The following is a 57,671-nucleotide window of genomic DNA, read 5'->3' as shown; positions in this document are numbered from 1 at the left end:
CAACGTTGGGTAGGCTACTTTTGCTGACAAGAAATGTAATGCATGACCAAATTCATGGAAGTAAGTTTCTGCATCAGACCATGAAATTAATGTCGGTTCGCCATCAACACCTTTAGTGAAGTTAGAGTTATTCGAAGACAATACATTGGTTTTACCATCAAAGGTAGTATAGCTACGGTAGGTTGTTGCCCACGCGCCTGAACGTTTCCCTTTACGTGCAAATGGGTCTAAATACCATAAACCAATATGCTCATTAGATGTTTTATCGGTAACTTCCCAAACACGAACATCATCATTAAAGACTGGCACAGAGCCATCTTTGATTTCGGTAAACTCAAAATTAAATAAACGGCCTGCTACGTAGAACATAGCTTCACGTAATTTATTCAATTGCAGATACTCTTTCACTTCAGATGAATCTAAATCGTACTTAGCTTTACGTACTTTTTCAGCATAGAAGCGGTAATCCCATGGTTCAATTTTTTCAATACCATCTTCTGCTTTACCAATAACTAACATGTCCGCAACTTCTTCATCAACACGTGCAATTGCTGCAGGCCATACACTTTCCATTAGTTTAATGGCATTTTCTGGCGATTTAGCCATACGATCTTCTAAACGCCAAGACGCATAGTTTTTATAGCCAAGTAAACCGACACGTTCATGACGAAGCTGTAAAATTTCAGCAATAATCGCGTTATTGTCAAATTCATCGCCATTATTACCGCGATTATAATAGCTTTCCCATACTTTCTGACGAAGCTCACGCTCAGTTGAATAGGTTAGGAACGGATCCATTGATGAACGAGTATTCGTAATGGCATATTTACCTTTATGATCGCGTGCTTCAGCTGCCGAAGCGGCACTACTGATAAGAGACTCAGATAAGCCACCTAACTGGTCTTTAGTTAAATACAATACATAGTTTTCTTCATCGGCTAAAACATTATCACCAAATTTTGTATGTAATTCTGCTAACTTTTGATTGATTTCTGCATAACGTTTCTTTGCATCACCATCTAACGTAGCGCCATTTCGAGAAAAACCGTTGTAAGTTAGGTGTACTAAACGTTGCTGCTCTGGCGTTAAACTTTTAACTTCATCACTATTATGAACTGCTTGAACGCGTGCAAAAAGTGCTTCATTTTGATTTATTTTAGAGAAAAAGGCAGAAAGTGTTGGTGCCATTTTAGCTTGAATTTCACGGAATTCCGGTGAAGATTCATTTGAACGCCAAATACCATAGTAGGTGAAGACTCGAGCTAAGTCTTTACCCGTTCTTTCCATCGCAACGATCGTATTTTCAAATGTTGGTGCTTGTGGATTATTGGCAATCGCGTCAATTTCAGCCAGGTTGATTTTCATCGCTTCTTCCATTGCTGGAATTAAACCGGCTAATGAAACTTTATCAAATGCTGGTACACCTTGATAAGGACCTTCCCATTTTGCCAACAATAATGCTTTAGATTGCTCAACATCACTCGCATTTTCCGCTGCTGACATTACTGCTAGTTTAGCTTCAGCTGCTGTTTTCTCAACAGTAGAGTTCGTCCCCGTACAGGCCATTAAAATACTTGATAATAAAAAAGTAGATACGATTGTTTTTTTCATAGTCATCTCGAGCTAGAGTGTGAATGCGTACAAAAAAGATAAGTTTTGCTTAATAAAGATATCTTTTTTAATTAAAACCACATTAACAAGTATCTACCTATAAATAAATGGCTAGCGAAGGTATTCATCTTAAATTGTATGCGGTTAACCTTATTTGCTTTAAATGTACTTAGTTGTTTTATCAATAGCATTAAATCAAATAAATTTAAGCGACAAATTTAAACGACAAATTTAAACGACTATCCTGCTTAATTTTAATTTAGCTTTCAAATGCACTAATAATAACAACAGTCGCATTATTTAAAGCGTGAATTGCCGTAACTACAAATAAAGCATATTTTCTCGAATGATTGTCCCAGTATTGATATGCCATTGACAATAAAAAAAATAACGCAAACACACCTACCCCCCATAAAGGTACTTGTAGTGAATGTAACCCTCCCCAAACCAAAGCACTAATTAGGGAAGTATATATAATATTAGAAGTCATTTTTCTGATTAAGTAGATAATAGGGATCATTAAAAGACTTTCAGTAATAGGACCAAAAATAACTGCTCCAATAATAAAAATTATACCTAGTTCAAAATCTGGCGACTCTGCATTTGGAAAAATAAAGTTTATTAATAAAGCGACTGAAAGACCTATAGATACAGCTAAAACAGAGACTTTAAATATATATACACTGAGCGGCTGTTTAGTGTCGGCTAATAATTTGAGCAAATCTACATCCTTGAGATGAAAGCTACCGCTTTGCTAAGCGGCAATAAAATAGTTGGCTAAAATTAGCGAGGTACGAGCAAAAGCTAGCTGTTTTTTTGTCCGTTTAAGCCACTTGTTATAAAAGCCTTACTGCTTAATTGATTGGTTACAATAAGGGTGCGTAAGTTGTACGTTTTCAGAGTTTCCTACGCCACCTTCTCTAACTCTTTGTATGTGATCATAAGATACTGATTTATCTACATCTAAATAACCATTACAAATAGGACACGTAAGAGCATTATTTAAAGCTACATTAATAAATAATTTACTCTTTTGTTCATCTGTTATTTTAGAGTTACCATTTTGAACATCACCAGAAATTAATTTACCGTCCAATTGAGAAAATACAATTAAGTCATTTTGTGTTATTTCTTGTTCTTCTGATAACTTAACGACAATTTTCTCTAGCAAGTCTTTAAAAATATTAACCCGTTTATGACTAATATGTTTTTGTAAAATAGTAGCGACAAGCTCTTTATTACTAATAAGTATTGCTTCTAATTTTGCTCTAACATTTGTAAATTTAGTAAAAAAGGATTTATTGTTTTGTATTAGTTTTTCATTGAAAAGAGTTATAGCACCTAAAAACATAGCGCTTGAGTGACGACCTGTAGGACCATAGAAATATATTGCAGGGTGAAGCCCAAGGCTACCGCGATCATTTCCAGTAATTCTTGATGCTAACGTAATAGTTTTTTTCAAGACATCAAGAGTGCCGTCACCGGATAAATCTTCTGGATATTTATCTAATTTCACCACACCGTCTTTCTGATTGGAGTTTGCAATTAGGATAAAATCAATCAGTATTTGAATTGCTGTTCTAATACCTTTAGAACCACTTAGTGGTAAATCCAGAGTTTTTATCGGCTTTTTTATCTCAGGATCAAATAATAAACGGTGCAATTTAAGCGACTGCGCTTCAATAACTTCTGTTTTCTCTTTCTCAAATAATGACCAATAACGATGTCCTTTACCTGCTCGAATAATTGCTCTTGCAGCGATTGGTACAGGTCTTTTTCTATTCCTTAATAGCAACTCTTCGAGAGGATCTAAAGGAGTTCCTTTCATATTTATATTGAAGAATGATGTCTCTGCCTTATCAGTATCTCCTTTCACCCACTGCACAGGTAACCCACGAGCAGTCAAAGTGCTTAATTTTTTTCTTTGTTCAGGTGTTATATCATCACTATCGTTGTCTTTTAAAAGGCTTTGATAATAACTCCAGGCACCAATTTTTTCTTTAACAAGTTTCCTCGTTTTTTCCGCCGCTTTTTTTTGTTCAGAAGAAATATCATGCCCAAATAGTTTATGTGATATTTGCCCATCACCGTAATCATCTTCCATCCAAGCGCGGATCACGCTTAATCGATGCCCTCCATCAATAACAAATAAAAACGAAGGAGACATCCATAAAATTACAGAAGGAATTAGATCGCCATTGATATAGCACTCAAGCAAAGAAACAACTTGATCTGGTGTCCAATGGTTTGTTTCTCTTTGAAAGTCAGGCTTTCTTAGTAAAGCGACTATAGGACTACCTGAAGCTAGTTCCCGAGCAGGAATGCTATTAAAGGTTTCAAAAGATGAATTTTCATCTTGTTTGTGTGCAAAATCAGCTCTTTTGATCATTGCATCAAGGTTTACTAAATTTGACTTGGCAGCCATGTTACTTCCTTTTATTTTATTTTCTCAGATGAAAACAACTTTACGATAATACTCGGTGCCCGATTGGCTTTATAACAGCTTTATCATGATGCAACATACCTTCTTTCTACAAGAGGGTATCAATCGTCCATAATTTTATAATATATTCACATTACTCGATTGTTATCAGCAAATCAATTAGTTAAAAACATCCGCCCTTGACTGGTTGATGTGTGAAAGAAGGCATTTTGCCTTCCTTCTTGTAGAAAGGAGAAACCACAAAAAGTTGTATTTATATACAGCCACATTTAAGCAGCTATAAAATCAAAGTAATTGACCAATATTACTTTGAAAAAAATCCAAGAAAATGCGGGTTTTCATCGCAACATTTCTACTTTGATACAGCACGCTTAAACGTTGCGCCGTCGGTTTTTTAGTTAGTGATAAACGTTGTAGCTGCTCTTTTTGAGACGAAGACTGTAAAACATAATCAGCAAGCTTACACAAACCAAGATTTTTCTGAGTCGCCTGTAAACGCATTTCAGGGCTAGAGAGCGTAATACGGTTCTGACCATAAACGGCTTGTAATTTATTATTATCACGAAAAAACCATGGCTGGCCATCCTCCGATAGAATACAGGGGTATTGAGATAAATCTTCTGGCGTTTTAATGTTGCGCGTATCAAATTCTGATGACGCATAAATAGATTGAGGAAAACTTAATAGTTCTTTTCCTATCCAATTAGATGCTGGTAATGTCTGCTCGTGCAACACAAAACATAAGTCGTAATGATGATCAAATTCAGGCATTGCTGCTGAGTAATGTTGACAGTTCAAGGCAATTTTTGGATATAACTGCACAAAGTCTACAATCAAGGTACTGATCACTTTATTGAAGAATTCTAACGGTAATAGAATATTCAAATTACCTTGTGGCTGGTCTATCAATGAGCCAATTTTCTCTTCCACTTTGCTCAACGCATCAATGTGGTTTTTACAAGCACAATAAAGTAAGCGCCCGCTTTCTGTTAACGTTTGGTTACGTGTAGTACGTATCAATAACTCACTACCTAACTTATCTTCTAACTGCGCTAGCCGCCTACTTAATGTTGATTTAGGCATGTTGAGTTTTTTGGCGCCCGCGGTAAAAGTCCCAGCTTCTACTAATACAACAAAAAGTAATAGATCATCTAAATTCGTTATCATTAAACATCACTGTTTCATTTATGGAACAATAGTTCTCATTAAACACGGCTAATCAAGTTAATACAACTTGAATATACTTCGGTTTGTATATTTATTTGGAAACCTATTTGTAAACTTAAGGAATAAAAAATGACTGTTCAAACACAATTAAATACCGTTAAAGCCATCACTGCAGAAGAATATGAGACAGAGGTACTGCAATTTAAAGGAGATGTTCTGGTTGATTTTTACGCCCAGTGGTGTGGGCCGTGTAAAATGATTGCGCCTGTAGTAGAGCAAATAGCACAAGAGAACGAAAGCCTTAAAGTAGTTAAAATTGACGCAGATAATAGTCAAGAGCTAATGGTAAAATATGGTATTAGAGGTCTTCCAACACTGCTGTTATTAAAAAATGGTGAACCAATTGCAACCAATGTTGGGGCTTCATCGGTCAGTAAAATTAGAGCTTTCGTTAATCAATAAGCTCGTACTAGCTAAGTAAATACCAACTAAGTTAAGATCGACCTAGCAACCAAGGTTTTATCTGACTTAGGTTGGTACCTTTTACCCTATTTTATTCTGTTGTCATTTCATTGATAAGAGCATTTTATTGATCTAATTCAAGCAAATTAAAAACTATTTCATTACAATACCTCCATAATACCCGAGTAAATTACTCAAGAATTTTACAAGGTAACAATGATGCAAATTACCGACCTAGAAAAAGAGCAAAAAATCACACCACTACTACGTTTAGGCTTCCGGCCATTTTTTCTTAGTGGTGCTATTTTCAGTATGGTGGCGGTCATACTTTGGTTATTAATGTATAAGGGCACCATCACTTTATCACCTTTGGGTGGTGGTTATTGGTGGCATATTCACGAAATGATTTTTGGTTTCGGCTGTGCAATTATTGCAGGCTTTCTACTTACCGCCGTACAAAATTGGACTGGAGCGCGTGGTGCTCAAGGTACAACTTTACTGATGTTGTTCTTAATTTGGCTTACGGGTCGTATTGCCCTGCTGTTTCCTGACATATTTGGCCATTCATTAACAACGATTCTTGATTTAAGCTTTTTACCTGCCGTTGCTTTTGTTTTAGCAAAACCACTGATAGCGATTAAACAATATCGCAATTTATTTTTTGTTCCTTTATTACTATTGTTTTCTATTGCCAATGTAGAAATGCATTTAGCGATTTATTACCCTAACACCTTTACCATTAATTATTCGGCCTATGCGGGAGTGATGCTAGTCACTTTTTTAATGTCAGTAATGGCGGGGCGCGTTACGCCTATGTTTACTGCTAACGGAACGAATACCCCTAAAGCAACCCCGTTACCATGGTTAGAGCTGCTTACGAATGGTAGCTTAGGTATCGCCATGTTGTATTTGTTATTAGAGCCTGTTATCGGCTTTGCTGATTTAAGTTTTGGCGTGTTATTAATTATTGCTGGAGGCTTTCAAACAATGCGCTGGTTAAGGTGGAAACCTTGGATAACGCTTGGAGTGCCACTTTTGTGGTCTTTACATATCTCAATTAAATTTATTGCTTATGGGTTAATCATTTTAGGCGCTAGTTACTTAACGACTGAAATACCCAGTAATCATATTTGGCATTTGCTTACTATTGGCGGCATGGGTGGTTTAATTTTAGCGATGATATCAAGGGTGTCACTGGGCCATACCGGTCGCCCATTATCTCCTCCAAAAGCAATGACATTAGCTTATATATTCATTACACTGGCTGCACTTATTCGTGCTATTGGCCCATGGATTGCGCCTGAAAAAACGCTATTATTTATCGATATTAGTGGATCTTTTTGGCTATTAGCATTTGGAGTATTTGTAATAACTTATGCGCCTATGTTAATGCGCGCTAGAAAAGATGGTCGCCCTGGATAAAGCAACGTAGCCTTATTAATGCTAAGTGGCGAAAAACTGCTAACATGCAAGATGACAATAAAGACAATAGGAAATAATTCAATTTGAAAGCCGTTTTTTTAGATAGTAAAACTTTTAGCGCAAACATATCTTTTGCGACAATAGAGCAAGCAGTTACTAACCTTACTTGCTACCCAACAACGACAACAGAGCAGATACTTGAACGCTGTATAGATGCTGAAATTATTATCACTAACAAAGTAGTTTTTACCGCTGAAATGTTAGCGCAACTACCACAGTTGAAATTAATTTGTATCGCTGCTACCGGGTATAACAATATTGATATCAACGCGGCAAACCAACACAATATTGCTGTTACCAATGTTAGTGGGTATGCTGGTAATTCTATTGCGCAATATGTCTTTGCTCAAATACTTGAGTATTATCAACAAACATCTCACCATAATAGCAATACAGCTCAGGGGCATTGGCAAAAAAGTGATACTTTTTGCTATCATGGCAATGCAATTACCGAGCTTTCAGGTAAAACCTTAGCCGTTATTGGCTACGGATGTTTAGGAAAAACGGTGGTCGATCTTGCGACGGCCTTTAATATGCAGGTATTAATTAGCGAACGCCCAGGTAGTACGACAGTGCGCCAAGGCAGAGTTAGCTTTGACCAAGCGATAGCACAAGCAGATATTATCAGCTTACATTGCCCGCAAACCAAAGACACAACCAACTTAATTAATAAAAACGTTTTAGCTAAGATGAAGCCTAACGCATTGTTAATTAATACCGCACGTGGTCCATTAGTCAATAGCATTGATTTACTGGCTGCATTAAAATCTAAACAAATAGCTTACGCTGTGCTTGATGTATTAGAGCAAGAGCCACCACCGGCTGATCATCCATTACTCATCGCCTTACAAGAAAACAGTGTCGATAATTTAAAAATTACGGCGCATATTGCTTGGGCAAGTAATGAATCGCAGCAACGGTTAATTGATTTGCTTAGCGAGAATATTGCCGCCTTTAAACAAGGTAAAAAGTTGAGTCGCCTCGACAGCCTTTAATTGGCCTAACATTAACTAAGCCAAAATTAAGTAGGCTAAGATCAATTAGCCTAGCATCGACGGCCGACAATTAATTAACCTAGAAATAGTTGTCTTTAATCATACCGTAATGAAAATATCCCCATTGCCCTACTCTGCGTAATGGGGCAAAGGGAAATTTAGGTAATGCTGTGTTGTACAAAGGCAGGTTTGGTAATGTTTTTCCTACCACTTTCTCGGCTAAACGTTTACCTGCTTGTACCGAAAATGACACACCGCTGCCACAATAGCCCATGGCATAAAAAATATTTTCATCCTTAGTACCTTTGTCACCTTGGTAAATATGCGGTAAATCATCAAGTGCCATACAAATCCAACCTGACCAAGCATAGTCAATATTCAATGCAGTAAGCGCTGGAAAACTGGTTTTTAACACCGATAACAATCGTTTAGCATAATAAGGATCATCAGCGCTTTTACCTGTAATAGCACCTCTTCCGCCAAATAAAATACGGTTATCAGGTAGTTTTCGGTAATAGTACTTTAGTGCGCGTGTATCCATCACCACATTACTCGTTAAAAAGTTACACGCCGCTAATTGCTCGGCCGATAACGGCTCAGTCACTATAATCTGTGACAATACAGGTAAGGTTCTATTCGTTATTAAAGGATGAAACCCTTTAGGTGTATATCCATTAGTGGCAATAACTACTTTTTTAGCTTTAACAGTGCCTTGCGGCGTAGTAAGCACAATATCCTGTCCAGCTTGATGCTTGGATTTACTTTGTGCAAACTGTACTGGTGTTGACGTATGTACTTTTACGCCCGCTTGACGTGCTAATTTTTGATAACCCCACGCTAATTTAAGCGGGTTTAATCCAAAGCCATCTTGATAGCGAATAGCGCCATAGGCATTTTCATCGGCCATAAAATTCTGATGTAATTCATTTTTTGAGAGTACTTGTACATCATAATTAAACATTTTTTTCTGCAATGTCGCCTGTGTTTGCAGTGACTTAAACATCTTCGGATTATGAGCAACTTTAATATAACCGGCCTCTTGTTGGTCGCAATCAATCCCTTCGCCAATTAAGCTATTAACGGTTTCTACACCTGCGCACATTTCTTGATAAATACCGCGCATAACTTCCTCACCCCATTGCTTCTGCATTGTAGTGTAAGGCTTTCTGCCAGATGATTTTAAAATAAAACCAGCATTTCTGCCGCTACATCCCCACGCTGTTTGATTCGCTTCAAATATATGTGCCTGAACACCATGTTCGCGCGCCAAATGTAGCGCACAAGAAAGTCCGGTATAACCCGCTCCTATTATGGCAACGTCAATTGTAATATCTTTGGTAAGCGGTCCGTCATCTTCAGGTTTATTCTCGCTATGCCCTCCAGAAACATCTGCCCAATAACTATTAGGATAATGAATACCACAACCAGGTGAATCATCTAACATGGGATCGTACATCTTTCATTCTCTCAATTACTGAAATTTACTAGCTGTCTCATAGACAGTCATTGTCTATCACTCTAATCTGACTAGGTGAATTAACTCTTACTCTATATGAGCATTAAGCATGAATACACTTTATATTATAGTGAGATGATTTTGTTATTTTTTATTTATTTGCGGTATGATCGCTATACTCACCAAAGCAAGTGTGAACTTATCGATAAACCTTAATGCGGAGTTTTTATAAATATTATGCCACATGTTAGTTACGAAAAATTAACACCACAATACTTCAAACAGGTTATTCATTTAGCTAATGAAGTACATGGTGATGGCTACCTCAATGAAGAAAGCATCGCCGACTGGGCTTCTCGTGGCATAAGTAAAAGTGAAAACTGTTGTTATGTCGCATTATGGAATTCAGATGCAAGCCCTGAGAAAACAGAGCTCGATAAAAAACTTATTGGTTTTCGGATTACTTTTGCGCCAGAGCATTGGAATATAGATCAATGGTATAGCCCAGAGTTATGGCAAGTACCTAAAGAGCAATGCTGTTACTTCAAGTGTAATACTGTAGATGAAGCGTATCGTGGTTTAGGTATAGGAAAAGCATTATTACAACTCTCTATTCAAACCGCTAAAAAGCAAGGCGCTCAAGCTGGAATATCACACCTTTGGAAACAGAGCCCTAATAATAGCGCTGTCGCTTACTTTACGCATTGCGGTGGGGAATTAGTTAAATCTCACCCAGATAAATGGAACGAAGACAGTAAGCAGGGATATAACTGTACTTTGTGTGGGTATGACTGCCATTGTGAAGCTGCGGAAATGATTATTTATTTTAAATAACGCCATTCCAACCTGCTAAATCAATTTACGTTGAGCACTATATCTGCTGAAAGGATTTGAACTTGTCGCAACTCTTCGACAGAAAGCGCGCCATAAAATCTAGGATAACTCCAACCATAACCCCATCGAAAACTTGTTGGTAAATAAGGTGTACCACCCACCCTGACACCCGCTAACATCAGTGCAGCAATAGTAGGCTCGCCTACTTGTGTTACACACATTTTTAAACGGTTATCCGATGCTAATCGTTGTTGATAGGTGCCTCCTTGCCAATAATCAAAATCATGTCGTTGGCAACAGGTTAACCACAATTTCTTTTGTGCAAAAGTACCGTCAGGAAATGCACTACAGCCATCACTTGTAAAAGGCTTTAACGTGTCAGCGAATACAACAGATCCAAAGATCCCAAACGTAAGTACAATGAAAATACGTATCAACATGCTAACGCACACTTTTCATTAATGCTGCTAACCGTACAATTTTGATATTAGATAATTGGCGATAATCAAAATAAGGACAAACAATAACACTTTCTTGCTGGTTAATCGCAAACTCCTCATCAAGCCAAGTCAGTGGTGCCGTTAATAGTTGTGAGTTAACTAATGACTTAGCATAGGTTTTTCCCATAATAATATGGATAACTTTTTCGTGTGAAAAGGCTGTTTGGTTATGACTCGATAAAATCGGTGCATTAAATAATAATGCGGTATTGGAATGGGCTTGTAATAAAAAGCTGTCCCTATACTCTTGCCATGTAGGGGCTAATTTTTTGAAAGAAAAAAGTTCTGTATCTAAGCTATAGAGTAGCTTTGCGTAAACATTAAAAACCTTACGCCAGCCGTTACCGCAATGTTGCACTATATTAGCAATATCACCTGAGCTAAGCGTGGTTAATTGATTTAATTCTTGATATTGCTCCATTGGTGGCTGATTACCAATATATACCGCTATGCTACAACACTTATCCCCAAAACCAACATTTTGAGCAACGTTAAGCATTTAAGCACCAATCTATTGGAGCGACACCTTGCGCTACCAACCAATTATTTGCTTTGGAAAAAGGCTGACTGCCAAAAAAACCGCGATAAGCGGATAGCGGTGATGGATGAGGACCATTTAATATAAGGTGTTTTGCGTTATCAATATTGCGCCCTTTCTTTTGTGCGTGAGCGCCCCAAAGAATAAAAACACAGCCCTTATTGTGTCGATTAATTTGTTCAATTATTTTGTCGGTAAAAGCTTCCCAGCCTAACTTAGCATGTGAATGCGCCATGCCTTGCTGTACTGTCAGCACAGTGTTTAATAATAAAACACCTTGTTCGGCCCAAGCGGTTAAATTACCGTGTTTCGGCGTAACAAAACCTTCAATATCGGTAGTTAATTCTTTGTATATATTCACTAATGAAGGTGGGACTTTGACGCCAGACTGAACAGAAAAAGCTAAACCATGAGCTTGAGGAATATCATCAGGCATGCCTTGTTTTAAGGCCGCTTTTCCTGAAACACCATGATAGGGATCTTGGCCTAACACAACCACTTTTACATCTGCTAAGTCTGCAAACTCAAATGCTCTGAAAACATCTTTTTCTTCAGGAAAAATAGTAATTCCCTGCGCTCTTTGATAAGTAATTTCAGCCTGTAGCTGGCAATAGTAATCTTGCAATTGTTCATGCTTAATTATCTGCTGCCAGTGAGGTTTGATCATAATAAACGCTTATTTCTGTGTGTTACTTTAAAAGATAAGCACGTAAGTCTGCAAAGTCAGTACTCATATCTTGCGATAAGATTGGCTCGCCTGCACAGTCTGCTAGTTCTTTTGGTAACCCTAAAGGCTGACCTAAAATACTTTCAACCACATCTTTAAATTTAGCAGGGTGAGCAGTTCCTAAGAAAACGCCAAACTCACCTTCTTCAGCACTATGCTTTAATGCTTTATAAGCAACAGCTGCATGTGGTTCGCTAATATAACCTAACTTACCTAAACCAATAACTGTAGATTGTGTTTGCTCTTCGTCAATTGAAACTGATGTTACACAGCCATCTTCAACAATACCTGACTTAAGCATGTGTTCTACACGCGGCCAGTTATTAGGATTACTCACATCCATTGCGTTAGAAATAGTAGCAACCGTTGTATTAGGGGTCCACTCACCTGTTTCTAAATAACGTGGCACAGTATCGTTTAAGTTAGTTGCGGCAATAAAACGCTTAATTGGTAAACCCATTGCTTTAGCAAACAAGCCAGCAGTTAAGTTACCAAAGTTACCGCTTGGAATAGAAAACACAATATTTTCTAAATCGCTTTTAGCACGAGAAAGTTGAGCAACAGCTTCAAAGTAATAACAAATTTGCGCTAATAAACGGCTAATATTGATTGAATTAGCAGAGTTCAAACCAATAGTATTAGCTAGCTCTTTATCGTCAAAAGATTTTTTAACTAATGCTTGGCAGTCATCGAAATCACCATCAACCATCAATGTTTCAATGTTACCACCTAAGGTAGTAAACATTTTTTCTTGAAGCAGTGAAATTTTACCTTTAGGGTACATAATTACTACACGGATATTATCAATACCATGAAAAGCATGAGCAACAGCAGCACCAGTATCACCAGAAGTAGCTGTTAATATTGTTAACGGCTTCGTTTCACCTGTCGCTTTAGCATCTTTGGCAACAAATGCTTGTAAACATTTCGCCATAAAACGGGCACCAAAATCTTTAAATGCTAATGTTGGTCCATGAAATAATTCGAGAATAGCACGATCGTTACTAATAGGTTGTAACACAGCAGGAAAATTGAAAGCATCAGTAACAATTTGGGTTAATTCAGCTTCGCTAAGGTCATCTTCGACAAAAGGATGTAAAATCTTAACGCTACGCTCAACAAGTGGCAGTGCTAATAATTCATCGATATTGTCAAATTTAGGCATAGTTTCAGGAAAAAACAGCCCCTGATTTTTACCTAAACCTTGCTTAACTGCTTGAGCAAAACTTACTTGCTCGTCATTTTCTTTTAAGTTATAAAATTTCACTGTTTTATCCTACTAATTCTTAAATATGTTTAGCGACTTATAGCCATGCTATTAAACTTCTACTGCACCCGCTTCATCTACTTTGCAAACATGTACAAAGCCTAGTGTTGTTTGTAAATAATTTTCTTTAAGCCATAACGCATAACGTTGTGCTTGTTGTTCGTTATCACATATACAAAATAATGTGGGGCCCGAACCAGAAATACCAACCGCGTGAGCGCCTTCAGCCATTAAATAATCATGGGCTTGTTGATATTTCGGTAATAAATTAACTCTATAGGGTTCAGCAACAACATCCGTTAATACTGAAAATGCTTGCGCTTTGTCTTGTCGATGACACGCATCAACAAACGTTGCTAAATTTTGACCATAGCTTATCACATCAGCACGACTATAACTTGTCGGTAATACATCACGAGCCGCTTTAGTTGACACCTCAATACCAGGATAAGCCATAACATAATAGCAATCATTGAAACCAGGTAAAACTCGGCTAATAACTTCGCTATCTGGCACCATTAACTGTAGGCCACCTAAGTAACAAGGTGCGACATTATCATAATGTAAACTTCCGCTAATTTGCGCTTCCATTTGCCCGGTCATTTTCAGTACAGTTTTCTCATCAAAACTGAAGTTATGATTTTTACTGTAAAAGGCATTTAAACCAGCAAGTGCTGCAACTACCGAACAAGCACTAGAGCCTAATCCGCTACCTACCGGCATTTTTTTGTCTAAGGTCATTTGTACAGTAAAAACCGGTTGGCCTTGAGCAACCAATGCTTGATTAAACAATTGTAAACATGACCAAACAATATTACTTTCTTTCTCTTTAGGTAATTTATCAGCAAAAGCGCCAACCACAACTAAACTGTCTTCCGTTGCACTTTCCACAGTAACAACATCACCAAGTAAAGTACCATCAACAGGTTTAACGGCTAAGCCTAATACATCAAAACCAACGCTAAGATTACCAATTGAGGCAGGAGCGAAAACAGAGACATTAGCTGACAAAGAAGATAAAGTAGACATTAGTGTTGTTGCTCCCACGCTAGTGTTCTTAATATATCACCAAAAACACCAGCAGCAGTTACTGCAGCGCCAGCGCCATAGCCACGTAAAACAAATGGTAGTGGTTGATAATAACGGCTATGTATTGCCAATGCATTTTCGCCATCTTTAATACTATAAAGTGGATGGCTAGCATCTACCGCTTCAATAGAAACCTGACATTTCCCATCAACAATATTACCAATATAACGTAACACTTTTCCTTCGGCTTTTGCGGCTTCACAACGAGCATTCACAGCAGCGTCTAGTTTTGATAAGTTATTCATAAAAGTATCAACATCACCACTATCATCAAAATCACTTGGTAATACTGATTCAATGTTAATATCAGAAAGTTCAAGCTGCATGCCAGATTCACGCGCCATAATTAATAATTTACGCGCAACATCCATTCCACTTAAATCGTCACGAGGATCAGGCTCAGTAAAACCATTTGTTTTAGCAATAGCCGTTGCTTCTGATAAAGACATACCTTCATCAAGCTTGCCAAAAATATAAGATAACGAACCTGATAATATACCTTCAAAACGTAATAATTCATCCCCTGCTTTAATCAAGCTTTGTAAGGTATCGATTACTGGTAAACCTGCACCTACCGTTGTTTCATATAAGAATCGACGATTAGTTGCTTGCGCGGTACTACGTAATTGTTGATAGTATTCCCATGAATCAGTATTGGCTTTTTTGTTTGGTGTCACAACATGAAAACCTTCCGCCAAGTAATCTACATAGCTCATAGCCAATGCTTCATTAGATGTTGAGTCAACTAAAACAGGGTTAATTAAGTGGTTATCACTAACAAAAGTTTTTAAGTTTTTAGCATTAACTTCAACGGCATTTTTATTTTCAATGCCTTGCGCCATCGCTTCTTGCCAGTTATCTAAATCAATACCTTCTTTTGCAAAGACCATACCTTTTGAATTGGCGATACCATAAACAGTTAAGGCGATATTTTGTTTTTTCAAGCTTTCTTGTTGGCGTGAAATTTGTGCAATTAACTCACTACCTACGACACCACAACCAACTAAGAACACATCAATTGCTGGTTTATGTGAAAAGAAGTTTTGATGACTAACTTTCATAGCAGCAGTACATTTTCTTTCTTCTATTACTACCGAAATACTACGCTCTGAAGAATCCTGAGCAATAGCAACGACGTTAACGCGTGCTTGTGCTAATGAACTAAAGAATTTAGCGGCAACACCACGTTGATGATGCATCCCATCACCCACTAGCGACACAATAGATAATTGACCTTTTAGGGCAATCGGCTCAAGTAAGCCATTAAGCAATTCAAGTTCAAACTCTTCTTTTAAGCTTTCTTCAGCTTGTTGAGCATCCGCTGAATGAATACAGAAACTAATACAATATTCGCTTGATGATTGGCTAATTAATACTAACGAGATGTTTTCTCTACTCATGGTAGCAAATACGCGACTTGCCATGCCTACCATGCCCTTCATACCTGGTCCTGAAACATTAACCATAGTTAAATCATCAAGATTAGATATCGCTTTAACGCGCTTTTGCTGATCATTTTCATTTGAAATGAGTGTACCCGGTGCCGCTGGATTACTGGTATTCTTGATTAAACAAGGGATGTGATATTGAGCGATTGGACCAATTGTTTTCGGATGTAACACGCTTGCACCAAAATAAGATAACTCCATTGCTTCTTGATAAGACAAGTAATCAAGAAGTTTAGCTTCTTTAATCATACGAGGATCAGCATTATAAACACCGTCAACATCTGTCCAAATTTCACAGCATTCTGCTTGTAAACATACTGCTAAAACGGCTGCAGAATAATCAGAGCCATTACGTCCTAGTGTAGTAACTTGATCTTCTTTATTATCTTTGCCGAGACAAATACCAATGAAACCTGGCATTAATGAGATCTGATTCAATTTTTCATATTCTATTGAAAACTTCTCTTTAGAAAGCACTAAGTCAGCCACAGCATTTAATGACGATTCATTAGTACAAAGGAATTTTTCAGGTGAAAGTAACGAAACTTGTAAACCTTGAGATTGTAAAACTGAATCAAGAATGGCAACACTTAATCGCTCGCCTGTACTAATAATTCGAGCACGGATATGATCAGGGCAATAAGTAAGCATTGTAGCGCCTTGCATATAACGCTGTAGCTGATGCTCATAATTAGCTAATGCCTGTTCACAATGATGTGAATTAAAGTTACTTAAACTTGCAGACAAGTCTTCAATAATGGTGGTAATAGCACGTTTGAAATGTCCTAAATCGGTGATTAATTTTGCTTCATCAGTAATATTTTCAGCCATAGCTACCAAATGATTAGTAACACCTTGGGGTGCTGAAACAACGATAGCAACTTTGGTCAATTGGCTTTTGTCTTTGATGATATCAGCAACTTGACGAAAACGCTCAGCTGATGCCAACGATGAGCCACCAAATTTAAGTACACGCATTATTTTTTCCCTTTCTTGAAAGCAAAAAACTCGTAACCTTTGCAGGTTACGAGCTTCGATAAAATTATTTTTTTTACACGTCAGCCTGCAACCATCATCCTATTCGGGTGGTGGTGGTTATAATAATAATAATTTGGCTAAAGGTAATATTCATGGGTCATAAAATGCCTGATTTACTTAATAGTGTCAACATTTATTGACCAATTAGAAAGAGAATAAAAAGTTATAGTATATGCATATATATTAAAAAAAAGTTATATGTGGTTAATTGATCAACTATATTGTCACTTAAGTAATCTTCAAGGATAGCTATATATTCATTGATATTAATAAATGTTCAAGTACAGCGTGATTTTTATGCACCTAGCGTTACTTGCATATTCATAGTTTATTAATTACAAGAGCAACCAATAAAATGATAGGAAAAACATTAGACAATAGGCGCTATCGCTAACTGGGTCGATGAGAATTTATGCAAACGTTAACTCGATACAGGAGGCTGCCAATACAACGCTGACTGATGCGTTTTTACCCATTGTTGCGCTTCAATATAATCGGGAAAGTGTTTGGCCACTAATTGCCAGAAGTACTTTGAGTGATTTAAATAACGCAAGTGACACAATTCATGCACAATAACATAATCAATAACTTGCCTAGGTAGCATCATTAATAAATAGTTAAAGCTTAGCTCACCTTTATTATTACAGCTTCCCCAACGAGCACGATATTGTCTTATTTTTATTGAGGTATAGTTTAACTTGGTTAATTTTGCGTAATACTCTACTCTCGGTAAGATAATATTTTGAGCTTGCTGTTTAAAATAGCATTCTAGTTGTTTTTTAACGGCAATAGCCAAGCTTAACTCATCGAGTTGTTTACGTTGAATACGTGTTGGTAATTTAACAGTAAGGGTTTGTTGTTCGCTCGTGGTTTCGGTAAGTACAACATTACTTTTTGGATCTAATTTTTCAGCTGTATCAGCAAATATAATATTGAGTGTAACCAGTTGACCAAATACAAATAGCTTTGAGCCCTGAGTAAAATCACAACAAAGATCAGCACTTTGATTTTGCTCGGTAATTTTAGCTTTCAACCATGCGCTTTTTTTCTGAATAAAGAGGCTAATAAACTTTTCATCAACATGATGAGGGGCACGAACATAAACCAGCCCCTGTTTTACCTGCAGCGAAAGTGTTTTACGATGACTGCGTAAAACTTGATAATCAATCATGATAATCTTTGATTTTGCGTTAAAAAATCAATTCTCTTTAGTTAATTTAGCTGACTTAGTCGCTGCTTTTGCTGGTTTTGCTTCAACTGTTTTTTCGGCCACCTTTTCGGGAGTTTTATCAGCGGCTTTCTTAGGTGCTTTTTTGGTAGGAGCTTTACTTGCAGGTTTCTTCGCAAGTAAAGCAACTAGCACTTCTTCGCGATGTTGAGCTAAATAAATACTCAGTTCTTCGCTAACACTGTCACTTAATTCTATTGGTGATTGCGCAAATACATCAGCCAAGTTATCAGCCATATCCAACATTTTGTCATATTCATCTGCTGATTTCTTATCCATAAATGTTTTTGCCTCCACCCCGTGTCTAATGACGACGAATCGACTTTCAACTGCCATTATTCTTCCTTAGTCATGTTATACCAATTTTTACTAGCTATATGATCATTTCTACTTGCTAAAATCACCAACGACATCGTTATTTATTTAATAATTATAACCACTAGTTATTAAAATAAATGCCTTCTATTTGTTGGCAATTTTTTTACCTATAAAATTGCTCACTTAATTAATAAAATTGGTATTAAAAGAGAGCTCAATAAAAATAAAATTTTTATTGTTAATAAACTAACAATATCACAACAAATAACAAGCTGTATATAAAAACAGTTGTTGGGTTATCATTTACTAGTAAATATTTAAAGTTTACTTCAAGGTATAAGGTGATATTAATCAGAAAATAACTTTTCAAACCAAGATCGTTCATCTACTTTTTCTTTCAAGCAACCATCTTTTACTGTTATTCCAGCCGATATTGCAGGGTAAGCTTTAGTATTATCGCACTGCTCTGACACTGCATGCCCTGTTTTTTCCTCAAATAAGGTTGTCGCTATAGCCTCAGGTTTAATGCGCGTTTTATTCACAACGCCTTGCTTTTTAAGAAAGTCAGAAAATAATACCAAAGCTCCACTACTTCCGGTTAAGCCAGTTGGTTTATTATCATCTTTACCTAACCACGTAGTAACTAAATGCTGGTCATCATATCCAACAAACCAGCTATCACGTAAATCATTACTGGTACCTGTTTTTCCCGCTAGCTCATTATTTTTTAATCGCCAAGTCAGCGATCTGGCGGTGCCTGTTTTAGTAACCTGCGTTAAAGCATAATCCATTAAATAAGCAGCATTCGTTGAAATAACTTGAGCATTACTCGCTTGATATTGCCATAGGGTTTCCCCCTTGTTGGACGTAATGATGTTAATTGTATGCGCCTGTTCAGCATAGCCTTGATTAGCCAGCGATAAATACAACTGATTAATCTGTAAAGGTGACATGTTAATCGCCCCCAGTAGCATTGACGGTCTCATAACAATATCTTCGTCAAAACCAAATAAATGAATCGCTTTGGCCACATTATCTAACCCTAAAGCCATACCTAAATTGACAGTAGGAATATTAAGCGAATTGACTAAACCATCAATTAACGGTACTTGATGACGATACTTGCCATCATAGTTTTTAGGTTGCCACGCAGCTTCGGCTTGGCTCCCTTGCTTACTAGTTGTATCTACGCCATTTGTTAAGGTTATAGGTTCATCTGCCAATAAAGTAGCAAAATTAAATTGTTCATAACGCTCTAAAGCCGCTAAATAAATAGCCGGTTTGATTAATGATCCTATAGGACGTTTCGCATTTATTGCCCGATTAAAACCTGCGTAACCAGCTTTTCTATCGCCAACTAATGCCCTAATTTCAGCACTGTTAATATCGGTCACAATCATTGCAGCTTGTAAATCAGTTTGCTTATATTTTTGTTCGAGTGCCGTTAACTGACTGGTAACCGTTTGTTCTAGAAATTGCTGTGATAAGTGAGAAAACCCCGTAAATACGCGAATACCATTTTTTTGCTGAACAGAGGGTAACAATTGATTTAACTCTTGCTGTACTACTTGTAAATAAGCGGGGTACTCTTGCGCTTTGAAGCGTCTATTTTTACGTATTGATAACGGCGAACTAACCCTTTGTTTAAACTCTTCGACCGTAAGAAAGTTTTCTTCAAACATAAGTCTCAAAACCAAGTCTCGACGTTCTTTTGCTCTAACAGGGTTTCGCCATGGATCGTAATAACTTGGCCCTTTCACTTGTGCAACTAACAACGCTATTTGTGCACTATTTAATTCTTCAAGTGTTGTGCCAAAATAGAATTTAGCTGCTAAGCCAAACCCATAAATACCATTCGCATAATGTTGACCTAAATAAACCTCATTAATATAGGCTTCAAGTAATTGATCTTTGCTATAGCGCACTTCAATAATGATAGCCATTATTGCTTCTTTCACTTTACGCGTCAGGGTACGTTCTTGCGTTAAAAACATATTTTTAACTAGCTGCTGAGTTAGCGTGCTCCCGCCTTGAACAGTTCGCCCTGCAATAATATTATTATAAAGCGCACGTAAGATACCTAAAGGAGAAATACCTTGGTGATGATAAAACTCACGATCTTCAATCAGTAATAATGTATCTAATAATAACGTAGGAGTATTTTCTAAGGCCGTTAAGATACGATCTTCTTTGTTATTAGGGACTAATCGAGCGAGTAATATGGGCTCTACCTGTAATGAAGTTACGGGAACATCATCAATAAAAAGCTGACTTATTTTCCCCGCGGAAACATCAATTGTTAGTTGAATGGCATCAGTCGTAGTAACGGTATGTGTTTGTGGAAAAACAAACGGACGACGGTAGATAATAATTCGATGGGCTGATTGAGCATACTGTCCTGAAGCAGTAACAGTTCTTACTTTTTTATAGCCATTTAATTTTAACGATTGTGCTAAATGGTTAAGGTTGAGTCGCTCACCAATTACCAACGATTCAATTTTACCATAGACTTGTGCAGGTACTTGCCAACGTTGCCCTTCAAACGTTTGCTGCACTTTTGCATCAAGGTAAATAGTAAAAATAGCCAGCGTAAAAAAAAGCGCAATTGCAAGTTTTACACCTATAACAGTAATGCGACGCAACCATGCTCTTTGAGGTTTACTAACATTTTTACCCTGCTTTGATTTAACAGTATTTTCTGCTTTATTACTTTTCTTCTTTGTTGTCATTTAGGTATAAAATCCTAGCATTGATGAGTATATGATATTTACCATTTATTAAATCATTAAGTGTTAAAATGTCGTCGTTATCTTAATGTTATACCTTAGTAAATTCTATAGAATCACCAGTATCCGCATTAATAACAAATGCTTCTATTTTTTGATTTTTGTCACTTATTTTAAGCAAACCTATACCGCTACCATTATACAAACTCATGTTCGAGTCATCACTGAATTTACGTACTTTAATTTTCATGCGCCTACGTTTTGTAAACCAATTAAGCGGTGAATATGTGGCATATAAAAAGCGATTAAGTTTTTCCAGTGTATTTAATAAAGTAGAAGGAAATTGATTTTTAATACCACTACAGGTTACTTGTAATATTTTTGAATGGCTTCGTATAAATCTATGTGTAACTTCATAAACAAAAGAATAGTGAACATCGCCCGATAAGATAATAAAGTTTGGCGGTGTTTTGTAATGCCGAAAAATATTTAGCATAACATTCGCTGTACCTGGGTGCGCCATCCAATTTTCAGCATCAACCAGTAAAGGTTTACCAAAAAAAGTAAATATACGCTGTATGGTTTCAATTAATTTTACTCCATATATTGGTGCAGGGGAAACAACAATAACATCAGTTTCATTTATTAATTCTTGTTGTAATTCAGATAACGATTCCCAATCCATTAAACCTGAGGGTTTTCCTGCATTACTTTCAGAGCGCCAGCGTCTTGTGCGGGTATCTAACACCACTACTTTAGGTGAAGTGGCCAAAGTATAATGCCATTCTTCCCAAGAAAATAACTTATTAATTAATGACGTATGCTCTTCTATGCCGACGTCAGTAAAGTGCTTTGGAATATCCTCATTCAGTGCGGTAAATTTGTCAGGCGCATTTCCCCACCCTTGGCACAACCAATAACCAATTAATGCATTACCTAAAATATACTTAGAAAAACTATTGTTATAGGCCGCTTCCTCCCAACCTCGCGTTAAATTCCAGTCATCTGTGACATCGTGATCATCAAAAATCATATAACTCGGTAAATGTGCCATCGCACGTCTAACCTTTGTTAATCCCGATGAAAAATCATTAATAACAATCAGCTCATCTTGATATTTTTGCTGAAATGAAAGAGGAATATTCGTCTGTTTTTCTAAGGATAAATCAACAACGCCCCATAACTCTGGCGACCAAACTAACAAATACATTGCCATGACTTCAGCAAACGTCACTAAATGATTTTTGGCATTATCAGATGTGAATATAGGTTGCTTATTAAGCGAGAGATATTTATTAATACCGCCTCGATTAACGCGTTCGTGAGGTAATATTTTTTCTCTCTGATAATAACAAAATGGGCTATCTAACAGTTGTTGATTATTATGTATATGAGGAGAGTTCGAAGACTCATTACGCCATGATTCATCGAATAAACCAAGTAATGTTATCACTTGATGAATAGCAACCAGCATAGGTCCTGACACATCATCAGCATAGACTTGATCACCTGACATCATTAACATTGAAGGCCGTTGTTCAGCTGAAAAATCACTTCCTTTTAATAAGTTATCAACTTGGCATAACGCATCACTACTTTTAAAGTGAGGTTTTCGACAAGAGCCATGCAGTATTTTATTAATATTTTTCTTAATAACAAAGCTAGGTAGACTTTGGTTCGGGTAAACCAGATCGGGTAATAACTCGACTAAGCCATATTCTGTAACGCCGTCTTTGAAACAAAAATCATATGCTAATAACTCATTTTCAGGTAAACCGTCAGTTACTTTGATTGAAATAAGATTGATAAATGCCTGCTTACCAACTTGAATTTGTTGTAGTTCCGCAGAATCTAAATGCTTATCAAAAATTACATTATGATCTTTAACCATCACTATTTTACAAGCAATACTATATTTTTGTGTTGTTACCAACCAAAAGTTAACTTGGTCAACATCACAATGACGGACAACAGGGCCAGCAACAATTGATGATAATGGTGTTTGAGTGCTAATAAGAGACCTCGAAAAAGTAAAGTATTTATAGTATGTTAAAGATCTAAGCAAATGATATATCTCTATTTAACTACAATTATTATTCATATTCAAAATGCTAATTGATACTTTTTATTACATACGGCTTATTTTGGCTTAATAGAACGGCCTGCTTTTTCAGAAAAAGGGTCAATAGGCCATCGATGTCGAGGGTATTTAGCGCGCATATCTTTAGCAACTTCAACATAAGACCCGCCCCAAAAGTTAGCTAAATCACTGGTTATTTGTATTGGCCTTCTAGCAGGTGATAACAGTTCAAAACGCAGTGCAACGCTATTACCTGCCAATATGGGAGATGCAAGCTCACCAAATAACTCTTGCAGTACAACAGCAACGGTAGGCTCTGAGTTTTTATCATACAAGATGGACACTTTTTTATTGCTCGGTGTGGTATAGGTTATTGGTGCTTCTTGCTCAAGTATTTTTGATTCTTCATAAGTTAATAATGAAGATAAGAGCGGCAGTATTTTCACCTGTTTTAATTCCGATATTTTTTTAATATTGGTAATGTAAGGCAACAACCAATTTTCGGCACTTTCCATAATTAACGCTTCTGATAGCACAGGAAAACCCTCCATCTTACTACCAAGCCATTCGACTCTTTTTAACCAATCTTCACACTCCTGAGTCCAGTGCAATATACTTTTAGCATCGGTTTTTATCAGAGATTGAATACTGTCTAATATAAACTCTGCGGGGACATCATTACTTCTTGTTTCCTCAATAATTAAACTGCCATATTTTTTCAGTCTTCTTGCATATACTCGGCTATTATTGGCTGCTAATTCATAGTCTATTTTTTCTGAAATTTGGTGAGAAAACTTGTCAACTAAAAGATGTTTATTAAAAGTAATAGCACTAAAAACACGGCCTTCTTTGGTTTGAGCATCACAATCATTAACCACTAAATATTCATTATTAATAAGCGGATCTTCTTCTGCCAGATAAACGCCCTTACCATTCGCTAATTGATATTTATGGCTATTAGCTGAACGCCTTTTCGCTAACCTTTCTGGAAACGCTAACAACAATAAATAGGCGGCGATATCAGGCATACCTGAGATGTCTACTTTACTTTTCTTATGTTGTATCAATGACTGCAGTGTCCGAACATCTCTAACGACCGTTTTCAGCGTATTTCTATTAACATAAGCTTTATTAATATTGTCTGTATCACTCTCAATCAAAACTTGTAATCGCATCAATAAATCGGCACTACCGCCACCCTGTAATATATCTCGCTCTGACAAAAGAGCAGCAAGATTACACGCAATTTCGCGCTCTTGCTTGTCATTGGCAGCCAACATCATCTTGGCTAACCTTGGATGAATTGGTAGCCCACTTGCTTTTTTACCAAGTGCAGTGATCTTTCCTAAAGTGTCTAACATTCCTAGTTTTACGAGTAAATCTTGAGTTGAATCATAATGGGCTTTTGGCGGGGGCGTTAACCAATTGATTTCTTCATAACTTGCATGGCCAGCACTAGCAAGCTCTAACACTGCATCAGCTAAATCTGCATTTAAGATCTCTTCTTCTTGATAGTCTTTCAACGATCTGTGTTCGGATTCACTCCACAATCTTAAGCACTTGCCTTGAGACAACCTACCGGCACGGCCTTTGCGTTGCTCAGCTGAGGCTTTTGATATCGTTGTTGTTGTTAGCTTTGACATGCCACTTGAAGGATTGAAAATAAGTGTCTTTTCAAGTCCTGAGTCAATAACACAGGTAATCCCTTCAATGGTTAAACTCGTTTCTGCAATGTTGGTGGTAAAAATAACCTTTCGAGTGCCTTGGGGTGCTAATGCAATCGCCCTTTCCTGCTCTTCTAATGGCAATGCACCATATAAGGCAATAAGTTTAAGATTTTGATGGGCTGAAAATACGGTTGTCGCCTGTGAAATACACCTTTTGATATCAGCAACTCCGGGTAGGAATACCAAAATATCACCTTCATCTTGAATAACATTAGATATCGCTTTACAGACATTTGATGCTAATTGTCTGTTGTCAGTTTTCTGATGAGAAACACTAACAGGATAAGCCCTCCCTTTACACAACATTACAGGGGCATCATCAAGGTACTTTGATACTAAATTAGTGTCTAGTGTTGCTGACATCACTAACAAACGGAGATCTTCGCGGATCACTTGTTGAATTTCGAGCGAAAGCATAAGTGACAAATCAGTATTAATAGAGCGCTCATGAAATTCATCAAAGATGATCAGCCCAACACCGTCTAATTCAGGATTTGACTGAAGCCTTCTCGTTAACACGCCTTCGGTTAGAATTTCAAGCCGAGTTGCTGCAGATATTTTCTTATCATTTTTGACTTGGTAACCAACCGTTTCCCCAACTTTTTCACCTAGGCATTTAGCTAAGTAATTAGCAATTGATCTTGCCGCCATTCGTCTAGGCTCTAGCATAATAATGCGCTGACCATGTAAGAAGTCAGCATTTAATAACTCAAGCGGCACAACCGTAGATTTACCAGCGCCAGGCTCGGCTTGTAATACGACATTAGGGTTGTTTTTTAGCTCACGCAGTAGGCCAGCTAATATGTTATGAATTGGAAGGCTAATTTTTTAATACTCTATTTTATTAATAAGGACAAATTTAAAAGATCAACATAAATTATTTTATAAGTATGAAGTAATAATGTTAACGGTGCGATGATAAAATTGTCTAGATGAATAGAGATTTTATTGCTTTTGTACCAAATAAAATTAAGCCCTGGCAATAACATTCATTACCAGGGCTTCTATGTTTTTCGTCGCTAATCTCTTAACGACGTTAGCTTATATTGCGTCTGTTTCGGCAAATATTTATCAACCCTTTAGTTGAACCATCTTCGTGCAAAGGTATATCCACATTCGACAACTTACTAAATATCTCATTTCCAAGGGCTTTCCCTAATTCGACCCCCCATTGATCAAATGAGTTTATTTGCCAAATAACACCTTGCACAAACACTTTATGTTCATACAATGCAATCAGGCTACCTAACGCTTTAGGGGTTAATTTAGGCATAAGTAAAGTATTGCTAGGTTTGTTACCTTTCATCACTTTATGAGATGACAAGTAACTGATTTCATCAGTGCTACATTTTGCTTTTGTCATTGCGGCAATAACTTGCTCTTCTGTTTGACCTTCCATTAACGCTTGGCTTTGCCCTAAACAGTTAGCGATTAACATATCGTGATGATCAGAAATATCTACATGTGGGTTAAGCGGCAAAATAAAATCTACTGGTATAGGAGTTTTACTTTGATGTATCAATTGATGAAATGAATGTTGTCCATTCGTGCCTTCACTTCCCCAAATAATCGGGCCAGTATCGTAGTTAGTTTCTTTATTATCTAAATTGACCGATTTACCATTACTTTCCATATCAAGCTGTTGTATGTAAGCTGGCAACCCGCGTAAATAATGGTAATACGGTAATAATACTTGCGATTGTGCACCATGAAAATTTCGATACCAAATGCCCAATAACGCCATAATGACAGGCATATTTTCTTCAAATGGTGCTTTTCTAAAATGTTCATCCATTTCAAATGCACCATTTAAAAACTCTAAATAGTTGTCAAAACCAATACCAATGGCAAGTGGTAAGCCAATGGCTGACCAAATTGAGTATCGTCCACCAACCCAATCCCACATTGGAAAAATATTTTTTTCACTGATACCAAAACGTTTAGCAGCTTCAACATTGGCTGATACACAAGCAAAGTTATGTTGAATGTCACTAATGTCAGCTTTTTCTAAAAACCATTCTTTAGCTGTTTCAGTGTTTCTTAACGTTTCTTGCGTAGTTAAGGTTTTTGATGAGGTAATTATCAAGGTTGTTTCTGGATCTAATCCTGACAACACATCATGAATATGGCAACCATCGACATTGGCGACGTAATGTACATTTAAGTGTTTTTGACGATAAGGCTTTAGTGCCTCAGACATAATTTTAGGGCCTAAAAATGAGCCGCCAATCCCAATTGCGACTATATCTTTAAATGCCTTGCCGCTATAACCTTTGGTAACACCTGAAGAAACATCATCCACAAAACTTTTTATTTTGTCTAAAGTGCTTTTTACTAATGGCATTACATTTTCACCATCAACATGCACGGGTTCATCAGAAAAATTACGTAGCGCTGTATGTAACACCGGACGATTTTCCGTGGTATTAATTGGCTCACCTGAAAACATTTGTTCTATTTTTTCTTTAACACCACATTGATTAGCCAACTCAACAAGTAACGCTTTAGTCTCTGGTACTAAGTGATTTTTTGAATAATCTAAAGTTAATCCAGAGGCTGATATTGTAAATTTATCAAATCGCTCAGGATCCATACGAAACAATGATTTTAAATGAATTGATTTACTGTCTAAATAGTGAATTTGTAAGTTTTGCCATGCCAGTGAATTAGTTAACATGTTTAATAAGCCTTTATAATAAAATTTAAGTTTGTTTCAATAATTGAATCTGACATCACCAGCTAGCTCAGTCATCATCATTAATTTCGCATAACGCTAGTAAATATTGTAGATTTTACGCAATACTCAATAAGCGTTCAGCCGTATATTCATTGGTGATTAAACCATTAATTAGTTTAGATCTAAGCGCACCTAATATTGCTAATACCTTTTCTTCCCCCGCTGCAATAGCATACACAGGTTTCTCTGGATTTACTTTCAAAGGAGTACTGGCAACTCGTTGATTAACAGTGCAATCAATCAAATTACCGTCAACATCTAAAACCCAACTAATTAACTCTCCTACCGCGCCTTTCGTTTGTAACTCTTCAAGCTCTTCAGGACTAACAAAACCGTCTATATGCAGCGGTGAGTTAATGGCTAAATTACCTACCCCAATAAAAGTAACATCAGCTTGTGACGCTAATTTTAAATTATTCGCAATATAGCGCTGCGCATGCAATTGCTCTTTTTCTTCTTTGCTACTTGGAAGTACAGGTAAAGGCATAGGGTAATGCTTGGCATTAATATGTTCAGCCATACGCATCACAACATCATAGGATGAAGCCGAACCATCTAAAGCCATATTTCCCAATAAAGCAACTATTTGATGCTGCTCACAGTTCAATAACGTCAATTCTTCTACACAAGCGCGTAAAACTCGTCCTGTTCCCATCGCAATTACTTTCGGCTCTGGTGACTTTAAATGAAATTCTATTTCTTTAGCGCCAGCTTGAGCAAGCCCTAATGTAGAATTAGGCGCACTATTATCACTGGGCACAACAATGCAAGAGGTTAATCCAAAACGACTTTTAAGCTGGAGTTGCAGGTCCATACATTTCGCTATTGGATGCTCTAACCTGACTTTAATCAAGCCTTCGCTGACGGATAATGCCACCATTCGCTGCGCTGATTGACGCGATATATTGAGTTTTTTAGCTATTTCTTCTTGCGTATTACCTGCAACGTAATATAACCAACCGGCTTTAGCAGCATCGTCTAACTTTCTTATTTCTGACTTAGATCGCTTTAACACGTGTTACCTCTCGATGTTGCATGATGAAATAAGCGAAGGTACTTGCTCAAATAATTGTGACCAATGTTCTATAGTGCAAACGCGACTAAGGTTATCACTATTACTGCCATCAGATATTTGAGTCAGAATATTTTTACTGTTCAGGTGGCTCGCACCTACATACCTAATAACATTCATATTGGCCGCTTGGGCTGCGCAAACACCAGCATGAGAGTCTTCTATCACTAAACAGTTTTTAGCTGCTACCCCCATTGAATTGGCGGCATGTAAAAATAAATCAGGGGCAGGTTTACCGTGTTTAACCTCTGAAGAAGTAAATACCTTGCCAGCAAAATAGTCTTCAAGCTTGGTATAATGTAACGAGTGTTTTACTTTTTCTGGACTACCACTTGTCGCAACACAACTGTCTATTTTAAGCTGAGATAGCATCCACTCAAGATCATTGGTCTGTTGCAGTTCTACAGCAAACACGTTAATCAGTTCTGCTCGATAGCGTTCACGAAATTCACTCGTCAGCTTGACTGAAAAGTCTTCAAAAACTTTCGCGGTGACATGCTTAAAATTAAAGCCTAAAAAGTTAGTGAGGAAATAGTCTTCAGAGACAACAACGTCTAACTTTTTTAGCATACCTAGCAGTACACGCTGACTTAATATTTCACTATCGACTAATACACCATCACAATCGAAGATAATTAATTTTATCGGCTCATGTGGAGATAAAGCTATAGATTTGTTCAACTCTACTTATCCTTATTGAGTTTTGGTCAATTACTGAGTTAATCAGTTAGTTAATCCAATAGATACTACTACAATCATACCAAATTGATTCAATTATTACCCATGGAGTACTAATTAAAAGTTAAGTCGCTCCAGATGATAGTTCTGCAATATAATAAATGACTGTATTAGCCAATTAATCTCACTTAATAAACGGTTTAATAGGAGGCTTAAACGATATTTTAGCCTCCATCTATTACTAATGATGGATTAACTGTCGTTACATTGGGTTGATAAACTGTTCAATATCTTTAATTGATAATTCAGGTGTCGCACCATGATTTTGAGCCACCATAGCACCGACAGCACAGGCAAAATCAACCGCATATTGTGCATTGGTTGTATTGCATAATTGATAGATCAAAGAACCTAAAAATGAATCACCAGCCCCTACCGTATCAACAACCTTAATTAAAAAACCTGAGTTATAATAATTTTTATCATTAATTTTAAGTAACGCACCATGAGAGCCTTTGGTAACGCACATATAGGGTGTATTGGTTTGTTCAGCAATAAACTCAAGGTTTTGTTCTAACGAGTTAAACTTAGAGCCCATAGCATGCGCGATTTCGTAAAGTTCATCATCGTTCAGCTTAACAAAATCTGCTTCTTGCATTAGTTCAACTAAGGTTTCTAGTTGGTAATGCGGTTTGCGTAAGTTCACGTCAAAAATCTTAAACTTGGCTACCTTTATTAACTCTCTTAAAGTATTTAATGAGGTAGCTTGACGACAAACTAAACTACCAAAAACAAAAATATCAGCAGACGTCACTTGCTCAATAAGGTCTGGAGTTAAGGCAATGTTATCCCAAGCAGTGTCCGCAACAATTTCGTAGGAAGCTGAGCCACTTTGATCTAATGTCACTTCAACCGTACTGGTTTTCTTTTCAGAATTAATTGCAATAAAATCAGTGTTCATTTGTCGATCTTTTATTTGATCAACAATTTCATGACCTAAAACATCATCACCCACAGCACTGAGCATTTGTGCTTTTATACCAAGAGAATTTAAGCGTAAACAGACGTTTAGCGGCGCGCCACCTAAACGTTTACCACTAGTAAAACAGTCCCATAACACTTCACCAAAGCAGTTAATGGTGATTTCACTTGGCGCTTTATCATTGATGAATAAGCTATTCATTATAATTTCTCCGCTGCTAGTTTTTGGTTAAGGGTATTCTTCATAATATTTTTGATATTACTGATTGGTAAATATAATTCATCAATCGCGTTGCCATACAACTCACTAAAAACAGGTTGTTCAATGAGATCACCAAACAAGCTATTAATTCTTAAGAAAGCTAACTTATCTTCAGTGGTTTTATGCGCATACTTAGCAAGATCATTTTTCATTGCATCTTGAATATCTAACGCTTCTAACGCTTGGTTAACTTGTTTGTCACTGTATAAACACCATGTTGCAATAACTAACGTAGCAAGTGAACAGTCACGCCCAAGCGCTAAGTTTTCATTTATGGTGGCGATTAAAAACTTAGGTAATTTAGCTGAACTTTCAGAACAAATACGCGCTAAACTATCTTTAATGTTTGGGTTTGAAAAGCGTTCAATTAACGTGTCTTTGTATTCATCGAGATCAATACCCTCTAATTCATCAAGTAGCGGTGTAACTTCTAAGTCCATAAAAGCACGTAGATATTGGGCAAAATCTTTATCTGATACGGTTTCATCTATTGTTGCATAACCATGGATTGAACCTAATAAACCTAATACTGAATGACCTGCGTTCAATAAACGTATTTTCATTTTTTCAAATGGTGTTACATCTGTGACAAACTGCGCACCAACTAAATCCCAATTAGGACGACCATCACTGAAGTTATCTTCAATTACCCATTGTGAAAATGATTCACAGGTAATTGGCCATTCGTCGATTAAACCAAAAGTATCTGCCACATAGTCAATATCAGCTTTTGTTGTTACCGGGGTAATGCGATCGACCATAGCATTAGGGAACTCAACATGATCTTCAATCCATTGACTTAATTCAGGATCTTGTTGCTGAGTAAAAGTAAGTAGCATTTTACGTGTTACGGCACCGTTATGTTGAATATTATCACAAGACTGCACAGTAAAAGCTTTCATACCTTGGCTTTTACGTATTTGTAATGCTGCAGCAATATAACCAAATGCTGTTGTTGGATCTTCAGGATTGGCAATGTCGTGTATTATACTTTCGTTTTCTAAATCTAAATCGCCAGTAATAGGGTTTAGGTTATAACCTCCTTCAGTAATAGTTAACGACACAATTTTTGTATCGTTATGCGCTAGCTTGTCTACCACTGCCTGTTTACTATCTGGTGCAAAGATAAAGTCAATCATTGAACCAATAATTTTGTTATCTATTTCGCCATTTGGATGACGTACCACTAAAGAATACAAGTAGTCTTGTTTAACTAAAACATCACGTAAACCGCGATTATTTTCTAATAAACCTACACCACAAATTCCCCATTGCTCAGAGCCTGGTGTTTTTAATAATTCATTAATATATACCGCTTGATGGGCACGATGAAAACCACCAACACCAATATGAACAATACCCGGCTTAAGCTGACTACGATCATAAGTAGGAATATCAATATTGCTAGGTAAACTCGCTAATGTTAATTGGTTTAACGAGTTGCTTTGTGTTTCATTTAATGAAGTAATAGTCATGTTTTTTGCCTTACGGTATAGGATTAACCCTAAAAATATAGGCTGGATAACGCTAATTCAGGCTATCCAGTTTGTTGAATTGTATTTATTTACTTTTAAATTACTACTTGTTCAGCGCTTTTTGACGTTTTAGCGACATATAAGCGCTCGCGAAATAGGTGATAGTAAAGATAAAACAGTAAAATTCGAATTCCGCTTTATTTACATCATAAATATCCATGGTTTCACTGAAAAACATAACTTGACAAGCAAAGGCAGTAATAACCAATAATGAAATAACTGAGACAACATTTAATAGTTTGCTCATGACACTTGTATCAAGAATAAAAGGCTTATTGTTAGTAGCTTGCTTAACTTGATAAGCGACAATTTCTTGCTGCTCAAGTAATTCTGCCGCTTCTGCTCTGGTATAGTCTCGATCAGCACCATATTGCTTAGCTAAAAAGGTGTAAATAACAATGCTGAATATCCAAGTAGGGATGAATAAGTAATAGAAAGACATTACGTCTAAAATATTTAAACCAAAACCAAAAACTAAAGCTAAAGCCCAAGTAGCAATGGCAGGAATACTACGAGAAATATTTTGATATTTAGCCCAATAACGCGTTAAACCAACTTTTGGAAACAATACATGCTCTGCAAAAACAATACCGCCAACAGGAACAACTAATAAACCAGCGTAAGTTAATAATGGTAACATTTGAGAGAATACAAACGGGAAACAGGCAATAATTACGGTAACAACACCAACAATAGCGGTTGTTTTTTCACGTGATTGATTAACAAAAATAGACTGAGCAGCTAGCCCTGCACGATATAAATTAGCATTCGCCGTGGTCCAACCGGCAATAATAATAATAACAAAGCCAGTTAAACCTAATGCATGGTAAGCAACATCGCCTGGGTCTAATGAACTAATACTTGTTTTAAGTAATACCGCAGCACCTGCGCCCATAATACCTGCCGAAATCCAAGCTAAGTAATGCCCAAAAAACATACCAACACCAGAGAACAAGCCATAACTTTTACGTTTAGCAAAACGAAATATCGCCATATCAATTAAACCAAAGTGTGTAATTGAGTTGGCTGCCCAAGCGAAACCAATAACTTCAAACAAGCCAATACCTTTTTCACCATCACTGGTAAATCCAGTCCAAATAGAGCTATCACCAATAGTCATAAAATCACCCCACCCAGTTAAGGTGGTTGTACCTAAAACATGATTAGATAAGGCAGGGAAAAGCGTGAAAGAGCCCGCTATAAAAATAACAAATAACCAAGGCGCGCATATTTTAGAGAAGTCCGCAACGGTTGAGAAACCGTACATAGCAACAAACACAACAATAGAACCAACCGCTAAGACGATTGCCACAAACCAAAAACTATTTGGATACCAATTAAGTTGTGCAGGTATGTCGAATAAAAACCTGACCGCGGTAGAAGATACTGTGATCATGGCTGCAGAGATAACCGAGAAAATAACGACATTAGCCCAGTTATAAAGCTTGGTCATTGAATTACCAGCAATTTTATTAAGGTAATTATATAAACTTAAGCGAGTTTCAACAGCAATAGGTGCTGTTAATAACCACCAAGACATCATTGCTAATAAGTTACCGATAACTAAACCTAAAAGGATATCTTTGGTCGATGCACCTAAGGCAACAAAGGTTGCCCCAATAACAAATTCGGTCGCAGCAACATGCTCTCCTGCATACAAACCAGCGAAATGTTTCCAGCCATGTAATTTGCTTTTTGCAACGGGCATTTGTTCTTCATTTATATCACTAAATGAATTATCTCTCTGAATATCAGACATTTATCTTTTTCCCCATTTTCATTTTATAAACAAATATTAAGAGATAAATATGTGTTTCATATTTACGCCTCTATTATTTTGCTTTTATTTTATGTATTAACCGTAAATTCAGTAAGATCGAAAGTATTTGCGTAACAATCAGCAAAGTCAGACCTAGAAAAAATGAAACTATTATTTAGCGCAATAACTTCACTTTGTTTAAATATTTTATTTTTATAAATTACTAGGGCAAATGCCCAGATACCGAGCATAATCCCACCACAAGTTTATATAGTCAACAAATTTATTAATAAAAATAATGGTAGTTGTAGATAAACCTACAGTTAAATTTTAAATTAATTGATGTATTCATGGTAATAAAACTTATAAAATAAAAATAAAAACAATCACTTATAAAAAATAAGAAAAGGATCATCTAATTGATTTTGAATTAAAATATGATCAAATAATAGAAAGAGTGACTGCTTGGGGTACAGTAGTTAATACAAGTGTGTGATATCTAAGTGCTGATGGCTAAGCACCATTGAAGAAGAAGTGAAATAAAGTTAAGCCATACTAATCAAAACTATGGTCAGATTAGCTTGTTATTTTATGGTATAGACAAGGTATAAAAATGGCTTCAACCTGTTTGTTTATTGCGAACATAGCCTTGAATAACCATTTCATCGAGGTCTTTATTTTCTTGTTGCTGTAACTGCTCTTGTAAGACTTGATGGCGACTTTGTACAATCCCTTCTATTCCTTTGGTAAAGTTCATCTGCTTTAAACAGGCTTGCTGTTGACGTGATTCGTCATTTTGTGACTGAGTGATTAATGCACTTTGTTGGTTAGATAAGTTGTTCAAGATCACTTTCATACCTGAAAGATTTTGCAAGCATATAGATGATTTCATACTTACATTCTTTTCCATGCTGTCGATATGTTGCTGCAATAATTGTAAACGTTGTTGCTCTTGAGCACTACGCTGTTGTAATTCCGATTGTTTAGCTAGCATCTGATCAAGCTTATCTTTTTGCATATCTTTAAACTTAGTTAGCATTATACTTCCCCATTATTAATTCTAACTGTGTAGCTGAGTCTGAAAAATCAATTTTTTCATTAAGCTTTTGACACAAAAAATTTTCAATTTCTGGATATAACGTCACAGCGGCATCGAGTTCGGCATCTTTACCTGCTTGATACGCGCCAAGTGGAATAAGTTCATGAACTTGTAAATAGCGACTATATAATTTCTTTAATGTATAGCAATTTTGCAATTGCGATGGATTCACAATATTTGGCATAACACGACTAATAGAAGCACCAATATTTATCGCTGGGTAATGCCCTTTTTCAGCCAGCGTACGATCAAGAACGATGTGACCATCTAAAATTGCCCGAGCGTTATCGGCGATAGGATCTTGTTGATCATCACCTTCGGCCAATACCGTATAAATTGCTGTCATTGAGCCCTGGCTTTTTTCGCTATTACCTGAGCTTTCAACAAGCTGAGTTAATTTACTATAAACTGAAGGAGGATAGCCTTTCGAAGCGGGTAACTCTCCTACAGATAAGCCTATTTCTCTATAGGCTTGCGCATAGCGTGTTAAGGAGTCCATCAGTAGCAGCACATTAAGGTTTTTATCTCGAAAATATATAGCAAGTTGATGGCTTAACTCCGCAGCTTTAACTCTAAGTAAAGGAGAATCATCAGCAGGTGAAGCGATAATAATTGCTTTTTTTAAGCCTTCAGGACCGAGACTTTGTTCGATAAATTCCTTAACTTCCCAACCTCGCTCACCAACAAGCGAAACAATAACCACGTCCGCTGAGGTAAATTTAGTCATCATGCCCAATAGCTTACTTTTACCTACGCCTGACCCTGCAAATAGTCCCAGACGTTGACCTTTTCCAACAGTAAATAAACTATTGATGGCTCGAATACCAACATCCAATGGCTCAGTGACCCCTTTACGTTGTAGAGGGTTTAATTGAGTCGATTTTGAAAGCTTAAGCGCAACATTTTCTTGATCTTTTGCTAATGGCCCGAGGTCATCAATAGGATTCATTTGTGCATCAAGCACACGCCCTAACAATCGTTCATCAATACAGACAGAAGGCTCATTCTTGGCAACTCGAACACGAGCGCCAGCGTACAAATCTTGAATTTTATTCAATGGCATTAAATAGGCTTCAGACTCATGAAAACCAATAACTTCAACGTCATACCAAGTACCATCAATACCCTCAACTTGATACTTTTTCCCCATGGTGAAAACACCTCCTACTGCTGTCAGCGTCAAGCCATTTACACGGACCAAACGGCCGTAGCTTTGCAAGAGTGGTGGAGATGTTAACGCGCAAGTTGCTTTTCCTAAGCGCTCTAATAGGGTGCTAGTCATGAATTAATCATCACTCAATAGTGCTGTAGTTGCTTCATTTAGCAAGGCATCTAAGCGTTGCGAGAATGATAAACTATGTGTTTGCTGATCAGCAATTAGTTGAACATCACCTTGGGAGAGTTGTTCATCAAACGTAACTTGTGTAGTAAGCACCTCTAATGCAGCACCATCAAGCCAGTCTTTATCTGCTGATGAAAAAACAACCTCTTTGATCTTATCCCGTCCAGCTAATAACTCTATAGCTTGCTGAACAAGCACAATCATGCGCTGAGGCTGTATTTTTAGCTCACAATCTAAAACCGTTTTGGTGACTTTAGTAATTAAAACACATAACTCTTTAATAACGTCATCTGATTGTAAGTTAATATTTTTTTCAGACTGTTCAAATAGATCATTAAAGCGCAAAAGTAATGTTTGCTTATGCTCATCTATCTGCTCTTTAATTAAAGTTTCAACACGCTCATTCACTTCCTGAGCCATTTTTTCTTTTTGTTCCTCAATACTTTGACGAATTCCTTCATCGAAGCCTTTTTGCCAACCAAACTCTTCCGCCTGCTTTAAGCGTTGATGTAAGCTTTGCTGTTGATCGGTTTTTGTTAGCGTAGGAAATCGAAACGGTTCACTCATCATTAACCAGCCGTTTCTTCTTGGTAGAGTCTATAATCAACTTCACCTTTTTTGCTCATATCTCGTATTATGTTCATAATTTCCCGTCTAGCGGCTTCAACTTTGCTAACAGGTTGCGCCGATAAATTTTCGATTTGCTGTGTATATACTTGCGCCAAACGCTTAGGTAACGAGCTTAGTAGACGTTCCATAAAATCAGGTTTCGACCCTTTTAATGCCATGGTCCAAAGTTCATCTGGGATATCATTTAACAGTTGAGATAGTATTTCGTCTGACTGTAAAGTTAGACTACTAAAGTCATACATACGCTCTTGAATCGCATCAGCAACATTATTATCGTGCTTTTTCATTACCGAGATAATATGACTCTTATTACCACTGTATCGACTCATAATTTCAGCTACTTTATCAACACCATTGACCTGTGCACCAACTTGACAACCAACAAATTCAATACACGCTTCAATTGTCAAACGAATATCGTCCATTACATGTTCGCTTACTTCGCGTAAACTTGCTATTCGATACAATAAATCATCATGTTTTGGCTCTGGAAATAGTGATATAACAGCCGCCGCTTGCTCTGGCGGTAAAAAAGCCAAAAATAGTGCCTGCATTTGTACATGTTCTTGCTCTAAAAAGCGCATAATAAGTTCGGCAGGCACCCATTCCAAACGACGTAAATCATCATTCATAGCCCCACCGTAAATATCATCAAGCATTCCTCGAGCAAGACGTCGACCTACAGCCTTATCTAAAGCACGTTCTAGGTATGCACGAGAAGCACCATTTACACCGCTTTCGTTACGATAACAATCAAAAAAGTGAGTCAGTGTATTAGCAACATCATTTTTAGTAATATTTGATATTTTTGCCATACGCTCTGAAATAGCTTTAACTTCACGTCGACCTAATTTACGTATCACACTTGCCGCATTTTCTTCACCCATACTGAGTAATAAAATAGCGGCACGGTCTAGCGCTGGTATTGATATAGCGGCACGGTCTGGACCCGGTACCGATATATCTATACCATCATGATTTTCCTGATTCACTTTCAACCCCTTGCTCTACCCAATATTTAATGACTGATGTCACACGCTCAGTTTCACGGCTAGCCAATAATTGCATATGCGCAATTTGCTCTTCGAAATCACTACCGACTTTAGGTAATGCAATAGTAGAGTTAGTATTAGCGTTTGCGTTAGCGTTTGCGCCAGCAGCGTTATTTTCTTCAGTTGTACTTTTCTCAAGTGCGTCATCCAACGGTGTACTTTGACGCTCAAAAGGATGCTCTGAGCTAGCGCCATTAACTTGATTTTCAACAAGAGTTGCAGCAGGTGCAGTAATATTTTTACCTTTAATTAAATGGTTAACAAGCGGACGAACACCAAATAAAATAAGTACTAAGCTTATTAATAAACCGAAAATATAACGCGCATATTCTCTAACTTCAGGCATCTGCCACCACTGTAAACCTTCACCAGGGGCGAGTACTTTTGCCTCAACAAAAGCGAAACTAGTAATATTGAATTGATCACCACGCTCTAAATTATATCCTGTTGCGGTTTTAACCATTTGACCTAAAGCATCAAGGTTTGCTTGTTGCCAGCCCTCTTCAGAGCCTGATGCAGCCTCGTTTACCAGCACAGATAGACTCATATTAGTTAAACGACCAACTTCGTAACGCGTATGTGTTACAGATCGACCATTTTCATATTCACGACTGCTCTCACTGCGCTCAGAGATTCGTTCATTATTGTCTTCTTCCCCATCAGCCTCAGGTAATGGTGGTTGATTCGCAAGTGCTCCCGGTATACCACCGGCAAATTGGTCTTCCGTTGAGTCTGATTTTAATCGCTCTTGCTTAAGAACATTTTGCGGGTCAACGGCTTCTTTCGTTTCTTCAACTACACTGAAATCGACTTCTGTTGAAACCTGAATTCGATAATTCCCTTCACCTAAAATAGGTAATAGCATGATCGATGCTCGTTGCTCGATATTACGCTCCACTTTTTCAACAAAAGCGAGTTTCTTATCTGTCTCTTTACCGATGGGAGTACTATCATATAAATTACCACTAAGTAACTCACCACGTTGATCAACAACAGAAACAGAACGTGGATCTAGCCCAGGTACACTGCCAATCACTAACGAGATGATAGCCTCTACATGTTCAGCTTTAAGCTCATGTCCTGGTGCTAAATCAACCATTACCGATGCCGCAGTTTTTTGCTCATTACGACCAACAAATAATGTACGTTTAGGAATAGCTAAATGGACACGGGCATTACGTACTCCTTGCATATTAATAATGGTACGAGCAAGCTCTCCTTCAAGCGCATGTTGATATTGCATTGATTCAATAAATTGACTAGTACCCATTGATACTTTACTGCCAATATTTTCAATACCTTCAGGCATAGAAGCTTTAATACCTCTTGCTGCTAAAGTGATACGGGCGTCAGCAAGTTTTTCTTGAGGGACCAAGATATTGCCGCTATCCGTATCTATTCGAAAGGTAATTTCTTCTTTATCTAAAATTTCAAGAATATTTGCTTTATCATAACTTTCTTGATTGCCATATAAAGGCACATAATTTTTTGCGGAAGTCCATAAAATAATAACAATAGTGGCTGCAACTAGGGTCGCTAACAATGCAATTGTTGCTACATTCTTCTCACCATGACTCGCTGCTGTACTGATTTTATTGGAAAAGTTAACCACTTTTTCGCGCAAGTTCACTTCATTACGTGGCTGTGAGTCAGCTTTTGTTAGTTCACCTTTCATACTTTAATACTTTCCCATTACAGTGACATGCGCATGACATCATCAACGCCATTTAACACTTTGTTTCGAATTTCCATTAACATAGAAAAACTTAAGCTAGCTTTTTGACTCGCAACCATTGCACCGACAACGTCATCACTACGCCCAGTATCTACAGCAGCCATCATTTGACCTGAAATATTTTGCTGCTCATTAATAGAGCGCACAACTGATTTAAAATCTCCGCTAATAGAATCACTTCTTCCATAAAACTGAGTATTAATTTCAGTAGACATAATTCTATCTGCAGTAATATCAGCAGGCACAATGCGATCGCTCGCAATTTGCTGCATATCAGTCATTTTACTCAGCATTAATCTTTGGCTTTCAATTGGTGACATTTTTAAATTCCTTACATTTAAGCTATTGCATCTATATCAATGCCATTTTCACGCATGGCAGCAAGTTTGTATCTAAGTGCACGAGTACTAACACCTAGTGCCTCTGCAGTCTGTTTTCGGTGTCCCTTAAAGCGACCTAATAAATCATATATATAATCAAATTCCGCTTGTTTTTTATTGTTTTTTAACTGGTTAGCACAAATATTTGCTGCTTTTTGAAAACAATGCGGTAAATTTAAATCACCGACTTGGATCTCTACCCCTCTAGCCATGACAATCGCTCGTTGAATTACGTTTTCTAACTCTCGAACATTACCTGGCCAGTTATAACAAAGTAAAATATCTTCGGCTTGTGGACTAAAACTAAATTTATCTGAGCCATACTTAGTAATAAAATGCTGTGCTAGTGGGAGTATATCTTCAGAGCGTTCTCTAAGCGTTGGACAACTAAGGGGGAGTACATCTAAACGATAAAACAAATCTTCTCTAAATAAGCCTTTTTCTACTTGTTCTCGCAATGGTTTATTACAAGAAGCTATTATCCTAATATCGAGCTTAATACGTTGGTGACTACCTAATCTCTCAACTTCTCGCTCTTGAATAACTCTTAATAACTTAGCTTGTAGTTCTAATGGTAATTCAGAAATTTCATCTAATACAATCGTACCACCGTTAGCTAATTCAAACTTACCGACTTGATTACTAGTAGCCCCAGTGAAAGCACCTTTGTTATAGCCAAATAACATTGACTCAAGCATATTCTCTGGAATTGCTGCACAATTAATAGCAACGAAAGGTTTATCCGCACGAGCAGACGCCTTATGAATAAAATGCGCCAACTTCTCCTTACCTGTTCCTGATTCCCCCATAATTAATACACTTGCATTCGTCTGCCCTGCGCGGTTAGCTAAGCGTAGCAATTGTTGAGATTTATTAGAAACAGCAATTAAACCTTCGGCTCCTTGCTTCATAGAATCAGCGTTACGGATAGTTAATTTCAGCTGTTCAGGAAAAAAAGGTTTAAGTAAAAAGTCAACTGCGCCGCCTTTAGTTAACGATAAGGAAGCAAGCTCACTTTGAGACGAATCAACAAGGGATATAATTTGTCCATGTTGACAAGTTCTACGAATGAGTATTACTAAGTCTACCAGCGACATTTGGTCATTATCAGCATCAATAAAAATCAACTGAGGCTTTAGGTCTAAACAGTAGCTAATTGCATCAGGTAGTGAATTAGTATGCAATAGTTTAAAGTTTTCACCACTTACAGCGCTTTCAATTTCTTGACTAGGCTTTGTATGTGCAAACCACAATAGGTATTTTTGATCCATTATTTTCTCCTTGCCCGAAATCAATTTGAGCGTCTAAATAAACGAACTAATACTCGTCTATTTGAAGATTTCCCAAGAATGGTACTATTGTTAGCAACAGGGTAACGCTGACCGTGCGCGCGTACTTCTAACATACTTTCTGGTAAGCCAAATTCGACTAAGCGAGCCGCAACATCATCAGCACGTTCTTTCGAAAGCAGTCTATTTGCTAGTGGTGAACCAACATCATCGGTATGACCATCTATCATCACTTTTTCAACGCTAGGATCTAATGCTATAAAGCGCGCTAAATCTTTTAAAAAAGTAATATCTGCTTGTTTTCTTACTATGCGTTCACCTAGTTCAAATTCAAATTCATGATCTCGTGCTTGATCCCACGATAATGGAGAAAGTTGGTGACGACAATCTTGATACTTTGAAATGACATTATCGCTAAAGGTATTTGCAAACGTTAGACGTAGTTCTTCATCACCAAAACCAACAATAGCATCGAGCCAAAAACCTTGTTTAATAGCTCGTAGTAACGAGGCGATTCCTGAATAAAAATAGACTTGCTGCTGTTCTATTTCAGATGAATTAAACATTATCTTAGGGGGTATTGTTTGTGCTGATTGCCAATCTGCTCGACGTGTAAAAACTTGCACATTGGTAATTTCACGATCAGTTAATAACCATCGAAGACTCAAGTTTTGAGGCTCTCCTGCTCTCGAGGTTACACTCAACTCTGCATATTCATCAATGGTTTGTGATAACTGACAAAAAAAAGAATCACCACTAACTTGCCAAGTGCTGTTTTCATAGGTTTGTTGAATATTACGCTCGGCATTACTGTACTGCGTAAATAATAAGGTGTAAAAAAAGAGAATAAAAATACAAAATTGACGGAAACAATTTAACATTTATGTACCTGTTCCTTGTAAAATATTAGCAATAAGCGGAACATCACATATAAGATGAGATGAAAAGTGCCGCTAAGTTAATGTAACTCCACGATCTTGACTTAATATTATTTTCATTAAGCTTTAGACTGGCAGTTTTGCGTCCTATTCTTTCAAATAGTTTGCTAGTTAATTTTCTTAGTTTATTCCTACCCGATTCCATAAAAAATAGTTATTAATTACTATTTCGATTCATTCATTATAAGTAAGCTCAACTGAATTGCAATCACCCATTATCAAATATACATACATAATTCGCATTTACTTCATATTTAATTAGGAATTAATGCGTTGTAAATAAAAGCTTTTTAATAAATTTAATTAAGCAAGTATTACTTTTTAACAAATAACACATGAAGACACAACCAAAACGATACTGTAAAAGTGTGACAACTAAGTGCATGCAAAAAAATAAATGCTAAAAAAACAAAACAAGTACTAATTTACTATATTTGAGCGCAGTTATTAAAGCAAAAGGTTTTCTCCAAAATATAATAACGATGCTAACCTAAGGAGCCAATAATATTGACCCTCACATTATCTGGCACTTCATTATAAGATAATACACTTAAGCTGCCTTTAGTAAACGAACGAGCATAACGTGCTAATAAAGGCCTTAACTGCGGAATCACTATAAGTACAGGGGTAATCCCTTTACTTTTCATATCATCCATAATAGCTGGCATAGTACGTTGAAATTGACCAAGTAAATTAGGATCCACCGGGAAGCTATCTAATGCGACTTTACCTGACTGCATTGCTTGGTCAAGAGAACTTTGCATCGTTTGTTCGAGTTTTTCATCTAAGCTATATACGGCTAGTTCATCTCGCTCACCCATCACTTGTTTAACCAACACTCGCTGCAGCGCGCAACGAACATCAGAAGTAAGTAAAATAGGATCCTTTGTCACTTCAACACTATCAATGAGAGTACCAGCAATTGTTACTATATCACCTAACGCAACATGTTCACGTAAAAGTAAGCGCATCACTTTAAGTTGTAAATTGATCGGTAATGCTTTTTCAAGCGCTTCAGCTAGACCTGGTGAAATCTCTTTCAAACGTTCATTGAGGCGTTGGATATCCTCATAGCCAAATAATTCATCTAAATGCTCTTTAATAACTTTACCAGTATGAGTCGCAATAACAGTGCCCAAATCAACAACTGAATACCCCATATTTAAAGCTTTAGCTTTCGCCTCTTCTGGTATCCACACTGCTTCTAAGCCATAAGCAGGGTCCGTTGTTAATTCACCATCTAGCTGCCCATATACATCCCCCGTATTTAACGCTAACAATTGTTTAGCATTTAGCTGCGACGAAGCGACTGCTATACCAGCAAGTTTAATTTTATACTCTTGTGGGTTTAATCTCAGGTTATCTTTAATTCTTATTTCTGGCAGTAAAAAGCCTAATTGTTCCGATAAATTTTTACGAACACCTCGTAATGTCTTTACAAGTTCTTCACCTTTACCTTTATCAGCAAGGTAGACCAGTCGAAAGCCTAACTCAACAGATAACTGTTCAACATGAGGTATGTCGTTCCATTTTAGTGCAGTCTGCTCATTGGATATTGACTCGGTAATACTTTCAGCTTCTATTAAACCATCATCTGGTGATGACTTTTCTAAACGCCAAGCAGCATATAATAAGGGTAAACCAAAGCTCACAAAAGCAAGCATTGGCATACCTGGCACAACACCTAAAATGAGCATTACTAGTGCAGCGGTAAAAATAACGCGAGGTGAGGCTAATAGTTGCGATCCAACAGTTTCACTAATATCACCGGCATCATTCATTCTGGTAACAATAATTGCCGCAGCCACAGCAAGTAGTAATGAAGGAATTTGTGCTACAAGGCCATCACCAATGGTTAATAATGCAAAGCGTTGAAATGCTTCAGCCATACTCAAATCATGCTGAAAAACACCGATGCAGACACCACCAAGTAAATTAATGACTAAAATAATGAGTCCTGCAATCGCGTCACCACGAACAAACTTTGAAGCACCATCCATAGAGCCATAAAAATCAGCTTCTTGCGCAATGGTATTACGTCGCTCTTTAGCTTGTTCAGGACCGATTAAGCCGGCATTTAAATCTGCATCAATTGCCATTTGCTTGCCAGGCATAGCATCTAAGGTAAATCGAGCAGCAACTTCAGATATTCGCTCTCCACCTTTCGTAATAACTACAAAGTTGATAATCATTAATATAATAAATACAACAATACCAACAACATAGTTACCGCCAATAACCACTTCACCAAAAGCTTGGATTACACGACCAGCAACATCTGAACCTTCATGACCATGGAGTAAAACTACACGGGTTGACGCAATATTAAGTGTCAACCTCATTAAGGTCGCCACTAATAAAATCGTTGGAAAAACAGAGAAATCGAGTGGTCTTTTACTCGAAACAGCAACTAATAACACAATAACAGAAAGCACGATATTAAAAGTAAATAGCGTATCTAATAGCCAGGCAGGTAAAGGCAATATAACCATAGATAAAATGGCTAAAAGTAATACAGGTATCGCTGTATAAGGTCGAGTAAGGCTACGCCAGTTCAATGTAATACTCCACAGTTATGGTTTCTGCAAATTTGCAGGGATTTTAAGTTTAGGTAATGGGGCTGGGGCTTGTCCACGTCCCTGTTTATAGGCTTTTAATTGCATAACATACGTTAAAACATAGGCAACGGCAGTATAAAGTCCTCTTGGTACCTCTTGATCAATACGAGTTGAAAAATAAACAGCTCGTGCAAGCGCAGGTAATGCGATAATTTCTTTATTGTGATTACGGGCGACCTCGCGAATCCGTAAAGCCATCTCATCCATCCCTTTAGCAACAACGTAGGGTGCTTTTGCTTTATCTTCACTATAGCGAATGGCAACAGCATAATGGGTTGGATTGGTAATAATGACATCAGCATTAGGCACTCGTTCTTCTATTTTTCGGTTAGCTTGTTGATACTGAATTTGCCTAATTCGATTCTTTATTTCAGGGCTACCATCTGATGACTTTCTTTCTTCTTTTACTTCTTGATGAGTCATTTTTATTTTACTTAGCGTTTGATGCTGCTGAATAGGTACATCAATAGCTGCAACAATTAGTAATAATGTTACGGTAATAATCATTGCTAGAAACAATAACTCTATACCATGAGAAATAGCTACATAGAGATCTTGGCTTTGTAAAGCCACTAGTTGCCCCCACAATTGCGTCAAAAAAGTATACAAACAAATACTGAGCAAAGTTATTTTGACAATTGATTTGAGTAATTCTATTAATGTCTGTTTACCAAACATTTTCCCTAAACCTTTTAGGGGATTAAGTTTACTAAATTTAGGAGCGACTAAGCTCATAGAAAACACAAATCCGCCGGGTAAAATACCCGTAATCCACATAGCGACAAACCCTAAAAGTAAATAAGGCACTAATGTAGAAAGCATATCTAAAAGTGCATTACCTAACGCTATAGGCATTAATTTTTTGTTATCCAGAATACTATGATCTAACATCATAGTGTTATGCATTATCTCTAACAATAAACTATAAAACATATCTGCAAAAAAAAGTAAGCCCGCGATACTAATCATTAACAAGATAGCGGTATTCAATTCTTTAGAACGCGCAACTTGACCATCTTTACGCGCTTTTTTCAAGCGCTTTTCGGAGGGCTGCTCTGTTTTTTCTTGTGAACTATCTTCAGACATTACTTATCCCATAGCCTCAGAAAAAACAGACAATACATGGTAGGTTAGATTTGAAAAAGCACCACCAGTATATGTTAATGTCATAAATACACAAAAGAAGCCCATTAACAAAGCCATTGGAAAACCTAATACAAAAATATTTAACGAAGGTGCTGCTCTACTAGCAACACCAAAGGTTAAATTAACTAATAACATTGCAATTACACCAGGTAAAGATAACAACAAGGTAGAAGCAAAGAGCCAAGCAAACAAATTAAGGATTGCACGAATATCAACCTCATAAATACTTGTACCTATCGGCCATACCGTAAAACTTTGTGTCATTACATGCAACGTTATTAAATGCCCATCAGCAGCAAAAAAAAGCAACGCCGCCATCAACCAAAATATCTGGCCTAATAACGCGACCTGACTACCACTGCCAGGATCCATAACCAGTGCCATGGATAACCCCATTTGCATTGACAGTACCAAGCCCACTAAAGACATAACTTCAAACAGAATACGTAACGAAAGCCCCATCAATACGCCAAATATGACCTGCTCAACGGTTAATAATACAGCATCAAAAGAGAAAATATCAATTGCCGGAGCCAATGGTAATTGTGGCGCAATTAAAAAAGACAACATCATTGATAGTAGAATTCTAGATCTAGGTGTTACCACTGGGCTATCAAAAATAGGCATAGACCAAAGTAATGCTGAAAAACGCACAAATGGCCACCACATGGTACCCATCCAGCTCACAATATCTCCACTAGTAAGCTCAATTAATGAATTCAACCAAGTGTTCCTGGAATCATAAATTTCAAATTATCAAACCATTCCAACATCGTCCGTACCAGCCAGTGCCCGGTAAAGACTATCATCAAAAGGGTTAGTATCATTCGCGGTAAAAAGGTCAGCGTTTGTTCCTGAATAGAGGTAGCACCTTGAATAACGGCGACTATAATGCCAAGAATTAAACCAGGTACAATTAACACTAAAATCATTTCGATAATAGTATAAATTGCACTTGCTACAAGCTCCATTGCCATTTCAGGGGTCATGGTAACATTCCAAAAGTTGCAGCTAGCGTCCCAGCCAACATTGACCAACCATCCGCTAACACAAAGATCATTAATTTAAAGGGTAGACTAATAATCAACGGTGATAACATCATCATCCCCATTGACATCAAGATACTAGCAACCACCAAATCTATAATCAAAAATGGAATAAATAACATAAAACCTATTTGAAAGGCTGTTGTTAACTCACTTAACACAAACGCTGGCATAAGCACTTCAAAAGGTATTTCTTGTGCGCTCAATGTCGTAGGTTCGTTGGCAATAAGTAATACCTGATGCAATTCACTTTCACGCGTTTGTTTAAGCATAAATGCTCGAAGTGGTACTTCAGCCTTAAGTAACGCTTCTTCAAGGCCAATGGTTTCTTCTTGAAATGGTTTATAGGCATTATGATACACATCTTGCCAAACAGGTCGCATTATCAACACAGTAAGCATCAGCGCAATCCCAATCAATACACGATTAGGCGGACTTTGCTGTAACCCCATCGCTTGGCGCAAAATGGCTAATACAATAATAATGCGAGTAAACGAAGTGAGTACCATCAGTAATGCAGGAATTAAACTCAACAGAGTCATTACTAATAGAATTTGTAACTTTACGTTATAATCTTGACCTTCCTCTGTTGATTTCAAAGAAAATAACGTTAATTCTTGCGCATTTAACCAACCAGGCAATAGCAAAGTCAATAACAAAAAGCCTATTTTAATGTATGCGCTTTTGCTCATTGCTTTATGATTCCTGCGTAGATGATTCTTCGTCGTTGATAAATTTTAAACCATATTGACCATCAACCATCACCACTTCAGCTTGAGCAAAACAAACGCCGTTAACTTTAACATCTAAAGGTTGCCCCGCTTCTTTATCTAAGCGAAGTACATCCCCTTGTTTAGCTTGACTTAACTCACCTAAGGTAATTTCTGTGCTGGCCACTTCTAATGTAATCGTTAAAGGTACACCTTCAAATAAAGACATATTATTGTCTTGCTTATTATCAACTAACTCATTGTCGATATCGTCTAAATCTAAGGCATCTAATGCAGCATCTAAATTGTCATTCATACTATAATTCACTCTTTTCTGGTATATCAGTAACTTGAAATGTCAGATTTGCATCTTGCTCTGCAACCTGTCCTTTTAAAAATGTTGTTTTACCAAGCTTAAATAGTGCTGGAGTATTTAATTCAATTGGTAAAATAGCGCCATTCATACACGCTTTTAATTGTTTTAGTGTCACTCTTTTTGAAGCCATTTCAACACGGCCTTTTACTATAAATTTATGGCTACAAGCCATAGATAATGGCTGAGCATCCTTGTTTTGAGCATTTGTTAATTTTGAAGTATTAAAAAAGCTAACAGGTAACCAAATAAACCAACTAACCACCTCTTCTTCAAGAATAAGTCTCACTTTAAATGCTAAGTGATTTAATGAATTAGGAATAGCTTCATCTTTACAAATTTCTGCAGCAAGGCTACCACGTTCTTTAAATAATAAATATTGTATGCCTTGTATTTGCCTTTGTAATAGACGCCCACAAATTCGTGCTTCGGTCGCACTAAGTTCAGACTTTGGCTTATCAACTGATTCTAAATTACCATCTTGAGCTAAATTATCATCTGACGCTAATTTTTCATCTTGAACTGAGTTATCATCTGATTCTGACTTATCATCTTGGATTGAGCTATCAACTGGCGCTTTTTTATTTACCGAGTTTAGCACGCCACCGAGACATAAATCAGCCATCCGGTGAGCACTTTGATAATCGAACGACAAATAAGTATCTTCATCCTCTGGCACAAAAGAAGCACTTTTCACAAACACCCTAGGCGCTTCATTAAACCAACTATAGATAGCTGTATACGAACAAGGGGTTACCTCTATAGAGAAGCTACTATCATTAAAGAGTTTCGCTAGCTCAATCTCTAACACCTTATTTAAATTTACATTTGCAGCAGATTTAACCGCTGCTTCGTGAATTCTTTGTTCTAAAGTCAAAGGCAGCACTGCAAATTTACTCGCTTGTTCAGCTTTAATAAGCTTACTTTTTGACGGGGATAAAATTTTCATTGCTATCGCTTTCCAATTAAAAATGTAAATACATTCATGTTATTTTTCTTGCTTAGATAAAGCCTGCAAGTTTGCGACTAAATCCATTCGTTCTTGCTCGTTCTTTGTTGCCCATTCAAGTCCAACAAATTTCAACTGCTCATTAATGCTTTTGCTGTACTTAACCAAACCAGTAAAACTCTCTATTTGGTTAAAAGCAACAACTACTCTTTTTGGTAATTTTTTTTCGGCCGGAACCAATAACCCTGCACCACCAACACTGACATTTTTAATAACCCCTTGACAAATTTGATAACCAAATAGCCAAGGATGCTTTAATTTAACCGCAATACCACTTCGTTGTATTGCCAACGACAAATGCTCATCTTTATGATTTAAATACCAACGTTTATATAGGCGTTGGTTTTCTTTTTCCCACTCTTGTTCTGTTATCTTATTGTCATTCATCATTGCTTTCCAAGCGCATCACTGGCTTATTTGCTGTCGCCGCGCTCGCTGACTGTTTAATAGGATTTTGCACATTATCGTCGGCAAAAAGATCGTTAATTTTCTTTTCTGCATCAGATGTAAGCACGAGTAACTCAACCCTTCTATTCTCACTTGCTGTTTTATCTTTCTTGTTCAATAGGCGATTTGAAGAAAATGAATTAACTTGCATTACTCTCGAAGCTGGCATACCACCCGCAGCCATAATTTTTCTAGCTTGTTGTGCTCGTTCAGCTGAAAGCTCCCAATTGGTATAGGTTTGTCCTTTAAATGGGCTTGCATCACTATGCCCTGATATTATAATTTTATTGTTAATATCTTTGAACATGCCGCCTAGATACAAGAACAAATCCTCAAAAAAAGGTGACATTGTTTTTTGTGAAGGAGCAAACATCGTATGATTGTCATCATCCTTAATAATTATTCTCAAGCCTGAAGGTACCTCTTCAACTAATATATTATTATTTAATAGCTCTTCCTTCGAAAGCTCTTCAAAACTTTTTAATAACAAACTTAATTCTGATGAAGCAGCAAATTCGCTATCAATAGCCGAATTCAATTTATCTCCATTACCTGCAAGTGGTTCTTTATCTCCTTCAGGAACTTGAAGGTATTCACTTATACCTGGCAGAGGATTATCTGGTGGTAGACGATTTGAGGCTTGATTATCAATAATTGATGGCGACCCCCCTAAATCGATAGGAAAAGGACTATTGCCCTGCTTAAAAAAAGATGGACTGCCATCAAACACTGAATGAGTACGCATATAATGCGCAATTTTTTTACGCTCTGCATCATTAGTAATAGCTAAAATCCAAAGCACCATAAAAAAAGCCATCATTGCTAACGTAAAATCAGCAAACGCAACTTTCCAGGCTCCGCCATGTTTACCATGACCTTTATTACGACGGCCACGCTTTATTACAATCAGTTCAGAATTTGACATTATGCTGCTCGGTTATTAATCCATTGTTCCATGGTTGTAAAGCTAGGCTTAATTTCTTCATTGATAAGCTTACGTCCAGAATCAATAGCAACAATAGCAACATGTCCTTTAGCGTGCGCAACCAACATAGCTCTAACACATTCTAACAATGCCATTTGTTTTTTTACATACGAGGCCATCGCTGTAGATAGAGGCGCCATTAAACAATAACAGGCAAAAATACCAATAAAAGTACCAACCAATGCCGCAGCAACATGGTAACCGATCTCACTCATTGGGCCATCAAGATGTTGCATAGTAATAATAATCCCGCCAACCGCTGCCAAAATACCAAAACCAGGCATAGCTTCAGCAATATCACCTAGTGCATGTGATGGTTTTAGTTTTTGCTCTTCAATGGTATAAATTTCTTGCTCTAATATTGCATCAAAATCATGAGAATTAATTTTACCCATACTGTAAAGTCTAAAGTTATCACAGATAAAGGTTACTAATTGTGGAAACTCGGCCACTTTAGGATAAGCGAGAAATATCGAGCTTGTTTCACTATTCTCTACATGGTCATCCAATGCCTTGATGCCTTTACTTTGAACTAAGTCAAGCAATGAGTACATTACCATGAGTATGTCGTGATAAAGATCTGTTGTATGACTGTTTTTATTACTAAATAATTGATACTTTAGCTGTGATAACATTTCGAGCAATACAAACTTTGAGTTACCCACAATTAACGCTCCTATACCAGCGCCAAATATAATTAAAAATTCCGCAGGCTGCCACATTGTGGCTAGATTCCCACCGGCGAATGCAAAACCACCTAATACGGTACCAAGCACCACCAGTAAACCTATCAATCGTTGCATATTTGCTTCCTCGGTTATTCGCTATGTTTGAGTTTTCGGGTTAAGGCAACTAATGCCTCTTTATGAAGTTGACACACTCTCGCTTCAGTAAGTTCAAGGGTCAAAGCTATTTCTTTCATATTCATTTCATAGGTGTAATAAAGCTGTAGTAACAGTTTATTTCGCGCCGGCAGTGTTGCCATAGCGGCTTGTAATTCCATTGCTGATTCAGCTTTTGACAGTGTATCATCTGTAGGCGAGCAATATTGTCCACCATCATCAAGTAAACTTTCTAAGCTATCCATCGCTTCTGCTTGGGTAATATAATGAAGTTCTAGCAATTCATCAGGGCTTACCTTTAATGCCGCGCACAGCTCACTATCATTTGGCTCTCTGCCAAGCCTCTTCACTAAGGCTCTTGTACAATCTCTTAATTTATGGGATTTTTGTCTTAACTGTCTAGGTCGCCAATCAACACGCCTAAACTCATCCAGCATCGCACCACGAATACATTTGAACGCATAAGCCGCAAATTTTTCATCTACATCACGCCCATAACGACGTATAGATGAAAGTAAGGCAACCAAACCAATCTGTTGAATATCATCGACATCAACAATGACACCAAGTTGAGTGCGCATATGAGCACCTGCACGCTTAACTAAATAAGCATACTTTGCTAATAATTCACTTTCTTTTTCTGCAGTCAAGGTGCTATTTTCACTGACTTGTTCAGACCATTCCGTTTGAACTAACATGCTTTTCCTTACTGGATAAAAACATTAGTTATAATAACATTACTTAACTCGAGGTCCGATTTCGTCTTTAATACCGAGTTAAATTTCTCCAACAGTGTTTTTTGCATTTGTTCTATATCGGTAAACTCACTTTTCACATGGTCTCGATCTAAGTTCACAAACCTTTTTACTAATTCATTACGCAAAAGTGGCGCATAAGTTTCTGCAGTAATTGAGCTTTGTCCATCAGCAGGAATCGCTAGACTTAAATCTAATACTAAATAGCGAGTCAAATTTTCATCGTTAATACTTATAATAAAACGTTCCATAGCAAAGTACTGCTCGGTTGCGCTTACCACTTCTCCTTTGCTTTGCTCTTCTGAGTCTTGACTATCTAACAATTTACCTGCAAAAAAAGCACCTGCAAGTAACACCACTACAATAATTCCTATAACGACTTTATTCACTTATCCATACTCCAACTATTCTTAAACTAATCGATTCAACCAATCTCTGGCACTATTTTCTGTTGTTTTTAAAGTAGCTTCTTCTTCAATAGCTGTATTTTCAGCTATATCCATTTCAGATGTATCCCCTGAATTATCGGATTGTTGCTGTTTTTCCCCTACATCAACTTCAACGGTAACATCACCAGCTTGTGATAGTGAATGTCGTAACTGATCCAGTGTTTGTTGCATAGCTTCACGTATTTGTGCATTACCTGCAACTAAGTGAACTGTCGTTTTATCTCCTTCCACACTAATGGCAATTTCAATACTACCTAACTGCGGCGGATCTAAGCGTATTTGTGCTCTTTGTATTTGTTGGCCTATTTGTAAGCTCACTTTATCACTAAGAACATGTAGTAAACGTTGCCCCCACTCATTTGTGTTACTCGTTAATTGCTCTTTACGCCATTGTTGACTCACAGTTTGAGTCTCTGCTGTGGATCCAAAAGCAGGTTTTGAAAGGGTATGTTCACGATTTTCAACACTACTTAAAACTTGCTGGATTAATCCTTTTTGAAAATCTTTTTCATCATTTAATACTACCGACGAAGCCAATGTATTAATAGCATCAGCCGTTGTAGACTTATGATTTATATTACTTACACCACTGTTACTTGATGAATTCTCAGATAAAAGTCGCGTAGCTAAATATTGGTCTTGTACTGTATTATTAACTCCCGAAGGTTTCACTAATAACTCACTCTGTTGGCTACTTGAGAGCAACTTATCTGCTTGTATCAATGGCTTTATAATATCGGGGTTTGTGGTAGCGTTTGCTGCGTCATTAATAACGGTTGAAGCTGGTTGAATAGTCGTTGACAGTGGCAGTACGTCATTGCCATCTAACTTACTCATTGTATTTATTTGAGTAACTATTGGATCCACTAACTTAGCATCACTAGCTTTGGCTCCATTTTCAACCGGAGATATTGACGTTATGTTTGACAAAGAAGAGGTTAGATTATTTGACACCGATGCCTGTACAATAAGATCTTCTGACAACGTTATCGGTTGTGTTTTAAAGCTCTGCGCTCTAGGGTTTTGAATAAATGCTTGTAATTCATTCGGCGTATCTTTATTTGTACTATCTAGTTGTTCATTATCAAGCAAGACATCACTCGCTTCTAGACTCTGATCATCTACCAAAATATCAGGCAATACAAATACCAATGCTTCTTCCGCATCATCATATGTTTGACTAGGATCAGTAGAGTGCTCCGATGGCTTGGAGTCCAACGACTTCGATGTTGTCGCTAACGTAGCTGTAGCTGTAGCTGCATTTAGGTCAGCAGTATTTGTGTTCGCTGATGAATTTGAACTTTGCGAAGAATTTGCCTTGATTTGGCTATCACCTAAAACGTCTTGTTGCGCTATAGTTTGTGTGCGTAGTTGAACCGTCATTGCCCAATGCTCTCTGTCAATTGTTTATAAGCTAGTATTCCATCACTATCTGTTTGGTGACGTTGCATTTTTTTACTCATATCTTCTTTTTGAGCATTAATCAGTTGTATTTTTTTTTCATAATCTCGTTTTAATGAGACTAATTTGGGTTCAAAAGATGTAAACCAAGAAGCTTCTTTGATTCCATTAATTAAGGACATCAATTGACGATCAGCCTCACGAATCTTATGCCAATTACCTTTTTCAATGGATTCTGCCATATACAATAAAAGTGATTGTATTTTTTGTTCAGCCTGCAACTGATTCATAAATAATTGTTCCGCTCAAAACCACAATGACAACACTTCTGTTGATACCAAATTTATTTAATTCATTAATATTGCAAAAAACACACCAACTGTCAAGTAACTGAAAAACAAGAAATAATCTTACTTTGATTCAAACTCTGCGGAAGCGGAACTTCCGCATAACGGAAGTAAATGGAAGAGAATTTACCCATTTATTATTTAACTGAATTCAACTTAATAAACATCTCTCTAGCAACCACTTTCCTGACTTCATCGTCAAATTCACTTATACAAGATGAGCTATTGAGACTCTACTTGCTTTACTGACTTTTTATATAAAATAGAAAAACTATCATTCTTTATTTTATTAATGTATATATTCATCTATTTGATCAGAACAATTCAGTACTCTTAAAAATAAAAAACCAGTTGCGATGCAACTGGTTTATAAAAACATATTTCTTAGGTAATTATGCTACCTGTGAACCTAATCCTTTCCAACCTTCTTGTAGATTAGTCATGACAGTACGAACAGAATCAATATAGCTTAAATCATTTTTTAAACTTGCTTGTAAAAGTGATTGTCCACAGTGTTCATATAAATTTCGCATATTAACGGCTACTTCACTACCTGACTCTAAATCAAGTGAGGCTTCTAACCCCCCCAAAATACGCATCATTTTTTCAATACTTTGCGCTTTTTTATCATAGCGCTTTTGATTAATATGGCCAGTGACACTCTCTAATTCATCTAAAAAACCATCAAACAGCATCAACACTAACTTATGAATATCTGCACCGGCAGCACGACCGTCAATAGAGGTGCTTTTATAAGCCGAAAAGCCGTCATTTATGTCTAACATTATTAATCCTTAACCAAATTGACCCATTGTAGATTCTAATTGTGCAATAGTCTGCTGCATTTGTGTAAATTGTGATAAATAACGTTGATATACTTGCTCCATTGAGAATTCATGGCTTTCTTGTTGTCTAGTAATAATATCTAAACTAGCTTGCAAGGTATCTTTTTTATCAGTAATTAAGCCGTAGCTTTTTGTATAAGGTTCTATTCTTTTTTCTAATTTCGACATTATGCCGTTATCGCCGGTAAGCATCTTAGTCAACAAATCAGGATCAGAAATCAATGCATCTTCTAATCTATCACTATTTATTTGTAAATTACCACTACGATCAAATTCGATCCCTACCGAATAAAGTGTTTTTCCTTCAAACGTACCTTGAAAATCATTACGTAATGAACGCGCTAGACTACTTGCTAAGTTATCTCTTTTTAAATCATCGTTCGTTGTTATACTGCTTGATAAATTGTTAAACGCATCGACAAAACCTTGAATATTACTCTTGGTATTTTCTACATCTTGCCCAACCGAAACGTGCGCTGGACTATCTCCGGCTGCTTGTACTTTCGTTAGGTTAAGCGTTACCCCTTCAATAACAGTATCAAGTGTATTGGTTGAAGAGGTAATTGTAATAGCAGACGTTGCCCCTAACTTAATGATAGAGTCTTGTGCTGCGGTAAGCTCGGTTTGCCCAGTGATAGCGCTAGCTATATTACCACCATTGATATCAGGAGCAATTGCAGCAGGTGTAAAGCTAATCGTTATTTGATTTGCAGCACCCGACTCTTCACTAGTCATCACTAAGAATGTTTCAGTGCCTGAACGTATAACGCTTGCTTTAGCACCTTTATTATCAACATGCGAATTGATGGCACTCGCTAAATCACTTAACGAAGCGCCTGCTGCAAGTGTTGATAAATCAACACTGAACGAATCACCTGCTAAATCAATATTTAATTCACCATTAGTACTTAAGGGTAAAGTGGTATCAAAACTAAGTGCCACTTGGTGTGCTTGTGCTAATTGTTCAACAAAAACATCATACTCACCTGGTGATGCACTACCTGTCGTTGTAATATTAAGCGCAGCTTCATCAGTCACAGTAGCTGAATTTGCTAAAAAGCTGCTATCGCTATCAAGATTATCTGACAAACTATCATAAAAGCTGGTTAATGTGCTTTTTAAACTATCAAATGCACTTATTTTACTAGAAAATTCATAACTTTTATTGCTCAACAACTGATCTTTTGAAGCACGTTCAATTTGTGTATATTGACTAGCTAAATTAGCTGGGTCAATACTTAATGCTGATAAAGACATTTTATTCTCCAAGTATTTATTTTAATAAATAAAAACTCAAATGAATTTTTATTTATTAAAATAGCTATATTACCAATAGCTATTTTAATTTGTAACATCAATTAGTACATTAAACTATTAACGAAGTAATGAACCAATCATTTGTGTTGTGCTGTTCGCTGTACTCAATACCGAAATACCTGAGTTCATTAACAATTGCTGCTTAGTCATGTTAGACGTTTCTGCCGCAAAGTCAGCATCCATTAACGTAGATGACGCAGCTTGCGTATTCTCTTTCATGTTAGTTACGTTCGTCATGGTATGCTCAAGACGATTCATTGATGCACCTAACGCTGAACGAGCACTGCCAATACCTGCAATCAACGTATCAATTAGCGCTAAATGAGCTTGCGCCTCAGCTACAGATGCAAAACCACCTGTAGTTAGACCTTGAATATCATCAATATTTTTAGCCACACCTGTAGTGGCATCCAAGGATCCTGAGATATCAACCGTTAGCGTTTCAGCAGTGCTTGAGCCTACTTGAAATTTAACACCAGCAGCATCAGCAAATTTATTCCCCGTACCCTCTAGTAATAAGGTACCACCAAATGAAGTGTTTTTCATAATACTATTAAGCTCAGCAGTCAAGGCTGTATATTCAGCACTTTGTGCAGCCCATTCAGTAGTGCCATTCGCGTCACTAGCACCTTGTGTTGCAAGCTCTTTCATACGGTATGCAATGTTAGTCATCTCATCAAACGCGCCTTCCGCTGTTTGCATCATTGACATCGCATTATTACCGTTATAAATACCGGCTTCTTGACCTTTTACTTG

51 protein-coding genes and 1 riboswitch (1 of these 52 running past the window's edge) are annotated in these 57,671 nt (G+C 37.1%); of the genes, 4 read left to right on the top strand and 47 right to left on the bottom strand.

Annotated elements, in window-relative coordinates; all coding sequences use genetic code 11:
* The 4 genes from KO509_RS15580 to KO509_RS15565 all read right to left on the bottom strand — a co-directional run.
* On the bottom strand, positions 1 to 1,611 hold the 5' portion of the coding sequence (locus KO509_RS15580) for a M3 family metallopeptidase (protein ID WP_215974188.1). The gene continues 582 nt to the left of window position 1, outside the view; the window shows 1,611 of its 2,193 coding nt (coding positions 1–1,611); it begins with the start codon at positions 1,609 to 1,611; its stop codon lies off the left edge, out of view.
* Positions 1,612 to 1,870: 259 nt separating this feature from the next.
* Positions 1,871 to 2,332 carry a CPBP family intramembrane glutamic endopeptidase gene (locus tag KO509_RS15575; protein ID WP_215974187.1) on the bottom strand — a complete coding sequence of 154 codons (462 nt, stop codon included), beginning with the start codon at positions 2,330 to 2,332 and terminating at the stop codon, positions 1,871 to 1,873.
* A 126-nt stretch (positions 2,333 to 2,458) separates the two neighbouring features.
* Complete coding sequence (locus tag KO509_RS15570) at positions 2,459 to 4,036, bottom strand: DUF262 domain-containing protein (protein WP_215974186.1); 1,578 nt, start codon at positions 4,034 to 4,036, stop codon at positions 2,459 to 2,461.
* Between the two features lie 303 nt (positions 4,037 to 4,339).
* Positions 4,340 to 5,221, bottom strand: a complete 882-nt coding sequence (locus tag KO509_RS15565; RefSeq protein WP_159817288.1) for a LysR family transcriptional regulator — start codon at positions 5,219 to 5,221, stop codon at positions 4,340 to 4,342.
* Positions 5,222 to 5,350: 129 nt separating this feature from the next.
* Between KO509_RS15565 and trxA the strand changes: the two genes are divergently transcribed.
* The 3 genes from trxA to KO509_RS15550 all read left to right on the top strand — a co-directional run bounded on the left by trxA (position 5,351) and on the right by KO509_RS15550 (position 8,160).
* The gene (trxA, locus tag KO509_RS15560) at positions 5,351 to 5,683 is read left to right on the top strand and encodes a thioredoxin (RefSeq protein WP_215974185.1); all 333 of its coding nucleotides are present in this window, start codon (positions 5,351 to 5,353) and stop codon (positions 5,681 to 5,683) included.
* A 219-nt stretch (positions 5,684 to 5,902) separates the two neighbouring features.
* A complete protein-coding gene (locus tag KO509_RS15555; RefSeq protein ID WP_252727641.1) occupies positions 5,903 to 7,105 on the top strand; it encodes an NnrS family protein in 1,203 nt (400 codons plus the stop codon).
* A gap of 83 nt (positions 7,106 to 7,188) precedes the next feature.
* Entirely contained in the window at positions 7,189 to 8,160 is a 972-nt protein-coding gene (locus tag KO509_RS15550) for a D-2-hydroxyacid dehydrogenase (RefSeq protein ID WP_215974183.1), read from the top strand.
* Positions 8,161 to 8,239: 79 nt separating this feature from the next.
* Here the strand turns inward: KO509_RS15550 and KO509_RS15545 are convergent, their stop codons facing one another.
* Positions 8,240 to 9,616 carry an FAD-binding oxidoreductase gene (locus KO509_RS15545; protein WP_215974182.1) on the bottom strand — a complete coding sequence of 459 codons (1,377 nt, stop codon included), beginning with the start codon at positions 9,614 to 9,616 and terminating at the stop codon, positions 8,240 to 8,242.
* Positions 9,617 to 9,853: 237 nt separating this feature from the next.
* On the opposite strand from KO509_RS15545, the gene KO509_RS15540 reads away from it, so the two are divergent.
* Positions 9,854 to 10,450 (top strand): GNAT family N-acetyltransferase, encoded by a 597-nt coding sequence (locus KO509_RS15540; protein WP_215974181.1) that lies wholly within the window; start codon positions 9,854 to 9,856, stop codon positions 10,448 to 10,450.
* A 20-nt stretch (positions 10,451 to 10,470) separates the two neighbouring features.
* Here the strand turns inward: KO509_RS15540 and KO509_RS15535 are convergent, their stop codons facing one another.
* The 42 genes from KO509_RS15535 to KO509_RS15330 form a co-directional block, all read right to left on the bottom strand.
* Positions 10,471 to 10,890 carry a phospholipase gene (locus KO509_RS15535; RefSeq protein WP_215974180.1) on the bottom strand — a complete coding sequence of 140 codons (420 nt, stop codon included), beginning with the start codon at positions 10,888 to 10,890 and terminating at the stop codon, positions 10,471 to 10,473.
* Position 10,891: 1 nt separating this feature from the next.
* Positions 10,892 to 11,449 (bottom strand): hypothetical protein, encoded by a 558-nt coding sequence (locus KO509_RS15530; protein WP_215974179.1) that lies wholly within the window; start codon positions 11,447 to 11,449, stop codon positions 10,892 to 10,894.
* Complete coding sequence (gene ung, locus KO509_RS15525) at positions 11,442 to 12,155, bottom strand: uracil-DNA glycosylase (protein ID WP_215974178.1); 714 nt, start codon at positions 12,153 to 12,155, stop codon at positions 11,442 to 11,444. The genes KO509_RS15530 and ung overlap by 8 nt, the downstream gene beginning before the upstream one ends.
* Before the next feature lie 22 nt (positions 12,156 to 12,177).
* Entirely contained in the window at positions 12,178 to 13,482 is a 1,305-nt protein-coding gene (gene thrC / locus KO509_RS15520; RefSeq protein ID WP_215974177.1) for a threonine synthase, read from the bottom strand.
* A gap of 51 nt (positions 13,483 to 13,533) precedes the next feature.
* Positions 13,534 to 14,511, bottom strand: coding sequence for a homoserine kinase (gene thrB / locus KO509_RS15515; protein ID WP_215974176.1), 978 nt, complete (start codon positions 14,509 to 14,511; stop codon positions 13,534 to 13,536).
* Positions 14,511 to 16,997 carry a bifunctional aspartate kinase/homoserine dehydrogenase I gene (gene thrA / locus KO509_RS15510; RefSeq protein WP_215974175.1) on the bottom strand — a complete coding sequence of 829 codons (2,487 nt, stop codon included), beginning with the start codon at positions 16,995 to 16,997 and terminating at the stop codon, positions 14,511 to 14,513. The genes thrB and thrA overlap by 1 nt, the downstream gene beginning before the upstream one ends.
* Positions 16,998 to 17,478: 481 nt before the next feature.
* On the bottom strand, positions 17,479 to 18,228 hold the full coding sequence (locus KO509_RS15505; protein WP_215974174.1) for a SprT family zinc-dependent metalloprotease: 750 nt from the start codon (positions 18,226 to 18,228) through the stop codon (positions 17,479 to 17,481).
* A 27-nt stretch (positions 18,229 to 18,255) separates the two neighbouring features.
* Positions 18,256 to 18,621: a YebG family protein gene (locus tag KO509_RS15500; protein WP_215974173.1), complete on the bottom strand. Its 366-nt coding sequence runs from the start codon at positions 18,619 to 18,621 to the stop codon at positions 18,256 to 18,258.
* Positions 18,622 to 18,950: 329 nt separating this feature from the next.
* Positions 18,951 to 21,332 carry a penicillin-binding protein 1B gene (gene mrcB, locus KO509_RS15495; protein WP_215974172.1) on the bottom strand — a complete coding sequence of 794 codons (2,382 nt, stop codon included), beginning with the start codon at positions 21,330 to 21,332 and terminating at the stop codon, positions 18,951 to 18,953.
* A gap of 88 nt (positions 21,333 to 21,420) precedes the next feature.
* Positions 21,421 to 23,394: an alkaline phosphatase family protein gene (locus KO509_RS15490; protein ID WP_252727640.1), complete on the bottom strand. Its 1,974-nt coding sequence runs from the start codon at positions 23,392 to 23,394 to the stop codon at positions 21,421 to 21,423.
* A gap of 74 nt (positions 23,395 to 23,468) precedes the next feature.
* The gene (gene hrpB, locus KO509_RS15485) at positions 23,469 to 25,949 is read right to left on the bottom strand and encodes an ATP-dependent helicase HrpB (RefSeq protein ID WP_215974300.1); all 2,481 of its coding nucleotides are present in this window, start codon (positions 25,947 to 25,949) and stop codon (positions 23,469 to 23,471) included.
* Between the two features lie 223 nt (positions 25,950 to 26,172).
* Positions 26,173 to 27,813, bottom strand: a complete 1,641-nt coding sequence (gene pgi, locus KO509_RS15480; protein WP_215974171.1) for a glucose-6-phosphate isomerase — start codon at positions 27,811 to 27,813, stop codon at positions 26,173 to 26,175.
* Positions 27,814 to 27,928: 115 nt separating this feature from the next.
* The gene (locus KO509_RS15475; RefSeq protein ID WP_215974170.1) at positions 27,929 to 28,888 is read right to left on the bottom strand and encodes a sugar-binding transcriptional regulator; all 960 of its coding nucleotides are present in this window, start codon (positions 28,886 to 28,888) and stop codon (positions 27,929 to 27,931) included.
* Between the two features lie 3 nt (positions 28,889 to 28,891).
* A complete protein-coding gene (locus KO509_RS15470; protein ID WP_252727639.1) occupies positions 28,892 to 29,626 on the bottom strand; it encodes an HAD family hydrolase in 735 nt (244 codons plus the stop codon).
* 259 nt (positions 29,627 to 29,885) lie between these two features.
* Positions 29,886 to 30,806 (bottom strand): carbohydrate kinase, encoded by a 921-nt coding sequence (locus KO509_RS15465; RefSeq protein WP_215974169.1) that lies wholly within the window; start codon positions 30,804 to 30,806, stop codon positions 29,886 to 29,888.
* The gene (locus tag KO509_RS15460) at positions 30,806 to 32,341 is read right to left on the bottom strand and encodes a mannitol dehydrogenase family protein (protein WP_215974168.1); all 1,536 of its coding nucleotides are present in this window, start codon (positions 32,339 to 32,341) and stop codon (positions 30,806 to 30,808) included. Before KO509_RS15460 ends, KO509_RS15465 begins: the two co-directional genes overlap by 1 nt.
* 103 nt (positions 32,342 to 32,444) lie before the next feature.
* Positions 32,445 to 34,160 carry a hypothetical protein gene (locus tag KO509_RS15455; protein WP_215974167.1) on the bottom strand — a complete coding sequence of 572 codons (1,716 nt, stop codon included), beginning with the start codon at positions 34,158 to 34,160 and terminating at the stop codon, positions 32,445 to 32,447.
* A gap of 619 nt (positions 34,161 to 34,779) precedes the next feature.
* Positions 34,780 to 35,199: a hypothetical protein gene (locus KO509_RS15450; protein WP_215974166.1), complete on the bottom strand. Its 420-nt coding sequence runs from the start codon at positions 35,197 to 35,199 to the stop codon at positions 34,780 to 34,782.
* Positions 35,189 to 36,541, bottom strand: coding sequence for a FliI/YscN family ATPase (locus KO509_RS15445; protein WP_215974165.1), 1,353 nt, complete (start codon positions 36,539 to 36,541; stop codon positions 35,189 to 35,191). Before KO509_RS15445 ends, KO509_RS15450 begins: the two co-directional genes overlap by 11 nt.
* 3 nt (positions 36,542 to 36,544) lie before the next feature.
* Positions 36,545 to 37,171 carry a FliH/SctL family protein gene (locus KO509_RS15440; RefSeq protein WP_215974164.1) on the bottom strand — a complete coding sequence of 209 codons (627 nt, stop codon included), beginning with the start codon at positions 37,169 to 37,171 and terminating at the stop codon, positions 36,545 to 36,547.
* Complete coding sequence (locus KO509_RS15435; RefSeq protein ID WP_303495283.1) at positions 37,171 to 38,223, bottom strand: FliG C-terminal domain-containing protein; 1,053 nt, start codon at positions 38,221 to 38,223, stop codon at positions 37,171 to 37,173. The genes KO509_RS15440 and KO509_RS15435 overlap by 1 nt, the downstream gene beginning before the upstream one ends.
* Positions 38,204 to 39,958, bottom strand: coding sequence for a flagellar basal-body MS-ring/collar protein FliF (gene fliF / locus KO509_RS15430; protein ID WP_215974163.1), 1,755 nt, complete (start codon positions 39,956 to 39,958; stop codon positions 38,204 to 38,206). Before fliF ends, KO509_RS15435 begins: the two co-directional genes overlap by 20 nt.
* 17 nt (positions 39,959 to 39,975) lie before the next feature.
* Entirely contained in the window at positions 39,976 to 40,338 is a 363-nt protein-coding gene (locus KO509_RS15425) for a flagellar hook-basal body complex protein FliE (protein ID WP_215974162.1), read from the bottom strand.
* Positions 40,339 to 40,355: 17 nt separating this feature from the next.
* The gene (locus KO509_RS15420; protein ID WP_215974161.1) at positions 40,356 to 41,669 is read right to left on the bottom strand and encodes a sigma-54 dependent transcriptional regulator; all 1,314 of its coding nucleotides are present in this window, start codon (positions 41,667 to 41,669) and stop codon (positions 40,356 to 40,358) included.
* Between the two features lie 20 nt (positions 41,670 to 41,689).
* Complete coding sequence (locus tag KO509_RS15415) at positions 41,690 to 42,568, bottom strand: OmpA family protein (RefSeq protein WP_215974160.1); 879 nt, start codon at positions 42,566 to 42,568, stop codon at positions 41,690 to 41,692.
* Between the two features lie 78 nt (positions 42,569 to 42,646).
* A riboswitch (cyclic di-GMP riboswitch) is annotated at positions 42,647 to 42,744 on the bottom strand.
* A 366-nt stretch (positions 42,745 to 43,110) separates the two neighbouring features.
* Positions 43,111 to 45,183, bottom strand: a complete 2,073-nt coding sequence (gene flhA, locus KO509_RS15410) for a flagellar biosynthesis protein FlhA (RefSeq protein ID WP_215974159.1) — start codon at positions 45,181 to 45,183, stop codon at positions 43,111 to 43,113.
* A 15-nt stretch (positions 45,184 to 45,198) separates the two neighbouring features.
* The gene (gene flhB / locus KO509_RS15405) at positions 45,199 to 46,329 is read right to left on the bottom strand and encodes a flagellar biosynthesis protein FlhB (protein WP_215974158.1); all 1,131 of its coding nucleotides are present in this window, start codon (positions 46,327 to 46,329) and stop codon (positions 45,199 to 45,201) included.
* A gap of 3 nt (positions 46,330 to 46,332) precedes the next feature.
* Positions 46,333 to 47,112 carry a flagellar biosynthetic protein FliR gene (gene fliR / locus KO509_RS15400; protein ID WP_215974157.1) on the bottom strand — a complete coding sequence of 260 codons (780 nt, stop codon included), beginning with the start codon at positions 47,110 to 47,112 and terminating at the stop codon, positions 46,333 to 46,335.
* The gene (locus tag KO509_RS15395; protein WP_215974156.1) at positions 47,109 to 47,378 is read right to left on the bottom strand and encodes a flagellar biosynthetic protein FliQ; all 270 of its coding nucleotides are present in this window, start codon (positions 47,376 to 47,378) and stop codon (positions 47,109 to 47,111) included. Before KO509_RS15395 ends, fliR begins: the two co-directional genes overlap by 4 nt.
* On the bottom strand, positions 47,375 to 48,127 hold the full coding sequence (gene fliP / locus KO509_RS15390; RefSeq protein ID WP_215974155.1) for a flagellar type III secretion system pore protein FliP: 753 nt from the start codon (positions 48,125 to 48,127) through the stop codon (positions 47,375 to 47,377). Before fliP ends, KO509_RS15395 begins: the two co-directional genes overlap by 4 nt.
* Positions 48,128 to 48,131: 4 nt before the next feature.
* On the bottom strand, positions 48,132 to 48,461 hold the full coding sequence (locus tag KO509_RS15385) for a FliM/FliN family flagellar motor switch protein (RefSeq protein ID WP_215974154.1): 330 nt from the start codon (positions 48,459 to 48,461) through the stop codon (positions 48,132 to 48,134).
* Between the two features lies 1 nt (position 48,462).
* Positions 48,463 to 49,467: a flagellar motor switch protein FliM gene (locus tag KO509_RS15380; RefSeq protein WP_215974153.1), complete on the bottom strand. Its 1,005-nt coding sequence runs from the start codon at positions 49,465 to 49,467 to the stop codon at positions 48,463 to 48,465.
* A 39-nt stretch (positions 49,468 to 49,506) separates the two neighbouring features.
* The gene (locus KO509_RS15375) at positions 49,507 to 49,917 is read right to left on the bottom strand and encodes a PilZ domain-containing protein (RefSeq protein WP_215974152.1); all 411 of its coding nucleotides are present in this window, start codon (positions 49,915 to 49,917) and stop codon (positions 49,507 to 49,509) included.
* On the bottom strand, positions 49,907 to 50,899 hold the full coding sequence (locus tag KO509_RS15370; RefSeq protein ID WP_252727638.1) for a flagellar motor protein MotB: 993 nt from the start codon (positions 50,897 to 50,899) through the stop codon (positions 49,907 to 49,909). Before KO509_RS15370 ends, KO509_RS15375 begins: the two co-directional genes overlap by 11 nt.
* Complete coding sequence (gene motA / locus KO509_RS15365) at positions 50,899 to 51,762, bottom strand: flagellar motor stator protein MotA (protein ID WP_215974151.1); 864 nt, start codon at positions 51,760 to 51,762, stop codon at positions 50,899 to 50,901. The genes KO509_RS15370 and motA overlap by 1 nt, the downstream gene beginning before the upstream one ends.
* A gap of 14 nt (positions 51,763 to 51,776) precedes the next feature.
* Entirely contained in the window at positions 51,777 to 52,499 is a 723-nt protein-coding gene (locus tag KO509_RS15360) for a FliA/WhiG family RNA polymerase sigma factor (protein WP_215974150.1), read from the bottom strand.
* Between the two features lie 8 nt (positions 52,500 to 52,507).
* A complete protein-coding gene (locus tag KO509_RS15355; RefSeq protein WP_215974149.1) occupies positions 52,508 to 52,945 on the bottom strand; it encodes a flagellar basal body-associated FliL family protein in 438 nt (145 codons plus the stop codon).
* Positions 52,946 to 52,966: 21 nt separating this feature from the next.
* Positions 52,967 to 54,388 (bottom strand): flagellar hook-length control protein FliK, encoded by a 1,422-nt coding sequence (locus tag KO509_RS18135; protein WP_252727636.1) that lies wholly within the window; start codon positions 54,386 to 54,388, stop codon positions 52,967 to 52,969.
* Positions 54,385 to 54,696 carry a hypothetical protein gene (locus tag KO509_RS15345; protein ID WP_215974148.1) on the bottom strand — a complete coding sequence of 104 codons (312 nt, stop codon included), beginning with the start codon at positions 54,694 to 54,696 and terminating at the stop codon, positions 54,385 to 54,387. The genes KO509_RS18135 and KO509_RS15345 overlap by 4 nt, the downstream gene beginning before the upstream one ends.
* A 449-nt stretch (positions 54,697 to 55,145) precedes the next feature.
* Positions 55,146 to 55,538: a flagellar export chaperone FliS gene (gene fliS, locus KO509_RS15340; RefSeq protein ID WP_215974147.1), complete on the bottom strand. Its 393-nt coding sequence runs from the start codon at positions 55,536 to 55,538 to the stop codon at positions 55,146 to 55,148.
* Positions 55,539 to 55,547: 9 nt separating this feature from the next.
* Positions 55,548 to 56,855, bottom strand: coding sequence for a flagellar filament capping protein FliD (gene fliD, locus KO509_RS15335; RefSeq protein WP_215974146.1), 1,308 nt, complete (start codon positions 56,853 to 56,855; stop codon positions 55,548 to 55,550).
* Positions 56,856 to 56,972: 117 nt separating this feature from the next.
* A partial coding sequence (locus tag KO509_RS15330; protein WP_215974145.1) for a flagellin occupies positions 56,973 to 57,671 on the bottom strand: 699 nt, incomplete at its 5' end.

Source organism: Colwellia sp. C2M11 (genome assembly GCF_018860915.1).
Taxonomy (GTDB): Bacteria; Pseudomonadota; Gammaproteobacteria; order Enterobacterales; family Alteromonadaceae; genus Colwellia.
Note: the sequence above shows the minus strand (reverse complement) of the source record. Positions and strands in the feature narration are given on the sequence as shown.

Coding starts and splice junctions, on each gene's coding strand:
- KO509_RS15540 (WP_215974181.1), top strand. CDS start 9,854: ATGCCACATGTTAGTTACGAAAAATTAACACCACAATACTTCAAACAG.
- KO509_RS15465 (WP_215974169.1), bottom strand. CDS start 30,806: ATGAATAGCTTATTCATCAATGATAAAGCGCCAAGTGAAATCACCATT.
- KO509_RS15415 (WP_215974160.1), bottom strand. CDS start 42,568: ATGTTAAATTGTTTCCGTCAATTTTGTATTTTTATTCTCTTTTTTTAC.
- KO509_RS15570 (WP_215974186.1), bottom strand. CDS start 4,036: ATGGCTGCCAAGTCAAATTTAGTAAACCTTGATGCAATGATCAAAAGA.
- KO509_RS15500 (WP_215974173.1), bottom strand. CDS start 18,621: ATGGCAGTTGAAAGTCGATTCGTCGTCATTAGACACGGGGTGGAGGCA.
- KO509_RS15505 (WP_215974174.1), bottom strand. CDS start 18,228: ATGATTGATTATCAAGTTTTACGCAGTCATCGTAAAACACTTTCGCTG.
- KO509_RS15535 (WP_215974180.1), bottom strand. CDS start 10,890: ATGTTGATACGTATTTTCATTGTACTTACGTTTGGGATCTTTGGATCT.
- ung (WP_215974178.1), bottom strand. CDS start 12,155: ATGATCAAACCTCACTGGCAGCAGATAATTAAGCATGAACAATTGCAA.
- KO509_RS15530 (WP_215974179.1), bottom strand. CDS start 11,449: ATGCTTAACGTTGCTCAAAATGTTGGTTTTGGGGATAAGTGTTGTAGC.
- trxA (WP_215974185.1), top strand. CDS start 5,351: ATGACTGTTCAAACACAATTAAATACCGTTAAAGCCATCACTGCAGAA.
- KO509_RS15385 (WP_215974154.1), bottom strand. CDS start 48,461: ATGAATGACAATTTAGATGCTGCATTAGATGCCTTAGATTTAGACGAT.
- KO509_RS15450 (WP_215974166.1), bottom strand. CDS start 35,199: ATGCTAACTAAGTTTAAAGATATGCAAAAAGATAAGCTTGATCAGATG.
- KO509_RS15425 (WP_215974162.1), bottom strand. CDS start 40,338: ATGTCACCAATTGAAAGCCAAAGATTAATGCTGAGTAAAATGACTGAT.
- KO509_RS15375 (WP_215974152.1), bottom strand. CDS start 49,917: ATGATGAATGACAATAAGATAACAGAACAAGAGTGGGAAAAAGAAAAC.
- KO509_RS15395 (WP_215974156.1), bottom strand. CDS start 47,378: ATGACCCCTGAAATGGCAATGGAGCTTGTAGCAAGTGCAATTTATACT.
- KO509_RS15460 (WP_215974168.1), bottom strand. CDS start 32,341: ATGACTATTACTTCATTAAATGAAACACAAAGCAACTCGTTAAACCAA.
- KO509_RS18135 (WP_252727636.1), bottom strand. CDS start 54,388: ATGACGGTTCAACTACGCACACAAACTATAGCGCAACAAGACGTTTTA.
- pgi (WP_215974171.1), bottom strand. CDS start 27,813: ATGTTAACTAATTCACTGGCATGGCAAAACTTACAAATTCACTATTTA.
- KO509_RS15445 (WP_215974165.1), bottom strand. CDS start 36,541: ATGACTAGCACCCTATTAGAGCGCTTAGGAAAAGCAACTTGCGCGTTA.
- KO509_RS15440 (WP_215974164.1), bottom strand. CDS start 37,171: ATGATGAGTGAACCGTTTCGATTTCCTACGCTAACAAAAACCGATCAA.
- KO509_RS15555 (WP_252727641.1), top strand. CDS start 5,903: ATGCAAATTACCGACCTAGAAAAAGAGCAAAAAATCACACCACTACTA.
- KO509_RS15360 (WP_215974150.1), bottom strand. CDS start 52,499: ATGTTAGTTCAAACGGAATGGTCTGAACAAGTCAGTGAAAATAGCACC.
- fliD (WP_215974146.1), bottom strand. CDS start 56,855: ATGTCTTTATCAGCATTAAGTATTGACCCAGCTAATTTAGCTAGTCAA.
- KO509_RS15345 (WP_215974148.1), bottom strand. CDS start 54,696: ATGAATCAGTTGCAGGCTGAACAAAAAATACAATCACTTTTATTGTAT.
- KO509_RS15420 (WP_215974161.1), bottom strand. CDS start 41,669: ATGGATCAAAAATACCTATTGTGGTTTGCACATACAAAGCCTAGTCAA.
- KO509_RS15370 (WP_252727638.1), bottom strand. CDS start 50,899: ATGTCAAATTCTGAACTGATTGTAATAAAGCGTGGCCGTCGTAATAAA.
- thrA (WP_215974175.1), bottom strand. CDS start 16,997: ATGCGTGTACTTAAATTTGGTGGCTCATCGTTGGCATCAGCTGAGCGT.
- fliS (WP_215974147.1), bottom strand. CDS start 55,538: ATGTTAGACATAAATGACGGCTTTTCGGCTTATAAAAGCACCTCTATT.
- KO509_RS15380 (WP_215974153.1), bottom strand. CDS start 49,467: ATGAAAATTTTATCCCCGTCAAAAAGTAAGCTTATTAAAGCTGAACAA.
- KO509_RS15455 (WP_215974167.1), bottom strand. CDS start 34,160: ATGTCTGATATTCAGAGAGATAATTCATTTAGTGATATAAATGAAGAA.
- KO509_RS15565 (WP_159817288.1), bottom strand. CDS start 5,221: ATGATAACGAATTTAGATGATCTATTACTTTTTGTTGTATTAGTAGAA.
- thrB (WP_215974176.1), bottom strand. CDS start 14,511: ATGTCTACTTTATCTTCTTTGTCAGCTAATGTCTCTGTTTTCGCTCCT.
- fliP (WP_215974155.1), bottom strand. CDS start 48,127: ATGAGCAAAAGCGCATACATTAAAATAGGCTTTTTGTTATTGACTTTG.
- mrcB (WP_215974172.1), bottom strand. CDS start 21,332: ATGACAACAAAGAAGAAAAGTAATAAAGCAGAAAATACTGTTAAATCA.
- fliF (WP_215974163.1), bottom strand. CDS start 39,958: ATGAAAGGTGAACTAACAAAAGCTGACTCACAGCCACGTAATGAAGTG.
- KO509_RS15545 (WP_215974182.1), bottom strand. CDS start 9,616: ATGTACGATCCCATGTTAGATGATTCACCTGGTTGTGGTATTCATTAT.
- flhB (WP_215974158.1), bottom strand. CDS start 46,329: ATGTCTGAAGATAGTTCACAAGAAAAAACAGAGCAGCCCTCCGAAAAG.
- motA (WP_215974151.1), bottom strand. CDS start 51,762: ATGCAACGATTGATAGGTTTACTGGTGGTGCTTGGTACCGTATTAGGT.